The organism is Clostridium subterminale, assembly GCF_039521425.1.
Lineage (GTDB): Bacteria > Bacillota > Clostridia > Clostridiales > Clostridiaceae > Clostridium_J > Clostridium_J subterminale.
Window position 1 is genome coordinate 1 of record NZ_BAAACI010000007.1, and the last position, 57671, is coordinate 57671.

Here is a 57671-nt window from a genome sequence, read left to right on the forward strand (position 1 = left end):
CATTTTTGAAACAATTATTTAACCACCTAAAAAAATAAATCCCTGTAATTACAATACATATCCCCATTATTGGTATTATAATCCTCATAATACTTTTTTTAATAAATTTTCTACGTCTTTTACTTTTTCTCATATTAATACTCCATTTACCTTATTTATAAATTTATAGTACAATTTTTAAAAAATTATATATTAAGTAATATTTATAATTTCATTATACATGTTAAATAGACATTAAATATTACATTAACATTACAATTTTGGAATATATAATCTTTTATTATGGTAAAGGAGTGAAATAATCATTAATACTTCTATTAAAAACTATATATATATTCATCTTGATTCCATCTACAGCAACTTCATAAGTAGATTGCATTTATATGTTCTTATCAGAAGCACTAGTATTAAAAATGGTTAATTTTAATACTCCTCCAATACAAAGGGTTGCAATTACTAAACTTATAATCTTTTTTTTCTTCCCTGTAATTTTACTAATCTTTTTTCTTTCCATTATTTTTATACCTCCAAAATATAATTTTTATTTAGTATCCTCAAATGACATATTTGAATTATATATCATTCTTTTCTTCTTTTTAGTCCATGTAAATTTTACCTTTAGGTTACCATATGAACATTTCATTTTATAAAGTATTACTCCAAAGTTAATTATATCAATAGAATTAACTTAGTTTATTACTCTTTTCTTACATATTTCTTACATATTTCTTACAAATATTTTCATGTGTAAAATAGCCAAAAGTGGTATTATTAACTTAAGATAGATAAAGTAATTTCCTTCACTATATTGCATCCTAATGTTATTTATGGTTTTATTATATATTCTAAGTAAAATTCCAAGCTGGATTAAAGAAACATAACTTAGGACAATCTATGTCCAGACATAGAAAACATCTTTTAAGTACTGCTTAACCCATTTCTTTATTGTTTCCTTGACAAGGGGTGCATTTTAAAAGTCCCTTTTCTTTATTTTTTATTAGCTTAATTTCATTTAATGATTACTTAATTTTATATCTAAGCTAATCTGGACAGAAAAAGTATTTTCCGTTTTTTTAATAACAATTTTCCCCTTATGCCTTTCGATAATTTTTTCGCATGTTTTCATACCGATTCCTGTGCTACTTACTGATTTCAAATTATTATTTATTTGGTTCTCAACATAAATAAATAACAATTGGTTTTCAATATAGCATTTAACTTTAACTAGCTTGGATTTATCCGCATATTTCGTGATATTAGAGAAAAGATTATCAAAGACTCTGTGTATCGAAATTAAATTTACCTCTATAAGGAAAGGCATGTTGCAAGAATTAATTTGAAAACTAAACCCATTATCTTCCAATATAAAAATTTGTTCTTCCAGTAGTTGATCTAAAAGTTCATTCCCATCAAAGGTCTCTAATTCTAAATCATCATCATTAGTATTAAACACCATAAAGTATTCAAATAATTTATCAGAAAGATATTTAATTTGATATGCTTTTTCTCTACTATTATGAATATACTGTCTCAAATTTTCATCTGTCTTATATTTGTTGTATTCTATAATGTCTAAATATCCTACTAGTACTGTGAGAGGTGTTCTTAAATCATGTGACATTGCTGTAATCAGTTCACTATTTGCTAACCTTGCTTTATCTTCACTTTCCAATCTTCCTATAAATGATTTTCTCATCTCATTAATGCCTTGAGCCAAAGAAGAAAGCTCATCATCTCCATTAATAGTAATTTCGTGAGTTAAATTCCCACCTTCTAATATTTTTATTTCACTCTCAAGCATTCCAATATACGTTGTTTTTCTTTTTATGAAAAATAACATAATTGTTATGAAACAAAAAAAAGAAATTGCAATACCCAAAAAGCTTGCAATATAATAATACTTGTACTCAAAAAAGCATTCCATATACACTTTTGCATTCGTATCAGTAAATGCAATATCATAAAGTGTTTTGCTTGGCAAAATTATTGAATTCTCCTGATGTTCTCCATAATCACTAGTTGAATTGTTCCTATTAGAATCATAAACTAATTTATTGTCCTTATAAATATAAAGATTTACATATTTCTCTTTACGAACCCATCTTGTTATTTCATCATGATCACTTGTCGTCAAATTCTTATCTGATATATATATTCTAAAATCAGATATGGCTTGATTTTTTTGGTTATCAATAAAGGATATTTTATTAAAATGATTATCTAATATACTTTCTCCTATTGTTTGTAATAAAAAGAATATAGCAACAGATATAACAAATGAAAATATTAAGCATAGAATTAATTTAATTTCTAATTTAGTGCATAAGAAGTTCTTATTCAATTCTGTACCCCCTTCCCCATACTGTTTTTATATATTTAGGGTTCTCTGGGTCCTTTTCCAATTTCTTTCTCAGGTTTCTTATATGTACCATAATTGTATTGTTACAAGAATAAAAATAAGATTCTTTCCAAACACTTTCATATAAATTTTGTGCTGAAAATATTTTTTTTCGACGCTGTGCCATTAATAGCAAGATGTTATACTCAATTTCCGTCAATATAACCTCTTCTTCATCTATTGATATTTCATTTAAAGTTGTATTTATTGTTAATCCATTTATATTAATAAGACCAGTTGAATCAACTTTCTCTTTCCCCTTGTATACATAATACCTTCTAAGCAACGCTTTAACTCTTGAAACCAATTCGGTATATGAAAACGGCTTTGATAAATAATCATCACTCCCAACGGAAAATCCCATACATTTATCTGAATCTTGAGTTTTAGCAGTTAAAAACAAAATAGGCGCACTTGTTTTTTCACGAATTTCTACACATGCTTTAAATCCAGACTTTCTAGGCATCATTATATCAAGTATGATTAAATCTATACTTTCATCAACTTTAATTACAGCATCTTCACCATCTACAGCTTCTATTACATTATAATCCTCACTCTCCAGTAAAACGCGGACTATTTCTCTTATCTCCTCGTTATCATCTGCTATCAAAATATTCTTTATAGTATCCATTATTGAATCTACCTCCATTTTATTATTAAGTATATACTTCAATATAATTTAAATCCATATTATTTAAATGATTTAATAAACCTTAAGAACTCTTAAGAATTCTTAAGAACTCTTAAGATCTATTGTATACAAATCTTAAGATGTTTCTAATAAACTATTAATTAAAAGTAATATAGGAGGAAGGACTAAACAATTATGAATAAATCTAAAAAATTTTTAATTTGTAAAATTTTACTATAACTGTTAGGATTTTTAACAATTATATTAGTATTGAAATATTTACCACGTATCCTTGAATTGACTGTATCACTTGATAAATTTAGGAATTATATAATTTCTCTAGGCAGTTTTGGATCTGTTGTTTTCATTTTTTTTCAAGTGCTACAAACAATTATCGCTCCAATTCCCGGAGAGGTAATTCAAATTGCTGGTGGATATATTTACGGTGTGACCTTTGGTGTAATTTATTCAACATTAGGGCTGCTTTTGGGAGCTATTATAGCTTTCTATTTTACCAGACTTATAGGCACCCCTTTTATAAAAAAGCTAATAAACAAGAAGAATTCTCAATGGATGGCGGATATTATGGATAGTAAAAAATTTTCTGCTATTTTATTCATTATTTTTCTAGTTCCTGGACTACCTAAAGATTTTCTAATATATGTTGCAGGATTAACACCTATAAATCCCTTAAAGTTTTTTGGAATTTTACTCATTAGTAGATTTCCTTGGCTTTTAGCATCTGTAAGTATTGGATCAAATCTTCATTATGGCAATTATATATCAACAATAATAGTATCGGTAATATCCCTAGTGTCATTTATTTGGGGAATACGTTACAAAGATAAGCTTATAATTAAGTTTTCTAATTTTTCATATAATAAAAATGTTTAAAAATCTTGTAAAATTGATTAATTCGATTCAGCTAATGAGGAGTGAGTCTATGATAAAAACATCTATACCAAATTTACTTACATTTACTAATCTATCACTAGGAGTTCTTTCAATACTTGAAACTTTTAAGGAAAATTACTTTTTGTCTGCCATATTCATACTTATTGCAGCCTTAATAGATAGATACGATGGTAGAATTGCCAGATTTTTAAATGTATCTAGTGATTTAGGAAAGCAGTTAGATTCCTTATCTGATCTGATTTCCTTCGGGGTTGCACCAGCTTTTTTAATATTTTTTAAGTATAACTTTCTTGATTTAGATTATATGGAAGTCATTGGAGCTTGTTTTCTATTGTCATATATTATCAGTGGTTCTTATAGATTGGCGAAATATAACGCAATCCAATTTGATGGTATCTTTACTGGAGTGCCCATAACAGCTGCAGGTTCTATTATTGCATTATTTTCATTAGCCACACCTAGTAATAGTATTTTTTCTATACTTTCATCAATTACTTTATTGGCAATTCTTACTTATCTTATGGTCTCAGAATTAAAATTTAAAAAAATATAACCTAATTACATAAGTTTCGTGTAAACGAAACTTATGTAATTAGGTATTTGCAGAATATATATTTTTTTGCGTAACCCTCTATATCAAATTCAAATTTTTTAGTCATCTCACTTATTTTGATATTTTTATAATCACTTTGTTCTTCATATTATTCTATCGTAGTCATATCATACGTTATCTGAAATATTGCTGTATTTTCCATTGGATCTATGTCAATATCTTCGACACAATTTCTGAAGGTCATTAAGAAATTTTCTTAACTCTATCTTCACACTGCTGAGGGGTTATATACCCTATACTGCTGTGGATTCTTCTTCTGTACTTCTCCTTTCTTTAATAGAGCATGAAATGATTCTAATTTGCTCCCTTGTATTACCATCAACTTCTGGTGCTACAAGTCCATCAGGTGATACTTTAATTATCATTCTATAGAAACCTAGATTTTTAAGTAGCTTCATACTTTCCATCGGAAGTTCATCCTCATCATCAGCTTACGATGGAACACTACTATCAATTCCAACAAATGCACTGACCTCATTTTCGTAATGACTCACATATTCAAGACCGTAACCCCCTAAAATAGAATGCCCCATCAAAATGTACTCATCATTGTCAAAACTATATATATTAAAATAATATCTAGAATAGAAAGGTAACGTCTTGGGGAATATAACATAAATTAATGAAATATAAAAATAGGATGAGTGAAAAGTATGAAGCTATCAAATAATATTACGGAAAATAAAAAGTATATACAAAAAATTCTTCCCCTAGAAAAGAGTTTTGATATTATAGGTAGAGAATTTAGAGTAGCAGGAAAAGAAGCTTTTCTTGTATTTATCGATGGATTTGCGAAAGATGATATAATGGTAAGGGTAATGGCAGAGCTGCAATTTACTAGTGAAGAACAGCTTGGAACAAATCCAATTATTGACCTTCTCAAAAGTAGAATTCCTTATATTGAGGTAGAAACCTTCAATAATATTGACGCTCTTGAGACACCTGTACTTTCTGGAGCACTTGGTTTAATAATTGATGGTGAAGACACCGGCATAATAATTGATGCAAGGGAATACCCTGTAAGAGGTCCCCAAGAGCCAGATCTTGAGAAGGTAACTAGAGGTTCAAGAGATGGTCTTGTGGAGACTATTATTTTTAATACAGCTCTCATACGAAGAAGAGTAAGAGATCCAAAGCTTGTATTCGAAATTACTAATGTTGGGAAAAGGTCCAGAACTGATGTAGTAATAGGTTACATAGAAGATCTTGCAGATAAGGCACTGCTAGATGAAATAAAAGGCAGGCTTGAAAAAATTGATATTGCTTCCTTAGTTATGGCGGAAAAAACCTTAGAGGAGCTTCTTTTAAAGAAAAAATGGTATAATCCTTTTCCGCAGGCAAGATTTTCTGAAAGGCCTGACGTTGTAGCTGCACACTTGTTGGAAGGACATATAGCTATTATAGTAGATACTTCCCCGAGCGTAATGATCCTTCCGGTCACATTGTTTCATTTCACTCAGCATGCTGAGGATTATTATCAGACACCTATTATAGGGACCTATGTAAGATGGGTTCGATTTTTAGGAATGTTATCAGCCTTTATATTGCTTCCATTATGGCTGCTCCTTGTATACAACATTGATTTGATGCCGGAGTATCTTCAATTTTTAGGGCCAAAAGAAGAAGCTGCTATTCCATTATTCATTCAGTTTATTATAATTGAATTCGGTTTGGATTTGCTAAGAGTGTCTTCTATACATACACCTAATACATTATCTACTTCTCTTGGCATAGTAGGCGGTTTGCTTTTGGGTGACTTTGCTGTAAAAGTTGGGTGGGTTGTACCGGAAACAGTTTTATATGGAGCTTTGGTTGGAATAGGAACCTTCGCAACACCAAGTGTTGAGTTCTCAATGACAATAAGGCTCCTCAGACTTATATTACTAATATTAACTGGACTATTTGGAATCTATGGCTTCGTTGGAGCGATGGCAGTTATATTCTGGCTCCTTTATTCTACTAATAGTTTCGAAAATGAAAAGAAATACACCTGGCCCCTCATACCTTTTGATGGAAATGCCCTTATGAACATCTTATTTAGAAGGCCGATTCCTCAGTTAAAAAGAAATGAAAAAGAAAAAGATTAATTGTATTATGCATAATAACACCCTATATAATAGACTTTTTTTAAAGTGTCTACTATATAGGGTATATTTTAACATATACGTAGCTTTTTTCATTTTAAATATAGTACTCCCATAGGCTTATACCAATATTCTAACCCACTATTTCACACAGTCATGATATTACTGGATTTAAATCTATTAACCTTCCCATCCTTCTGGGAATTCAGCATTGTGGTACACATTTTGAACATCATCATCATCTTCAAGTACATCTAGCATCTTTTGGAATTTAGTTGCAACTTCTTCATTTATTTCAGTGTATGTGTCTGGAATCATTTTAACATCTGCTTCTAAGAATTCTATTCCATTAGATTCTAAAGCCTCTCTTACTGTACCAAAGTCTTCCGGAGTTGTAGTTACTACAAATACTTCATCTTCAGCTACAAAGTCCTCAGCACCTGCATCTAAAGCCATCATCATTAATTCATCTTCATCTACTGAATCAATTTTTTCTATTATGATTTCTCCTTTACTTTGGAACATGAAGCCTACACATCCAACTGTTCCCATATTTCCACCTTGTTTAGAGAATGCATATCTTACATTTCCTGCTGTTCTATTTTTATTCTCAGTAAGACACTCAACTATAACTGCTATTCCTTCTGGTCCGTATCCTTCATAGATTATAGTTTCATAGTTTACTGCACTTAACTCTCCTGCAGCTTTTTTAATTGCTCTAGTGATTGTATCGTTAGGCATATTAGCTGCTTTTGCTTTTGCTATAACGTCTCTAAGCTTCGCATTTGTCTCTGGATTAGATCCACCATTTTTAGCTGCAACAACTATTTCCTTACCTATTTTAGTAAATATTTTACCTCTTTTAGCATCTGCCTTACCCTTTTTAGCTTGGATATTATGCCACTTTGAATGTCCTGACATATTAAATTCCTCCTGTACTATCTATATAATTATTAACTTTAAAATCAATGTACCTATTATAACATAATATGTCTAATAATTTCAAATTTCAAGTTACTCTTCAATAGCTCTATAATATCTATGTTCTTCTTTAAATAAATATTCTTCATCCTCTTCGCAAATAGTTACTTTTCCGTTAGTAGCCTCTACAAAAGCTGCGATTATTGTTTCCTTGTTTTCGCTTTCTGAAAACAGACATAATTCTACTTTATCTGTGTATGTAGTATCTTCAATATACCAATTCTTTGTGCTACATAGATATTGTATTTTTCCTATTAAGTCATATTCTAAAGTGAATCTTAATTTTAATCCCTTTACTTTTTCTACAACGCCAGCTTCCTCAATTGCTGAAGAAGCTCCTTTAGAGTAAGCTCTTATTAGTCCGCCTCCCCCTAAAAGGATACCACCAAAGTAACGAGTAACTACCACTGCTACATCTGTTAAATCATTTTTCTTTATAACTTCTAAAACTGGAATACCTGCTGTTCCTTGGGGTTCGCCGTCATCACTGTATCTTTGTATGCCTTTATTTTCTCCAACTATATAGGCATAAACATTATGGGTTGCCTCTTTATGCATACTCTTTATTTCATTTACAAAGTTCTTTGCTTCTTCCTCAGTATTTACTCTCTTTATATATCCTATAAAGGTAGATTTCTTTTCTTGAAATTCTGAAGTAGCACTTCCTTTCACTGTAAAATAACTCATTATTAAGCCCCCTCTGTAATATTTATTTGCTTAATATAACTCTCACAAGCCTTTTTAATATACTCCTTATCAGTGCTATTAAATAAAGCTCTTATTTTATCATCTGCTTCTCCAGTTCTTACCTTCTGTAGGGATTTAACTGCATAACTTATGACTTGAGGATTTTTATCATCCAAAGCTCTAATAAGAGCTCTCTCAGCTCTTGGATCACCTATTTTCCCAAGAGCTGAAATTGCCATTCTTCTAATATTTACATGGTTATTAACCGTTGCCTTTATAAGTATATCTACAGTGACATTACTTCTAAGTTCACCCATAATCCATATGGCAGCTTCCTTCTCCTTAAGTCCTAGCTCCATATAATTTTTAACTAGAAAATGAATTAACTTTTCTTTATTAACTCTATCTAAACTATTTAAAACTAAAATTCTTTCTTCCTTAGCTGCTAAAATTAACGATTTAAACAAATCTGACGGTGATTCACTTTTAACTAAAAACCTATATTTAATTTTGCAGTTTATAAGATGTTTTTGAACTGTAGCTCTATCTAAGTTTCTAATTTTACATATAGTTTCTATAGATTTTCCTTCTAAACTTAGAAAATAGCTGATTTCTTCATCACTGTAGTTTTCAATGAAGTTCCAATCATATTTTATTAATCCTGTGTTCAAATTATCCCCCTACTCTCCCCTTCATCTATTGCTTTAATTTTTTAATTCATACCTTAACAACCTAATTATCTTTTAGTTGCTACTTTAAAATATACTTAAAACTTTTATTGTAGACTTCATCATCACCTTGAACTACAAGAATAGTACCTTCTTCACCATATTCTTCACTTTCTACCATAGCATTTCTATGTAAATATGCCACTGCTGAAGAATCACTATAAGGTATTAATACCTTGAAAGTCTTTAATTTATAAGGAAGGATTTCAGTACATTTATTTAATAACTCTTCAAAGTTAGTTTTCTCTTTAGCTGATACTTCTAAAATAGAATAGTTATCGAATCTTTCTTTTAAAGAATTTAATAGCTCATCATTAGAATTATCAATTTTGTTAAATACTAATAAGGTTGGCTTATCTCCTGCACCTAATTCCTTAAGTACTTCTTCCACCACTGTTATTTGCTTTTCTGCTGTGTCATTAGATGCATCTACTACGTGAAGTAATAAATCTGAATAAACTACCTCCTCTAAAGTTGATTTAAATGCTTCTACTAAATCGTGAGGTAGTTTTCTTATAAATCCTACAGTATCTGTCACAGTAGCAACTCTATTGTCTGGAAGAGCCATAGCCCTAGTTGTAATATCTAAGGTTGCAAATAACATATCCGCCTCAAAAACTTTTTCTTTTACTGTAGCTGACTTAACTGGTGAGTATTCACAAAGGGCATTTCTAAGGGTTGATTTTCCTGCATTTGTATATCCTACTAATGATATCTTAGAAATAGTATCCTTACTTCTTCTTTCTCTTTGAGTTGCTCTTATACTTTTAATCTTTTCTAATTCTTTATTTAAATCATATATAGTGTCTCTAATCTTTCTCTTATCGGTTTCTAGCTTTTTCTCTCCTGGCCCTTTTGTTCCTATACCTCCTCCTGTTCTTGAAAGCATGGTTCCTAAACCACTAAGCCTGCTTAATCTATATTTTAGTTGTGATAACTCTACCTGAATTTTAGATTCCTTACTTCTAGCTCTTCTTGCAAATATCTCTAAGATAAGGGTGGTTCTATCAATTACCTTTGTTCCTATGGCTTGCTCTAGGTTTCTTACTTGAGATCCTGATAATTCCTCATCAAATATTACTACATTTGCTCTTAAAGATTGCCTTAGATATGCTATTTCTTCAACCTTACCACTACCTATGAAATAGGCTGAATCAATTTTATTACGTTTTTGAAGTATTTCATAAACAGGTTCTACATCACAAGCTTTAGTAAGTTCCTTTAGTTCATCTAGGCTTTCTTCATCTTCTATAGATACTAATATTGCCCTTTCTGAGTTATCTTCCATTATGTTATCTTCTTTAAAAACATCCTCAATATACTTAATTTTATCTAAAAATTTATAGCTTAAAACTTTATCAATAGTTAAATTTTTAATTTCATCTTCTATAAGTATGTTATCCTTCACATCACAAAAACCTATATTGTAAATTAAAGGCTTATCCTCTGATACTCCAATGGCAACTATAGAATCTAGTTTTAATTTTAGAAGTGCTGATAAATCTAAAGCCGATAATTTTGGATTTCCATTGGGATGGGTATGTATTACTCTAACTTGAGATAATCTTCCCTCTCTAGTATCAATCATGGGAACTTCTACTGTGGAGCTATCTCCTATTGCAACACTAACCACACTTCCCTTTCTATCTATAGCAACGCTAACTTCTCTTTCAATTTCAAGGGTAACCCCTCTTAGAAGTTCTGCTAGCTCTTCAGTTAATATCTCTGATTTTTGAAATCTCATATCATAGATAGTTTCTAATTTTTTCAAGATAAAGTTTTTAACCCCATCAATATTTCCATTTATCATATACTCATCTCCAAATTCTATTTTCTCTGCATTAAATAATTTTTCTACATTAAACAAACAATGTTTTCTCATACATTTTATACTATTGACATTTTCACCTTAATTTTATACTATGAAAACATTAATGTAAATATAAATTGAGGTGTGATTACATGGAAGATAAACAAAGAAATATTCTCTTTTCTAGAGAAGAAATCAATGAAGCTGTAGTTAAAATTGGAGCAAAGATTTCTAAGGACTATGCGGGAAAATCTGTTTACGTATTGTCTCTACTTAGAGGAAGCTTTATATTTGCTGCTGACTTAGTTAGAGAAATTACTGTACCAACAACTATAGGTTTTATGACTACATCAAGCTATGGTCATGGTGAAGAAACTAGTGGTACTTGTAAAATAGTTCAAGATGTACCTGATAATATTGAAGGTATGGATGTACTTGTAGTAGATGACATTGTAGATAGTGGTATTACTATGAATTTTGTAGTTGAACACGTTAAAAAGCTAGGTGCTAAAAGTGTAAAATGCTGTACTTTATTAGATAAGCCAGAAAGAAGAACTGTAGAAATCTCCCCAGACTATTGTTGTTTTGAGATTCCTGATTTATTTGTAGTTGGATACGGCTTAAATTATGGTGACTTATACAGAAATATTCCTTACATATTTAACTGGGAGTCTAAATAATAATTTTATAAACTTTTAAAGACTTAATAGATAATAATACAAGAATAAATATGAAAACATACTAGAAGCTAATATAACCTATTAATTTCTAGTATGTTTTTTATTTACTAAATTAAATTTTTTGTTTATATTATTTTAGCTTTCTACTTAATAGCCTCTACTATTAAAGGAAGAGCATTTCCTGTATAGTTACTTCTTTTAAAGTCATCGTAACCTTGAATTTTTTCAAATCCCAATTCCCTTAGCATTTCAAATAACTCCTCGTTTTCTAGCATAAACAGATCTACTGTATTTTCTAAAATCTCATCACTTTCCTTATCAGTTATTCTTCCAGTAAACTTTACAATATCACTGCCTGATTTAATACTATAAAACCTTTCAAATTTAACTTTAGGACCGTCAATGAGAGGTAATTCTTTAATATGTTCCCTCTTTACCTTGTCAAAATTAATAGTTTGAATGCATAATGGCGAATCCTTTTTTAGAACTTCATAGCATCCTTTTAAAAATTCCTTTATTTGATTTTTTCCTCCTAGATGAGGAAGTACATTTCCTATACATACAATCCCATTAAATTCTTCTCCAAAGGACTGTGCTATGGCTTTCATATCCATGACTTTAAACCTCAAAGTATCACTTTCATTATACCTATTCTTAGCTATTCTTATCATTTCTTGGTCTAAGTCTATTCCTAAAGCTTTATATCCTTGTGAAGAAATATATTCTGTAGTTTCTCCAGTACTACATCCAATATCTAAAACAAATCCACCCTTATCTATGTTCTTTAAGGCAAACTTCTTTTTCCCTTCCGGTGCTGGGAAAACATCATCATAATATTTAGCTAAAACATTATAAAATTTTATACATTGATCCATCCTACTCATCCCCTGTTCTTTAATTATTTACCTTATAGGAAACTTCCTATTTTTCAAATTTAATTATATCTTTTCAGATATTTATATTTATTTACATACATACTACATCATAAAAGAAATTTATTCTGTGCTTAGCATCACACTTTCTAGTTACCGTTAAGATCCATTTGTATTGCAGTGTTAGGTACCCTTCCAACTATTATGGTTTCAACTATAGGTATTTGATTAACTATTTCTAATTCACTAGAAGATACTGCCATAACCATCTTTACCCTAGTGGTAGTTTCTATATAAATTTTGTGTCTAGTTTGATTTATTCCCGCATCTTCAAATTCGGATAAATATCTAGTAGTAATATGCCCTATTGGACGCATTCTTATTTTTACATCTGGACCAAATCTAGCTAAAATATTATTTTTAGTCACATATCCCATGGGTATCCTTATATCCACTTGAGATTTTTTCTCTAATTCTTCTTGTGCCTTTAGTACAGTTAATGTGGCAATTTCACTGAGTTTTAATGTATCTGCCGTCATCATTATGACGTTTCCATCATTATCCTTATCAAATTTTATTATATCATTATAATTAAAATTCTTAGAGTATTCCTGAAAAATTGTTTTGTTTATTGTATTTGTCACCTCTGCCCTCATCTGTGCATCAGCCACTAATTTAACCGTTGGCATTATAATTTTATCTAAAGTATATATAAAAGTTATTAAAAAGGTCATAATTAAAAAAATTGCTATGGTAAATTTTAGCTTTCTTGATGATTTCATAGTATTACTCCTTTACAAACGTGGTATAATGTTAATAAATGTATATTCAATTGCATAAACTCATTTTATATTCAATATATGTATATGTATAATAACTTCATTGAAGAATACTATGTTGTATTTATACTAGTATATAAGTTATAATATAGTATCGAAGATATGTTCATCATAAAAGGAGGAGAATATGGGAGAGAATAAAAAAATTAAACCTAAGCAAAAAAAGCCCAAGAAAAAAAGTCGTAAAACCTTTAAAGTAATATATATAGTTTTACTACTTTTAATTATAACTTGTGCAGCTGCTGGTTTTGGTATTATATCTGGCATGATTAAAACAGCTCCAAAGCTTGATCTTGATATATTTTTATCTAATGGAGAAACTACAATTCTATATGACAATAAAGAAAAAGAAATGGATGAGTACAAGACTCCTGAAAAGAGGATATCTGTAGATATATCTACAGTACCTAAATATCTACAAGACGCCTTTGTAAGTATTGAAGATCAAAGATTTTTAGAGCATAAAGGTGTTGACATAAGAAGACTTGGAGGTGCAGTAATCCAAGATGCTAAAATACTTCTTGGTTTATCTAATGATGAAATCCAAGGTGCTTCAACTATTACTCAACAATTAGTTAAATATAAGTTTTTCCTTGAAGATTCTATAAATAATAGAGCTAACATAGAAAGAAAAGTTCAAGAGATTTATTTAGCACGCAAGTTGGAAAAGCTTCTATCTAAGGAACAAATTCTTAATGAGTATATGAATACTATCTTTTTAGGTGGTAATGCTCATGGAATTGAAGCTGCTTCAACCATGTATTTTGGAAAATCTGTAACAGACGGTTTAACCCTTAAGCAATGTGCATTTTTAGCAAGTGCTGCTCAGAATCCAACTATATCTTATATGAATGCCTATGAAGCCTTTGAAAAGAAGGAAGCTTTCGATTCACCAAGAACTAAACTAGTACTTGCTAAAATGCTTGAACTGGGAAAAATAACTCAAGAAGAGTATGATACTGCTTTAGCAGAACCTCTTATGTTAAACTTCTCAACTTTAGAGAGTGACAAAATGGTTTATGAATGGTTTTCAAGACCCGTAATAAAACAGGTTGCAAAAGACTTAATGAAAACCTATGGATATACTGAAGCTGAAGCCTATGAAAAAATCACCTTTGGTGGTTTAAGAATATATACAACCATGGATAGAAACCTTCAGGATTCCGTACAAAAAATTATGGACAATTATCTTAAAGATACTCAAGGTTCTAAAGCTGATGGAGTTCAAGGTTCCGCTGTAATAACAGATTATCTTAATGGTGAAGTTAAGGTTATAATTGGTGGTATTGGTGATCAACCAGCTATGTCTTATAATAGAGCTATTTCTGTTGGAAAGGATGGTCAAACCTTTCTACGTTCACCAGGTTCTAGTATAAAACCACTTACAGTATATGCTCCAGCCATTGAAAGTAAAACTTTAACTGCAGGGTCAGTATTTGTAGATGGTCCATTACCAACTTCTATTGGATCTAAATATTCTGGTGATGACGGCCCATATGTTCCACAAAACTGGAATTACGTATTTGATGGATATATAACTATCCGTGATGCTCTTGCTCAATCTAAAAACACCGTTGCAGTATCTGTAGTTGATAAAATAGGTTTAGATACCTCTGCTTCATATGGAGAAAAATTTGGCTTAAGTATAACTGATAGAGACAGAACTAGTATTTCAGCTTTATCTTTAGGTGAAATAGATGGAACTACACCTTATGAAATGGCTCAAGCCTTTGGTGCCTTTGGAAATCAAGGAAATATGACTACTTCAAGAATATATACTAAGGTTACTGATAAGGATGGTAAAGTTCTACTTGAACCGAAACTTGAATCTAAGCAAGTAATTTCTCCACAAACAGCTTATATTGTTTATGATATGCTTAAAGGTTCTGTAAACACTACAGGTCCACAAGCGAAATTTGGAAGTATGGAAGTTAGAGGTAAAACCGGTACCTCTGAACATACCAAGAACCTTTATTTCAGTGGATTAACTCCTTATTATTCAGGAGCTGTATGGCTGGGTTATGATAATAGTACGGAATTACCTTTTACTAGTAGTAGCGTTCCTGCTGGTCTTTGGGGTAAGATTATGGAAGTAGCCCATGAGGGTCTTGAATCTAAATCTCTTGAAATGCCTAGTGGTATAACTAGTGCCTATATTTCTAAGGATTCTGGAACCCTTCCAACGGAGCTTACTAAGAGGGATCAAAGGGGAAATAGAATTTACTCCGAAATCTTTATAAGCGGTACTCAACCAACTACTCTGGATAATATCCATGTGGAACTTGACGTTGTAAAGGCTGCAGATGGTAAATACTACTTACCTTCTGATAAAACACCTAAAGATAAAATACAAAAGGTAGTATTTATAACTCGAGATGCCAGATTATATACTGGTAATATGACAGATAATAGATATTTAGCACCTGTGGCTAAAGATCCTACGGAATATAAAGCTGAAGTTAAGGATAAAGATAAAGATAAAGATAAAGATAAAGATAAGGATAAAGATAAAGATAAGGACAATGTACCACCTAATTCTAATAACCCAGGTGACAATCAAAAGCCTGGTGATACTGAAAAACCGGAAGATCCTAATAAACCTAAAGACCCACTTAATCCTGGTGGTGAGGGCAATTCTGGAAATGTTGACACTAAGCCCGAAGCTTTAAATCATCTGTTAAATATCTATTCTACAATTCCTAAAATATTTAACAATGGTATAAGAGGCTAAATAATTCTATTATAAAACTATAAAATTAAAGTCTTCTCAAATATACAAATTTGAGAAGACTTTTTATATGCTTTACTTCGTTTTAGAGTCAAATAGTACTGACATTAGATATCCAAATACTACAGCTGCAGTGATCCCCGCAGCTGTTGCACTTACACCTCCTGTCACAATTCCTAATAAACCATTTTTGTCTACTTCCTCCATAACTCCTTTAGCTAAGGAATATCCAAATCCAGGCAGAGGTATCCTAGCTCCTGATAAACCAAATTCAGCTATCTTTTCATATATGCCGAATCCTTGAAGAACCACCCCTGCTACCACAAAAATTACTAATATTCTAGATGGAGTTAGTTTAGTAGTATCCATTAAAATCTGTCCTATTACACAAATAATTCCACCAACTACAAAGACCCTTAGAAAATCTCCCCACATATTTATTCACCCCCAAACTCTAGAGCAATAGCGTGGGCTATACCTGGTATAGTTTCACCTTGATAGTTCGATATAGTGCTTAAAAGTGCTCCTGTAGCAATTAATAATACCTTTTTATATTTTTTCTGTATCATTCCTTTGTAAATCATACTACTCATAACTGTAGCGGAACATCCTGCTCCACTACCTCCACAGTTGGTACCCTGAGATTTGCAATCAAATACCTCATCACCGCAATCAATATAATTTGATCCTATGTTGTATCCATATTCCTTTAATAGCTCGGTTGTTATTTGCTTACCAACAGAACCTAAATCTCCGCTGACTATGATGTCGTAATCACTAGGCTTTCTACCTGTATCTTCAAAATGTTGTTTTATAGTATCGACTGCTGCTGGAGCCATTGCTGCTCCCATTTCATTAGGATCTGTTATTCCATAATCCTTTACCTTACCAATGGTAATATAAGTTACATGAGGTACATTATTTCCCTTTTTAGCTAATACCACTGCTGCTGCTCCTGTAACTGTCCATTGAGATGATGGTGCTCTCTGACTTCCCATCTCTAGCGGTACTCTAAACTGACGCTCTGATGATGAAAAGTGAGATGAAGATACTGCCATCATATGATTACCTAACTCAGCTTCTAGACATATGGATGCTAGTGAAAGTGCTTCTACAAATGTAGAACATGCCCCATATAGACCCAAAAATGGAATACTAACTTCCCTTGCCATAAAACAAGATGGCATTAATTGATTTATTAAATCGCCGGCAAAAATATAAGATATATCTTGCTCTTTAAGGTGTGCTTTTTTAAGTACCTCTTGAACTACATGTAATTGCATTTTACTTTCTGCAGATTCAAAAGTTTTGCAACCGCATAAGTCATCCTCTAGAATCTCATCAAAATTATCCTTTAATGGCCCTTCTCCTTCTTTGGGACCAACAACTGTATACGTAGCTATAAGCCTTGGTTTTGTCAATAATTCTACTGTTTGTAATCCTACTTTTCTTCCCATACTATTACCACCTAAAAATATAATATAATATTCCGAGTATGACAGAAGCACTAATGCTATAAACAAGCACTGGTCCTGCTATTGTAAACATCTTTGCTGCTACTCCAAATACATATCCTTCCTTTTTAAATTCTATGGCTGGTGATACAATTGAGTTTGCAAAGCCTGTTATTGGTACTACAGATCCAGCCCCTGCATAATCACCAATCCTATCATATATACCTATCCCTGTTAATAGAGCTCCTAGAAATATCATAATTACTGTTTCCCACGCAGTAGCTTGTAACTTATCTTGACCCAAATAAATCAATATTTTAAATATAACTTCACCTATTACACATATTAATCCACCAGTCCAAAAGGCTCTGAAAGAATTCTTAAATATAGTTGGTTTAGGTTTGGAATTTTCATATACATTTTGAAACTTAGCTTTTATCTTACTTTCTTTTACTTTCATAATTACCCTCCTAACATCAAAATTGTAAAAGTATTAATGATAGTATCTGCATTTTACTAAAATTTAAACAAAAAAAGATGCTTACGCATCTTTTTCAATTTATAAATTAAAAATTTATTATTTTCTTAATTTATAATGGTTAAAAATTATCCCGATAACCTATCTCTCATAATTTTTAAAACCTTTTTCTCAATTCTTGAAACTTGTACCTGACTTATCCCCATCATCTTAGCTACTTGAATTTGAGTTTTATCTTTGAAATATCTAAGTATTATAATTTGTCTTGATTTAACATCTAATTTACTTAGAGCTTCTTTTAGTGCTAACTTATCTATTACCTCATTATCTTCTTCATAATCCTCACTGAGCTTATCTATAAGTAATACTGGAGCTCCATCATCTTGATGAATAGTATCATATAAGTATTGCATACTACTAGCAGATTCTAGGGCAGTGATTATATCTTCTTTATCTACCTTTGAGTATTCCGATAACTCTTCAATAGTAGGCTCTCTTCCTAGAGCTTTAGTTAAGGCATCTTTGTCATAATGTAACTTTCTAGCCGTGTTTTTAATGCTTCTACTTACTTTTATCATTCCATCATCTCTTAAAAATCTTTTTATTTCTCCTATAATCATTGGAACAGCATATGTAGAAAATTTTACATTAAAGTTGTCATCAAAGTTATTTATGGCCTTTACTAAGCCTATACATCCTATTTGAAATATGTCATCGTACTCATAGCCTCTATTTAAAAACTTCTTACTTATAGAAGAAACCAAAGGTAAATTCATCTCTGTTAAGTACTCTAAAGCCTCATTATCTCCATCTTTAGCTCGTTTTATAAGTTCTTTATTATCGTCATAATTATAGTTATTATTTCTATGAATTTTCTCACTCATACTTTTCACCTATCTTACAATGTTGAAAGCTTTTTTCATTGTTACAGTTGTTCCCTGACCCTTTACAGATTCTACTATTAGGCTATCCATAAAAGTTTCCATAACTGTAAAGCCCATTCCTGATCTCTCTAAGTCAGGTCTAGATGTATAAAGGGGTTGCATTGCCATGTCTACATTATCTATTCCTGCTCCATTATCTATTACTTTAACTGTAAGTTCATTCTCAATAATTGTAGCCTCTAATTTTACAAAGTTACCTTCACTTTCATTGCCGTAGCCATGAATAATTGCATTAGTAACCGCCTCTGATACTGCAGTTTTTATGTCACTAAGCTCGTCTAATGTAGGATCTAACTGCGCAGCAAAAGCTGCTATTACAACTCTTGCAAAGCTTTCATTTTTAGATAAACTACTAAATTCAACTTTGATTTTATTTTCCATATCATTAATTCCTCCCACTAAATGTTCCTTAGTGCTTCTTCAACATTTTCATACATTGAAATTATTTTAAACATACCTGAAAGCTCAAATATCCTCTTAACTGTAGGTGTAACATTAGTTAAGCACACCTTGCCACCCCTTAAGGACATCTTCTTATATCTTCCAATTACTGCTCCAATTCCTGAACTATCCATAAAATTTACTCCAGAAAAATTGAAGATTAAAGCCTTATATCCATCTTTATCTAAAATATCATCAACCCTGGTTCTAACTTCTTCTGCACTATGATGATCAAGCTCTCCTTGAAGTGTAACTACGATTTTGTCATCTAAAGGTTCAAACCTAAGTAACATATGCTTCCCTCCAACCTATATTATATTCATAAACTTTTACACTTAGAACATACACTAATTATACACTAAATTTATAAACTATTACAGTTTTTTCCATAATTTCTTAAAGAAATTTAATACAAGAATATCAAATTATCTACAGAATTTTACGGCTAACTTCTTCATTATTTTACATTTAGTCATATTTCCAATATTTTCACAAACTTTTGCTTTAAAAATTAATGATTTACTATAATATAGATTTTAATATTATTACTTCTTAGTGTTATTATTTTTCATATATTTAGTGAGAACTTCATAATTAATAACTATATTTATAACAATTCTACTTAGAAAAAGAGAATGTACCTCAATGGATATAAATTATAATCCCTTGAGACATTCTCTTTATACAGTGCGTATAATTACCTTAAGTTACATATGTTGATTTACAATCGCTAATATCTCTTGTTGCTTTTTCATACCATCTTCACTTAATCTTTTTAATTCACTTCTAATTTCTTCTGTATAAGCTTCATCTTTTATAGAAGAAAGATTTATTTTTACATTTAAAATTGCTCCTTCTATAGCACTTTGAGCTAATAATGCTGCTACACCACCATCAGATATAGCGTTCTTATTACCGTATTTAACACATACTAGAATTCCTTCATAAATTTCATAGGATCTTCTTGCTACCTTTAATGGTACTTGTGTTGCTGCCTTATAACCTAATTGTATTTTACTACTTCTTGCAGCTTTTTCTTCATCAGTGTCCTTAGGCATTTTAAATGCAGCCATAAGTTCATTAAAAGCTTCTGTATCTTCATTCATAAGGTCTAGGAATTCATCCTTTTCTCTTCCTGATACTTCTAAATATTTATTTACTAATGCTTTCTCTTCATCATTTAATGCTTCATAAGCTTTTTTACCTACAGTTAAGTTAAAAACCATTGATGATAATGCACTAGATAATGATGCACAAAGAGCTGCTACACTTCCACCACCCGGAGCTGGTGAATTTGAGCCTAGTTCTCCGATAAATTCTCTCACAGTTTTTGTATCTAACATAAATATTCCTCCTGTAATTACTTATTTTTTTCTCTATCTACAACTATATTACCATTTTTTATTACCTTGTCCACAGAATTTATTCCAAAGTGATAAACTAGATAATTTAAGTTTTTGCTATTAAATATAGCTATATCTGCCTTTTTCCCTTTTTCTATGGATCCTACAGATTTTTCTCTATTTATAGCACAGGCTGCATTTATAGTCATAGCATTGATTATCTCATTAGGAAGCATTCTCATACCAAAACATGCAAAGGTCATAACATTTTGCATAGATTCAGTAGGAGATGTTCCTGGATTACAATCTGTAGCAAGAGCAACGGCCACATTATTATCAATCATATCTCTTGCTCTAGCAAAATTACCAAGCATTAAATAAAAAGCTGTAGATGGTAATAATACTGCTACCACATCATTTTCACTTAAAGCCTTTATTCCTTCATCAGAAGCTGCTATTAAATGTTCTGCTGAAATACATTTTAACTCCCCTGCAAGCTCTGCTCCTTTAACAGATTCAACTTCATCCCCATGAAGCTTAAGCTTCATTCCATACTCTCTACCCTTTTCAAGGATTCTTCTACATTCCTCAGTAGTGAATACACCTTCCTCACAGAAGCAATCTATAAATTCTGCTAAATTTTCTTCTGCTATGCTTGGTATCATTTCTTCCATTATAAGCTTTATAAAGCCTTCTCTATCTTCTTTATATTCCTTAGGAATAGCATGAGCTCCCATAAAAGTAGATACCACATCTATTGGATGAGTGTTGTTTAATTCTTTATTTACTTTTAATATTTTTTTCTCATTTTCTAGGTCTAAGCCATAGCCTGATTTACTTTCCACTGTAGTTGTACCGTGATTTAGCATTATATTAAGTCTGTTACTAGCTTCCTCTACTAATTCATCTACGGATGCTTTTCTAGTGTTTTCTACGGTGCTTAATATTCCTCCACCCATATTTAGGATTTCAATATACCCTACTTTATTTAATTTTAGAGGTAACTCATTTTCGCGACTTCCACTATAAACTAAATGAGTATGCGGATCTACAAGTCCTGGTGTAACTGTTTTGCCCTTACCACTGATAATTATAGTATCTTCATTTATATAGGATTTATATTCCTCATCTTTTCCTACAACAGATATTATATCATCCTCTATAAATATAAAACCATTTTCTATGATTTTAGCATCATCCATTTCCTTACCTTTTTTTCTATGGCTACCTTCACAGGTAACTAGGCAATCAATATTCTTAATTAATATAGACATGTACTTCAACTCCTAAGCTATTACTATTCGCTTATTCTTCTTTCTAATATTTGGTCCATAGAGAAATTCTCTATTTGAAGATAATATTCAGCACTATTGATTAAAGCAGCCATTGGTACAAGGCCTATAACTTCACTTCCTACTACTGGTACTCCATAACGTTTTGCTTCCATCTTAACCATTTCAAAAGCTCTATATACTGCTGTTTTTTCATAGTTTACTAAGTTCATAGATACTTGCGCTATGTTTCTATCTTCAAGCATTACTCCCATAGCCTTTGCAAATCTTAATCCACCACCTAAATGTCTAACTGTTTTGGCGATGGTATCTGCTATTTGCAAATTATCTGTACCTAGATTTACATTAAAAGCTACTAAAGGTTGTCTTGCAGCAATGGCAACGCATCCACCCTTAACATTAACTTCTTTTGGACCGTAGTCTGGCGCCCATTTATCTTCTTTTATTTTTTCAAAGAAACCTTCATATTGACCTTTTCTAACCGTTGCTAGATTTTCTCTATGTGAAGCTGTAGCTGCCTTTTCATATAGATATACTGGAATATTAAATCTTTCTGCAATTACTCTACCAACTCTATTAGCTATTTCTACACACTCCTCCATAGTAATTCCATCAATAGGTACAAATGGAACTACATCTAGAGCTCCCATTCTTGGGTGAGCCCCTATATGAGTGCTCATATCTATATTTTCATAAACCTTTTCTGCCATGTTTATTATAGCTTTCTCTAGCGCTTCTGGCTCTCCTACTACTGTAACAACAGATCTATTATGATCTGCATCACTAGAATAGTCTAGTAGTTTTACTCCATCTACTCCCCTAAATACATTTACTATAGCTTCAATTTTTTCCTTGTCTCTTCCTTCACTAAAGTTAGGTATACATTCTACTATTCTTGCCATAATTAACTCCTCCTATTTATTTATAGTTGGTACCAATATCTATATTTATATATTGGCATCACTTTTCTTTGTAAATTATATTCTATAAATTTTAAAAATCTTTGATGCTATATTAATAATTAACTTTAACTACTTCTTCAACTTTAATAGCTAGTTCTCCACTACGAAGAAGCTCTGTAACCTTATCTATCTCTTTGTACATAACTACATCATTTTCTATAAAGTTAACTACGTCTCTAACTGATTCATAGGCAACTTTAGTACCTTTACCTAAGGTATATTCCTGTCTAAAGTCAATAGCTTGGCATGCTGCTAAAATTTCAGTAGCTACTACTCTCTCTGCATTTCTTATTATATCTCTTGCTTTTCTAGCTGCTATTGTTCCCATACTAACATGATCTTCTTGATTTGCAGAAGAAGGTATTGAATCAACGCTAGCAGGGTGGGCAAGAATTTTATTTTCAGAAACTAAAGCTGCTGCTGCATATTGAGTTATCATAAATCCTGAATTTAAGCCACCATGTTTAACAAGAAAAGCTGGAAGATCATTTAATTGATAGTTAATTAATCTTTCAAGTCTTCTTTCAGAAACATTGGCTATTTCACTCATAGCTATGCCTAAGAAATCGAAGGTTAATGCCATAGGTTGTCCGTGGAAGTTTCCTCCTGAAATAACGTCACCCTCCTCTGTTACAATTGGGTTATCAGTTACTGAATTAATCTCTATTTCTACTTTATGTTTTGCATAATTTAATGCATCCTTAGAAGCTCCATGAATTTGAGGTATACATCTTAAAGTATATGCATCCTGTACTCTAATTTCCCCTTGAGATGTAACAAGAGAACTTCCATCTACTAAAGCTAATATGTTTTTTGCTGTTTCAATTTGCCCTTCATGAGGACGTATGTTATGAGTTCTTAAATCAAAGGCATCTCTTATTCCTCTTAGCGCTTCTACTGTTAATGCAGCAGCTATATCGCCACTTTTAATTAAGTTTATTCCATCCCATAAAGCTAAAGCTCCAACTGCAGTCATAACTTGAGTACCGTTAATTAATGCTAGACCTTCCTTAGCTATTAATTGAACTACCTCTATACCAGCTTTATTCATAGCTTCTCTACCACTTATTATTTTTCCCTGATACTCAGCTTCTCCTTCTCCTATCATTGGTAATACCATATGAGATAATGGTGCTAAATCACCAGATGCTCCTAAAGAACCTTTTTCCGGTATTATAGGATGAACTCCTTTATTTAGCATAGCAACTAAAGTTTGTAGTGTAGATAGTCTTATTCCTGAATATCCTTTGGATAAAGCATTAGCTCTAAGTAAAATTATTGTTCTTACTATATCTGTATCAAGGCTATCACCAAAGCCACACGCATGAGATATAATTAAGTTTCTTTGAAGAGTTTTACAATCTTCACCTGATATAGATACATCAGAAAATTTTCCAAAGCCTGTAGTTATTCCATAAACTACTCTATCTTCTTCTACAATTTTATCTACAATTCCTCTAGATTTTTCTACTCTTTTTATAGCTTCTTCGCTAATATCTACTTGATAATTATTTCTAGCTACATTTACTATATCCTCAAGTCTTAAGTCATTTCCATTGATTATTACTTTATTCATTAATATCTCCCCCTTACAATATTCTTCCCTATATAATTATTATTCTTTATAAAATCAAAATAACCTTTTAATTGTTACGTCGGAATATTATGAATATTTTTAATGTATTATCATTTTAACTTACTAAAGAATTAATTATGCAGATAACCAAAATATTAAAATAGATTTATTCTTCTATTCATATATACATAAAAGTATTTATATTATTTTTATATCTCACACTCAATTTTATAATTTTAAAAGACTGTATCAGAATAATTTTGCAAATTATCCTGATACAGTCTTCCTAATTTTTAATAGTATCCTTAGCCAATTGAATCATGGCTAAGATTATAATAGTACTTCCAATTATTATTTTAAAAGATATTGATTCTCCTAAAACAATAACTCCTAAAACCAAAGATACTATAGGCTCTAAAGCACTAAAAATAGCCGAATTAGTTGGTCCTATAAGTTTTACTCCCTTTAGAAATGCCATTAATGCAACAACGGTGGATATAAATGCAATCAATAATATAGATATAATACCATAAAAATTGATTGGATTATTAAAACTATTAGTTACAATTCCTGTAGCGCTTCCAACTATTGCCGAAATTACAGATATGTAGAATGTCATAACATAACTATTTATATTTTTAACCTTATCGTTAGATGCTCCTAGGACATATATAGCATAACATAATGCAGATAACAATACTAATACTACTCCGATAGTATTAATGCTTCCAACCTTAACATCTAACATTATAAATACACCTATTGTAGTTACCATTAAATATAAAAATTTTTTTAATTTGAATTTTTCTTTATATATTACAATAGATAAAACCATAACCATTAAAGGATATGTATGTAATATCATTCCTGCTATACCTACATCTATATAATTATAGGCTATAAACAGTAGTATAGATGTCATAGAATATCCTATCACACCCATAAATAATATAAGTTTTATTTGATCTTTATTTAACCTAAGTGATAGTTTCTTAGTTTTTATATAGAAAAATAATATTATTGATGCAAAAGTAAACCTTAGAGCTAATGTATTTATTGCATTCGCTCCACCTTTATAGGCTAATTTGGCTAATATAGGCATTATTCCAAAGGCTATAGATGCTATGGCAATATAAAAAATTCCCCTTATTTTATCGCTACTCTTGTCCATGATTTTCCCCCTTCCCTACTAACTCATAATATATTAAAATTTTAATATACCATGAAAGGAATATCATAAATTAGTTCTATATTTCTTTATAGCTACCACTATTATAGCTGTGTTCGTGCTATTGTTCTGTATAACTACATCTATTTTCTTTTAGCATATAGCCTTGTATAACCCTAAAATAACCTTACCTTTAAAAAGCTCCCTCTCTCTTAAATACTTTAAAAAACGTCGTAAACAATATTTTAATATCGTACCAAATAGAAAAGTTACTTATATAAGTTAAATCATAGTAAATAGTTTTTCCTAATTCTATTTCTCCTCTTCCGCTAACTTGCGCAAGACCTGTTATTCCAGGTAATACTAATAACCTTTGATAATAATTTTCTGGATAATATTTTACAACTTCAGGTATTTCAGGTCTTGGTCCAACTAAGCTCATATGACCAAATAAAACATTAAATAATTGTGGTATTTCATCAAGGCTTGTGTTTCTCAAAAAACTACCTACCTTTGTGATTCTATTATCACTTTTGCTCTGAAACACAAAGTTATCCATATTTGTTGGATCTATTTGTAATTCTCTCTTACTTTCAGCTGAAATCACCATTGTTCTAAATTTATATATAGTAAAATTTCTCCTATCTTTTCCTACTCTAACTTGTTTAAATAATACTGGTCCCTTACTATCTAGTTTTATTGCTATAGCAATAACTAAATATATTGGTAGTAATATCACTATACCTATAAAAGATAATATAATATCAAAAATTCTTTTTACTCCAAATTGAATTTTTTTATTCTCGATTTTTTCCTTTATATCTATTACTATATTGTTCTCCAAAATAATTCCTCCTTGTACGAACACAAAATTATTATATCATTTATTTCATAAAAAAAATATTTTTTAATTATTATGAATTTATTAATTTATATCTATATTATGTGAATTTATAATATAAATATCTATATTCAAGCTTATATTTCATACAAATTTAATTATTTTTCATCGCTTTTGCAAAATTATAAATTAAAAGATCTAATTCTATTTAAAAACTAGATCCTTCAATTTATATATTTATTTATGGTAATTACTTATAATATGTGTAACTGCATTAATAACATCTTGAACATCTTCATCCGTCATCTTCGGATACAATGGTAATGAAAGTATAGTATCAAAGTAACTTTCAGCTACTGGTAAGTCACCTTCATTATAACCATAATTCTCTCTGTAATAACTCATTAAATGTACAGGTATAAAGTGAACACTAGTACCTATGTTAGCTTCTCCCATGAGTTCTATAAACTTATCTCTATCAATTGTAAGCTTATCAAGCTCTAATCTTACTACATAAAGATGCCATGAATGAGTAGTATAAGCTGCTTCTGGTGGAAGTTTGATTCCATCAATTTTAGAAAAAGCTTCTTCATATTTCTTTACAATCTCTTTTCTTCTATCTTGCATAGCAGTTAATTTATTCATTTGTGTCTTTGCAAGCGCTGCCTGAATATCAAACATATTATACTTATGACCCGGATATTCTATATCATATCTCCAAGATCCACCTTTTCCATATCTATTCCATGCTGCTTTACTCATACCATGAGTTGACATTACTCTTGCTTTTTCAGCTATGTCTTCTCTGTTAGTTGTAAGCATTCCACCTTCACCTGTACATATATTTTTAGTTGCATAGAAACTAAAAGATGCACAATCACCTTTTTTTCCTATTAAATCGCCTTTATAATAAGTATCAATTGCATGAGCTGCATCCTCTGATACGAAAAGATTGTACTTTTCTGCTATAGTTCTAATTTTATCCATATCACAAGCATGGCCTGTGTAATGTACTGGAACTATAGCTGAAGTTTTCTCTGTTATCTTCTCTTCTATCTTATTTGCATCTATACAAAATGTTTCTGGATCTACATCTACAAATACAGGAGTTGCCCCTACATGAATTATAGTATTAGCTGTAGCTGCAAAAGTAATCGGAGTTGTTATGACCTCATCTCCTGGCTTAACTCCACCAGCTATCAAAGCAATATGTAATGCAGCCGTAGCTGAATTCATAGCAATGGCATATTTAGCCCCTGTATATTCTGCAAATCTCTTTTCAAATTCTATAGTTCTAGGTCCCTTAGCTACCCATCCTGATTTTAATGTTTCAACAACCTCATTTATATCATCATCATCAATTAACGGCACTGCATAAGGTAAAAAAGTTTCTCTTTTTCTATACATATAAATTCTCCTTATCTTGACATTTCTGCATTTTTACTTATTTTTTTATTTGATTTGAATAAATAAAAATGCATCAGTCCTTCTAAAAATCCAATTCCATAACTAATATGTAGTATAGGAAATATTATGGATGTATACTTGAACAATTTTCTTTTTTGCTTTGTAATTTTAAATGATTCAAATAAATCACTTATTACGTATATTCCTAATACACTCATCCATATATAAAGTATTGGTTTAAATAATATACTTAATATAATCCCTAAAACATTTCCTAATACAAACATCATAGGAATTAAATGTCTTATCGATGCAGTTTTACCATGTTTCTGCATAACTCTTACTTTCCAGAAACCATATTGATAATATTGTTTCCATAGTTTTTTTAAAGAGCCTCTACTATAGTAAACTGATTTAATACTAGGTGATAATAATATTTTATATCCGTTTTTTATCACTCTAAAATTCAATTCATCGTCCTGATTCCTAACTAATTCCTCATCAAAATATCCTATTTCATCTAATACTTCTTTCCTATAACCTCCAAAAGCTACAGTATCAACAAATACTTCATGTTGAGCATACCTAAAAAGTGCATTTCCAACTCCAAAAGGCGAACTCATAGCAAGGGATATAGCTTGCCCAATTTCATTCTCACTTACTGTTTCTATTGGACCACCTACACAACCTATTTTTATATCTTTATATAATAACTTTACATTATTCTCTATAAATTTTTCATCAGCATAAGCATGAGATCCAAAAATTATTATTATATTAGAATTACTGTGTTCTATTCCACAATTCATCCCTTTAGGTGCTGTCAATTCTTTATTATCTATTAATTTTACATTTCCATAATTACTTTCGTACTTTTTTATTATTTCTCTACTTCCATCTATAGACATACCATCACAAATCAATACTTCATATAAATTCTTTGGATAAGTTTGATTTAAAAATGAATCAATACACTTTCCAATGTACTTTTTTTCATTTCTACAGGGTATTACTACTGAAACTGTTTTAGTAAATTCCATACTTTCACGTCCTAAATAATTAATTTATTACATAATCCTCTTCAACTCTATATATAGCTAATACGCTAAAAATATCTCTTTTCTAAGAAAAATAATACCTCCTTTAATATATTACTATGACAATTTATCTTTCAATTAAAATACTTTTCTACACTATCTAAGTTCTAAAGCTCTAATATATATATTATTTACATTATTAAAGTTATCTACTACATTATAATTTTCAACAACAAATTTTCTTCCATACTCTCCCATTGTTCTTCTTAATTCTTTATCTATTATTAACTTTTCAATGGCATTTTTTAATTGACTCACATTTTTTGTTTCAACAACTATACTACTATTGTTAGGACTCGTAGCTTCTGGCAACCCTCCCGTATTAGTTACTATAGTAGGTGTTCCACATGCTTGGGCCTCTACAGCTGAAACTCCAAAACTCTCAAATAGGGAAGGTATTACTGCAATATCAAACTTGTTAAAGTTTTCTACAACTTTTTTTTGATCAATATACCCTAAAAATTTTACTCTGTCTTCTATACGCAATTCTTTACACAGTTTTTTCAAATTTTCTTCTAAAGGCCCTCTCCCAGCCAGATGAAGTTCTATATTACAATACTTATGGCATAATTCACCAAAAGCTCTAATCAAATACTCTATACCATATTTAGTATCAAAAGTTTTTATTGCACCTATTATAACTTTTTCGTTCTCCTTGTATCTACTATCAAATGGTTTAAATATATTAATATCAACTCCAAAAGGAGTAATTTGTATATCTTTATAAGTATATTTTTTAGTCTCCTCTGCCATAGCTTTACTAGTAGATAAAATTATATCTGCTCTTGATAAATTTTTCTCTAAGAACTTTTTACATATTATATTTTTCTTTGGAAATTCATAAACATCACTTCCCCATACTGATATAATATAAGGGTGAAATCCAGTTAATCCTCCTAGAAAACCATAACTAGTAGCATAATGAGCATGTAGAATATCTGGTTTAATCATTTCAACTAACTTTCTAACTTTAGCAATAAATTTAAAATACTCAACTTTATATAATAGACTTTCTTTTTCTACTTTTTCTGAGTCAATATTAAAGCTATGAACTGTTACTCCAGGTATATCTCCATTATTTAAAGATATTACATGAATGTCATATCCTAAATCCTTAAAAAAAGAACACCATTTTTTAGTATGCACACTATTTGCATCAGATAAATAACAAATTCTCATTTTTCTACCTCGTGTTAATTTATTTTAAAATTTCTTCATATACTTTCTTTAATTCATTACCTATAACATATAAAGAATAGTTTGATTCAACATAATCTTTAATATCTTTACTAGAAAAGTTAGAATAGTTTATTACCATTTTATTTAATCCATCGTATAGACTATCAACACTTCTATTTTCAACCAACATACCATTGGTTTCATTTATTATTTCATTTGGTCCTCCACATTTTGTTGCCAACACTGGCCTTCCATAACTCATACTTTCAATAATAACAGCACCAAAGGTTTCCTTTATACTGGATGAAACTAGAAAATTACTATTTTTTATATATGAACCAATTTCTGAATTAGGAATACGCCCAATAAAATTGCAATTTTCTTCTATTCCTAACCTTTTTGAAAGGCTCATATAGTCATTTCTATATATACCATCACCTATAAATGTTACATTAACATTAAGACAAGTATTTTTTATGAATTTTTCAAGAGCTGGAATTAAGTATTTCAGTCCTTTAACTTCATTTAATCCCATACTTCCTATAAATAGTATATTGACACCATCTTTTATCTGTTTATCATACACCTCTTCATTTGGAATATCTACAACATTTCCTATTACTACTCCATTGAAATCATAACCTAAACTTCTAAGTTCTTCCTGTAAAAATTCACTAACTGTTATAACTTTTTTAGCATTGAAATATACCTTTTTAAGTATATTATTGTAAAATCTATCTGCAAATTCTGTTACATTAGATCTATGTTCTGTTAATACATATGGAACTTTCTTATTCATTAAATATGACATATAAGAAACAATTCCAGCCGGATAAGCCACATGAGTATGAATTATATCTATATTATTTTCTTTGATAATTCTTCTTAAATTTCTAATTGCATTAATATAACTAATAATTTTAGATAATTTATGTTTGTTACCATGCTCTGTATTTGCCCTATATATTTTCACATTATCTTCGACTTCATCACTTAATTTATTCGGTAAAACTTCACTATCATATGGATAATATACTACTGGTTTAATTCCGACGCTTTGAAGTGCCTTAACTTGCTGTTTTACAAAGATACCTGCAACATAATCCTTTTTATTAGGATACCATGCCGGTAATATTAATACATTCATATAAAACTCCTTTTATACTCTAATTTATAGAATAATTAACCTAATTCATAATAATTAAAATATTATACATTAATATTATATTATTAAGTATTATTTTTATAAATATAAAAACTTATTTCAAACTACATATAACTGTATTAGCTCTCATTTTCCAAGTATTTAACTCATGTGTCTTTTTTAAAGCTTTTAGTTTATCATTGTATTCTATATGATAATTTTTTTCTATATAATTTAACATTTCACTTATATCTTTTAAATTATATTCTGATACATATCCAATATTAGCATCTTCAATAAATCTACCACATACAGTATTATTGACACCTAAAATTGGTTTACCATAAGATATATATGAAAAAAGCTTCATTGGCATTGCAAATTCCCAGTAAGATGATGGTTCTATGGATAAAGACAATATATCTGAACCTTCAGCAAATAAATCTAATTCCTTTCCACTCTTATGTATAACATGAATTCTATTACTAGTAAGATATTTTTCATAATAAGGCTTATTTTTTACCCATTCATTCGGTCTACAACATATATATAATTCAAAATTTTCATTTTTATATACTGCTTCAACTAAAGTTTCAATATTATATAGAGACTTACTTAATCCCCCTACATAAAGCAATTTAAGTGGTAATGAACTTACCTTTTGATTTCCCATAAATTCACTATCGCATCCAGAAGGAAGTTCTATAACTTTCTTATTTAAATTTATAGGTATATGCCTTTTCATTTCATGAGATGGTAAATACAGTATATCTATGCATTTCTTAAATTTAATTAAATCATAATAGTAAAAGCTATATGCTATTAACCTTTTTAGTATAGAAACACTGTTTTTATATTGGTCAAATCGCCAATGAATATCTCTATAGAATAACCCAATCTTAATATCTTTTTTCTTACAATAACTAAGAAATTTGAAATCAAATATGGGATGTATAGGTAAATGATGTTTTTCCGTTAACAGAGTTGGTTCCGTTGAATTTTCCATGTAAAGAAAATCATAATGTTTACCTTCATTTATATTTTTTTTAATTAACTTTATAGATTTTTTTCTTTCTTTTGCATATCCTTGTATAATTTCAACATTATACCCAGCCTCTTCGAACCCTTTAATAAATTTAACAGGTCGTATATTTGAAGCACTTGGGTGATTTGGGTCAATTTTAAAAGGATAATATACAATACAATTTTTCATTTACATCTTACCTCTTAAATTACATATAGCAAATTATTGATATTAAAAATCTTTTTCCAAATAATTAATATAGTTACATTTTTTATTGAATATCTTTCATATCTGATGATCCTAAACTAAAAGCGCCACCTATCCCAATCCAAAATACAGGAAAATTTCCTACTGTACTTGGAGCAAAACTTAATATAATTAAAGTAAATAGCCATACGCCACCTATAAACAAATTTTTCTTTTCAATATTTTCTTTTTTCATATTTAAACTTAAATATTTTTTTAAGATTCTTATTCCTTGTGAAATAAGAACTATAGCAAATACAGCTAACATTATAACACCATAGTCACCCAGTATTTCTAATAGAAGACTATGAAGACTATATATCCCATATGTATTATCTCTATACTTTATATATTCTGAAGTCATCCCAGGTCCAAATCCTAAATATTTTTTTTCTTTAATTACACCTTCTAAAACATCTGTAATTAAAGTTAATCTTACATTAACAGAACCTTCTTGACCTATATGTGCTCCTGTCTCGTTTCCTAATAAAGTATCTGAAGTTATTTCTTTTAGCTGGTTCATTTTACCATAAAATGGTCCCATAGCAGGGATAAGTGATAACCCATTATAAATTATCAAGCTCATTATAGTTAGTATAACTGCTCTTTTCATGTATATTTTTTCTTTCGATATAATAAAAAATATTATCATAAATATAAATGTAAATACAAGGCTTATCCACGCTGTTCTAGACATAGCAAATATTATATTAATCATTCCAAGTATATAAAAAAATAAATTTTTATAATTTATTTTTTTATATATAATATCACTTATAAATATTACCATCATCATTACTAAAAATACAGAATAATTATTAGGATTATAGAAGAATGTGACTGGAACATGTGCCACATGTGGATACCTTTCAGGTGTAATCCCACTCTCATAGAAATGATTTCTCATGCCATAATTTACACCTATAATTTCTAGTAAACCTAAAAGTGCTACTCCTAGAAATAAATATTTTAAAAATTTTATCATAGCTTTAAAATTATCATATTTTTTAAGTTCTATGAAAGCTATAATAAGAGTTGCAAAAGAAATTATATGATTTTTAACTTTCCCCATAGATATACCTAAATTATCTGAAGTTAAAGTTGAAAATATTATATATAATCCTACTAAGGCTATCACCATAAGTTGTGTTATTGACAAAATTGTAATTTTTTTATTTTTGATAAAATCCTGAAAAATATTCCAGAAAAGGGATAATAGAAATATAAATATAACTATATAATATACGTATATAGTTGAATTCCCTAAATTCATAGATGCATTAGAATTTATTATAGCAAATATTAGCAGTGAACTAATTTGTATTTTTTCAAAATCAAATCTATAACACTTATAAGCTAAAATAATATAAATAAAAGCAAATGCATATGCTACTGCATATCTAGGCTCTTGTATAAAACATATCAATGTAGAAATAACTAATAATAATAAGTATCCAAAAGTAAAAATTTTTTGTTCCTTTTTTACCGATTCCATAATACCTCCAAGTATTCTAAAATTAATTATAATTATTTTTTATTTTTTCATTTCCTTCATATCCATAGTAGAAAAATCTCCTAATGGAAACTTAACAGGCATTCCTGTTGCTGTAGATTTGTAAGCAGCTAATATTATTTCTAGTGGTTTTTTAGCTTCTTCTCCGCTCACTAGTGGCTGTCTTTCTTCTATGATAGAGTCTACTACATCTTTAAATAGTAAAGTATGTCCAAATCCATAAACATTATCTGGATCTGCTTCTTGAGCTGCCAAGACTTCCTCTTCACTTTCATCTGAACCTTCAACTCTCCAAGTTTCAATTTTATTTACTGCAAGACCGCCTATACAAACAGCTGCCTTTTCTCCAAAAATACTTAATGTTTCCTCTAAATTCGTTGGATACACGCAGGCACTTCCTTCTATTATTCCTATAGCACCATTCTTAAACCTTATTAATATAGCTCCAAAATCTTCAGCATCAATATCTCTTAAGAAAGTATCACACTGAGCATATACAGAATCAACATCTGAGCACATCATCCATTGTAGTAAATCTATATTATGGATACATTGATTCATTAACGTTCCACCATCAAGTTCATAAGTCCCTCTCCAAGGAGCTTGCTCATAATATCCCATATTTCTATTCCAAAGTATTCTGGCTGTACCGTTAACCATCTTCCCAAAATTATTTGCTTCCACTTCACTTCTTAGTTTTTGAATAGCAGCATTAAATCTATTTTGATGTGATACACATAACTTAACATTATTTTTCTTAGCACAAGCTATCATCTCATCAGCATCTTTAATTGATAATGCCATTGGTTTTTCAACGATAACATGTATACTTTTATTCATACAATTTATAGCAATCTCTGGGTGATACCCACTTTCAGTTGCTATATAAACTATATCTATATTTTCTTTTTCTATCATTTCTTTATAATCTTTATATGTATTTACTATTGCATCCTTACCCAATTTTTCAATATATTCATCTTTTTTGGCAGTTGCTTTTTCTTCAATAGGGTCACAAGTTGCTACTAGTTTTAATGTTTCTTTATTATTTACTATTGCCTCTATTCCCTTATAAGATATCCTTCCACATCCAATAACAGCTACATTAAAATTTTTCATTATTAATTCCTCCTAAAACTTTATATATATTTATAAGCTTTTCTTCTTCTTATCTCCAATTAAATTCATCTGAAACAGCTCTTATACCATTATTACCCATACATTTAATTAAATCTTCATCCATTAGTAATTTTGCTATATTTTCAGCGATATCAATCTCATCTAAAGGATTTACTACTATACTTGAATTATATGCTGTTATATGTCTCTTTATAGGAGGCATATAACTTCCTATTACAGGAATACCACAACTCATGTATTCAAATTGCTTTGTAGGAATATTTTTAAAATATTTAGGTTCAGGTAATAGTGGAACAAGTCCTATTTTAGATTTATACATATATTCTCTCACTATATCCCGATCCACTCTTCCAGTAAATAGCATTTTTTCCAAATCATTTTCACTGGTATATTTCATCAATATCTCCTTGCATTTAGCATAACCAAAAGGTCCTCCAAATATCATTTTTTATAGCATTAAATTGAGTGTAATTATGTATAACTTCAACTCTCTTACTTTTGCTCTCAAACTCATCTTTAACAACTTCATCAGCTGTAATTATGAAATCAAATTTTTTTGATATAAAAAGTTCACTTTTATCTACCATAAGTGTAGTTATCGATCTTATAGGTTTGGGTACCTTCTTTGACATTCTAACCATATCAGGATAATGTTCATGAACATCATAAATTATTTTTGAATTATTAAATCTAAAATAAGAAATCTTCCTTTTAAATCCTTTGGTTTAGATATACCTTTTATTTTAATTCCTGAAATCATCTCAAATTCTTTATCATAAGAACCTATTATAGTAATATCATCACATATCTTTTTAAGAGAATTTGCTTGCTTATAGAATATTTTTCAATCAAAAGGACTATGCCCCGTGGCTAGTATATATATTTTCATGCTATATATTCCACCTCATCTCTTTTGCCCTCATTATTTATTATATACTCCATCTGAGCAGCTAAATCTTCTACGTCTTTTTGATTCACTAATAGCCCATCTATATTATCTTCAATTACATCCTCTATACCTTACCCTTTGCAACCAATAACTACTTTCTCTTGGGCCATTGCTTCAATATATACTACACCAAATCCTTCCTTGTAACTTGGAAGAACAAAAAATAACATTGCTTCATATATTGCATTAATTCTTTATGAGGTACTTTACCTTTTAAAATCACCTTATCCTCAATACCCTTATCCCTAACAAGTTCTTTCAAATTTTCTCATTCTTGTCCTTGTCCAACAATGACTAAAACTAAATCTTCATATTTTTTATGAATTTTAACAAAAGCCTCTATTGCATAGTTTATGGATAAATACACCATTATTTTCATTAAAACTATTAGGATACATATGTGATATTATCAATACATTCATAAGTAATTCTACTCACAATTTTTAGATACAGTACTAAATTTTTTTGTACTGTATCTACCCCTTTATTATATTAAAGTTTATTTATTTTATTTCTATTATTTTTAACATTTTTTGTAGCATTTCTTGTATCATATAGGAGCTTAGCCTTTTCCACCATTAATTCATAGTCATAGCAACTGTGATCTGTAGTTATAATTACTATATCTGCATTTTCAATTTCTTTTTCCCAATCTACTGATATATATTCAACACCTTTATGTTTAAAAGATGGGATGTATGGATCATTAATCATTATGTCCGCACCATTTTTCCCTAATATCTCAAGTACTTTCAATGTTGGTGATTCTCTCATATCATCTATATCTTTTTTATATGCGGCACCCATAACGAGTACTTTTGCACCATTTAGTGCCTTTTTATCTCCATTTAAAAGCTTCATCACATTCTCAACTACAAATTCTGGCATAGAATCATTAATTATACCTGAAGTTTCTATAAGCTTTGTATGGTAATCATACTCTTTAGCCTTCCACTCTAAGTAGAATGGATCTAGTGGTATACAGTGACCTCCAAGACCTGGACCTGGATAGAATGGCATAAATCCATAAGGCTTTGTTTTTGCAGCCTCAATAACTTCCCAAACATCAATGCCCATTCTCTTGCATAATATTGCCATTTCATTAGCTAACGCTATGTTTATATTTCTAAAAGTATTTTCAAGAATTTTTTCCATCTCAGCTACTGCTGGTGATGACACCTCCATAATTTCTCCATCTAGCACACATCTGTATAAAGTTCCTGCAACTTCAGTACAATCTGATGTACATCCACCAACTACCTTAGGTGTATTTTTAGTATTATATTCCTTATTACCTGGGTCTACTCTTTCTGGTGAAAATGCTAAAAAGAAATCTTTCCCACATTTCAACCCATTTTCTTCAAGAATTGGTTTTATAACTTCCTCGGTTGTTCCTGGATAGGTTGTGCTTTCAAGAACTATAAGCATTCCTCGTTTTAAGTATTTTGCTACATCTTTTGTCGAATTTACTACATAGGATAAGTCTGGTTGTTTATAAAGATCAAGAGGTGTTGGTACAGCTATACATACTGTATCTACTTCTTCTATAAAGCTAAAATCCGTAGTTGCCTTTAACTTGCCTAATTTTACAAGAGCTGATAAATCATCATCTACTATATCACCGATATAATTCTCTCCATTATTAACCATAGCAACTTTTTTATCCTGAACATCAAATCCTATAACTTCATATCCAGCCTTAGCTTTTTCTACAGCAAGGGGAAGTCCTACATATCCAAGACCTACCACACCTAGTTTAGCTGTTTTATTCTTTAATTTTAATAATAATTCATCCTTTAATTGACTCATAATTGTTCCTCCCATTAGTAATTTGTTATATTACACACTTCGTTACATATCTTAATCTTTCTTTCTTTTATATGTCGGAACTTTTTCTTCAAGCAATTTTATTATTTCCTCTTTAGTCATACTATCTACATTTTTAAACTGTTTTATAGCTTCTTCTATAAATTCTATAGTAGCATCTTTAGGTTTTTCCACAAAAATTTTATTGTGTTCTGTAGATGTAAGTGCTACTTCATCCATTAAAAGCTCTTCATATAGCTTTTCTCCTGGTCTCAATCCCACATATTCTATTTTAATATCTATATCTGGTTTATATCCAGATAATGTTATTAAATCTCTAGCTAAGTCAACCATCTTAACTGGTTTACCCATATCTAATACAAATATCTCTCCACCATCTGCAAGACCTCCTGCTTGAATAACTAGTTGAGCAGCCTCAGGAATAGTCATAAAGAACCTTGTTATTTCTGGATGAGTTACAGTTACTGGTCCACCTTTTTCTATCTGTTTTTTAAATAGTGGTATTACTGAACCATTACTTCCAAGAACATTTCCAAATCTAACGGCTACATAATCCGTTTTACTAACTTCATTAAAAGCTTGAATTATAAGCTCACAAAATCTTTTAGTGGCTCCCATTACATTAGTTGGATTTACCGCCTTATCTGTACTAATTAAAACAAACTTCTTAACATTATATTTATCACAGCATTTTGCTACATTATAAGTACCTAAAATATTATTTTTAATAGCATCTCCTGCATTTCCCTCCATTAGAGGTACATGTTTATGAGCAGCTGCATGGAATACAACTTCAGGCCTGTGCTCATTAAATATTTGATCTATTCTAACTATATCTCTTACAGATGCAATAATTACTTGCTTATTTATTTCTGGATAGTTTCTGTTAAACTCCATTTCTAAATCATAAGCATTATTCTCATAGATATCTAAAATTATTATTTTCTTAGGTGAAAACTTTGCTATTTGTCGAATGATTTCAGACCCAATACTTCCACCACCACCAGTAACTAATATGGTTTTACTTTTTATATATCTGTCTATGTGCTCTGATTTCAACTTTATTGATTCTCTTCCTAATAAATCATCTATGTTTACATCTCTCATATGATTTACATTTATGTTATCATCAATAATTTTATAAATCCCTGGCATGGTTTTAATATTTTTTGTTACTTGCTTACATATGTCTAAAATTTGTTTCTTAGTATTCTTATCCACTGATGGCATTGCAAGCATTATTTCATCAACCTTGTTTTGCTTACAAAAGGATATAATCCTATTTCTATCTCCTATTACCTTTACTCCATGAATTCTCTTACCTATCTTATTAACATTGTCATCAATTAAACCGACAATTTTATAATGCAAGTTATTATTATTTTTTATTTCTTTAATGAGTATAGCTCCAGCATCTCCTGCACCTATAATTAATAAATTCTTTATTTTATTAATTTGCCCTTTATCTGACCCATTATTCTCCATGATTCTATATAAAAATCTTACTCCCCCTAAACTTATGACGCTCAATAACCAAAAGATAATATGAACTGTAATGGGGAATCTGAAAAATCTACTTTTTAGCATTGTATGGCTTATAAAGTATCCATAAATTATAAATGCTACATTAGAGGCTGTCATTGAATAGACTATAGATAATAACTCTTCTACAGATGCATACTTCCAAATATTGCTGTACAACTTAAATATCATGTTAAATATAATGGTAAATACTACAACTGGAATTATTGATAGTAAAAAAAACTCTATATAATCAGGTTGAATCCTAAAATCAAACTTTAGTAATAAAGCCAAGTATAAACTCATTACAACAAGAATTACATCTAGTACTATTATTTTCTTTTCTTTTTTCATAATTTCACTTCCTAAATCAATTATGGTAATCAAATAGGTCTATGTGTTTTTAACTGCAGATTTCAAAAGTTTATCACAGTTATTATACTGTTTTTTACACATAAACACAATTCCATTCAAAGTTATTCATAAAATGTTATTTAATTATTTATATTATTATATTGATAAATACTTATTTATTTGATTATCCTAATGCATTTTCAAGTTCCTTAACAATTTCATCTTCTGGATTTAATTTTTTAGCTATATCTAGATGTATTTTTGCTTGATTAAAATCTTTAATATTTATGTAACACATTACTAAATTAGTGCATACCTCTATAGATTTTGTAACTTCAAATACTTTTCTTAAATACTTAATTGCAGTTTCAAAATCATTCAAGCAAGCATAGTTTATTCCTAGTTCATTAAACACCTGAACATAGTTGCTATCTATAGATAAAGCTTCATTTAAATAGTATATAGCTTTTTCATAGTTTTGTAAAATTCTATAGGAAACTGCTATATAATAAAATATTTCGGCACTATCCCCTAGCACGTCTATCAGTGGCAATAATACTTCTAATGCTTTCTTTGGCTCTTCATATACAAGTTCTTTCCCCTTATCAAAAGAATTGATTATATCTAGATTCTCTTTTAGCTCCTCTACCTCTTCAGTGATATTTCCTCCAAATGAGATATATTGCTTAATATTAAAATGAGCTTTTTCAAAATCTTTATCTTCATAACATACTAAGGCTGCATAATAATATGGTTGTGGATAATCTTTAATTTCTTTTCCAATTTCAATAAGTTTAAGAATCTCTTCTTTAAATATAACATTATTTTTTCTCATTCCATCTATCAAAATAAAAGCTTTATTTAAATTATCTGTTGTAACTTTAATTTCCAATAATCCCTTTAATAGTATATATCCATCTTCATATTTTTCATTTTTAATATTCTCAAATATTTTTCCTTTTGCATAATTAACGCTATTAGGAATAGACTTTATTATTTCCTTATATACATGATTAAACTTAAAGTTTTTATCTGCTCCTAGTGCATAGAACATTCCCTCTATAAAAAAATTAACAGGAATATTAGATAAATCATCTCCTTCTTTAGCTTTGGAAACAATTTTATCTGAATTTACTGGTATATATATATTATCTTTAAATACATATTCGTTTATTTTGCTACCTTTTTTTATTTCAAGAAATAACATTTTCTCAAGTTTTTCTAAAAAATAATTTTCATTACTCATAATGCACCTTCTTACATTCTATATTTTTTAATTTCTTCCACTAAACTATATTACCACCTAATTAATTTTTAATCATCTTTTTTTTGCATAAAGTAATATTTTCGTAATTTTTATATATTTTATATAACACAATTTATAAACATATAAAAATTATATACTTTATTATACATTTATAATCTCATAACTTATATAATAAGTAAAACAATATAAATATTTAATTATAAACTAAAATCTTATTGCATTGATACTAATATTATTCTATAATAAATTTGTTTTATAACTTTATAAATGTTATATTTGAAGTAAAATTATTATAGGGAGTCATTAAATTATATTATTGATATCTCTATACTTTATAAATTAGAAAGAGGGTATGGAATTGTATAAGTTAAACCAAAATGAAACCCCATTATTTGATGCCTTAATGGAATATGTGAATAGAGACACTCTTCCATTCCATGTTCCTGGGCATAAAAAAGGTGTTGGAGTAGACATAGATTTTAAAAACTTCATGGGCGAAAACCCATTTAAAATTGATGTTACAGTTTTTAAACTAGTAGATAGTTATCATCATCCAACAGGTCCTATAAAAAAAGCTCAAGAATTAGCTGCTGATGCCTACGGTTCAGATGCATGCTTTTTCTCTGTTCATGGAACATCCGGAGCCATTCAAGCAATGATTCTTTCTGTAGTTGGTGCTGGGGATAAAATAATAATTCCTAGAAATGTACATAAATCTATTACTGGAGGAATTATCTTAGCTGGTGCTATCCCTGTATACATGCAACCTGAGTTAGATAAAAAAATTGGAATTGCAAATGGAGTTACACCTGAAACAGTAAGAACTACATTGGAAGCTAACAAGGATGCTAAAGCTGTTCTTATAATCAACCCAACCTACTATGGTGTGTCTACAGACATTCAGCAAATTGCTGATATTGTTCATGAGTATGACATTCCTTTAATAGTTGATGAAGCTCATGGACCTCATTTAAATTTTAATAAAAATTTACCTATGTCTGCCATGGAAGCTGGTGCTGATATTTGTGCTCAAAGTACTCATAAAATTATTGGTGCCTTAACTCAAGGATCTCTACTTCAAGTTAACTCTAAAAGAGTTAGTATTCCAAGGGTAAAGCAGGTTTTAAACTTAATGCATACAACTTCACCTTCTTATATTCTAATGGCTTCATTAGATACTGCTAGAAGACAAATTGCATTACATGGAGAAGAATTATTAGATAAAACAATAGAACTTTCCAATTATGTTAGAGCTGAAGTTAACAAAATCCCTGGTTTCTATTGCTTTGGTGAAGAAATTTTAGGAGTTCCTGGAGCATATGCCTTTGATCCGACTAAAATAACAATAACTTGTAGAGATTTAGGTATAACTGGCTATGATTTAGATATGATTTTATCAAATAAATATCATATTCAAATGGAACTTTCAGATTTATATAATGTCCTTATTGTAGGTTCCTTTGGAGATACTGAAGAAGGTATGGAAAGACTTTTGAGATCTTTGAGAGAAATCAGTGATGACTACTATGGTAAGGGTACTGCCAAAGCAGACTTCATAGATATACCTTCCATTCCTGAGCAAATACAAATTCCTAACGAAGCCTTCAATAGCGTTAAAACTTCTGTTAGAATTAAAAATAGCGTAGGCATGATTAGTGGAGAATTCCTAATGGCTTATCCTCCAGGAATACCAGTACTATGCCCAGGTGAAAAAATCACACAAGAAATTGTAGATTATGTACAACAGCTTAAAGATACTGGTCTTTATGTTCAAGGTACAGAAGATCCTGAAGTTGAGTATATAAATGTAGTTAAAGATGAAGATGCTGTATTTATTAACGTTGAATAATAAATATGAATTTTATAGTATATAAATTATAATAATTAAAGGTATGATGTCTCTTAGATTCATACCTTTAATTATTCCTATTAATCTTTAACAGTATTTCTAGTTGCTATTTTTTTTACTTCTTAGCTCCAATAATTTATATTCAGCATTAATTTTTCCTGAATTAACTATACTTTTTGCATATTGATTATAAGACATATTTATAATGCTTTCATAAGCTCTAATCAAACTTTCAAAGTATCCCATCATATAGTTTACCTTCATTAATGGATCTGTATATGTAACATTAAATCTTATAGAATATTTTTTTCTTACTTTCTCTGCAGCTTTTTTTAGGTAATTATAACTTGAAGCTCCTTTAGCAATAAGTTTTACCTTTTCATAATTACAGGTCATAACCTCTTTATATGCTGGCATACATGCTTCGATGATATTTTCATCAAAATATTTTTGTTTCGATGTTTCTTCCTGTACTACTTTAAGGAAATCTTCTAATTTCAAGTTAGTTTTAGCTCTAAGTTCTATTAATTTTGTTAATATATCTTTAACCTTCACAACTTCAATATGTTCAATATCATACTTTTTATTTCTTTCCTCTATAATATCAAAGCCCCTCATCATTAATTCCAAATCAGTTTTATTTTTTTCTACCTCTTCGTCATTTTGAAGAGCCTTAATTATACTGCCATTATCATCATTTAAGAATGCATCCATAAAGAAAAATATTCTTCCAAGTCTCATTACTGTTTTCTCATCTTCTACTACTTTATTACTTGCATCAATATATATATATCCCTTTTCTTTACCAATAACTTTCGCAATACCCTTCTTTTCAAATATTACCTCTCTATATGTATTTCCTGCAAATAATGCTGGCTCAGATACCTTAATATCCTCAAATAACTTACTATACTTTTTTATAATTTTTATTTCTTCTGAATTAGGTGCTCTGTATATTCCCATTAATTCTCCTCCTATAGTAATTTTACTTACATAATTATGAATAGTACCCACCAAACTTAATATATTCTTATTATCATTAGATGTACTTTTCAGGTTTTTATTATAATATATTATATCAGAAAATAATGAAAATCATATAAATTTATTGCTTATATAAAAAATATTAGCTTTACCTCTATATAATAGAGTAAAGCTAATATTTTATCAAAACTTATTCTAATCCTTGTAATAATTAATAAGTTTCAACCATCAAATCAACTTTTCAGATTTTCATCTATACTTCCATTCCTGCAACTAAAGCTTTCTTATTTAACTCTACAGCTTTTGCTGGCACTAATGAAGCTACAACCTCTTCCCAATTTACTTCTTTAATATCTAAGGCTTTAAGTAGTGCTCCTAGTAATACTACATTTTGTGCTTTCATATTACCTAATTCTTTTGCAATTTCTGCAGCTTTAATTATAACTGTATTTTCTGCTGTAGATTTTAGCACATCATTTACACCCTCTGGATATTTTTCTAGTCCTATTAGTACTGGTACTGGATGAATTTCATAATCATTTACTATTAGATGCCCACCTTCTTTTAAATAAGGTAACGCCCTTAGTGCTTCACTTTTTTCAAAGGCAACTATGGCATCAGCTTTTCCTTTTTCTATTAAAGGAGAATATACCTTTTCTCCAAATCTAACTTGAGTAGTAACACTTCCACCTCTTTGAGCCATTCCATGAACCTCAGACATTTTAACATCATAGCCATTTCTTAATAAGCCTTCAGATAATATTTTTGAAGCCAGAATAGTTCCTTGTCCTCCTACACCTATAAATAATATATTTTTTACTTCCTTCATATTATTCACCAACCTTTTCTATAGCATCAAATGGACAAACTTGCTTACATATTTCACAACCGTTACACATGCTCTCATCTATTTCCACTATACCATTTTGGAATTTCAATGCTGGACATCCTGTTTTCAAGCACATTTTACACTTTCTACATTTTTCTACATCAATTTTACATTTTAAGTTAGCTCTTTTCTTTAATACGTCTTTTATCAAAGCACAAGGTTGTTTTGTAATAATTACAAAAGGTTCTGTGCTATCATGAGCTTCTTTTACAGCCTTTGAAGTTTCTTCTATTTTATATGGATCTACTACTCTTATATTTTCCTTTTTAATACCACAAGCAAGTACTAAAGCTTCAATATCTACCATTGGAGCCTCTCTATTTTGTAGAGTTTTACCTGTTCCCGGGTTCTCTTGGTGTCCTGTCATTCCTGTGATTCTATTATCAAGAATTACAGTTACTATTGGTGTATTGTTATAAACACTTTCAATTAATCCAGTTACTCCTGAATGGAAGAAAGTTGAATCTCCAATAAAGGCAAATACTTTCTTACCTTCTCTATTAGCTACTATACTAGCTCTTTCCATTCCTACTCCTGCTGATATAGAAGCACCCATACAAATTACAGTATCAGTTACACTAAGTGGTGCATTCATACCAAGGGTATAACATCCAATATCTCCAGATGCTATTACATCCTTATATTTTGATACTGCATAGAATATTCCTCTATGAGGACATCCTGGACATAGTACTGGTGGTCTAGAAGGTGGATTAGTGTCTGTAGTATATGTTATTTTGTTTTCTTCTCCTAAAATACCCCTTCTAATAATAGCTGGATTTAACTCTTCACATATAGGTATTGCTTCCTTACCTATACAATTAATTCCTAAAGCTTTAACTGCATTTTCTAAGTATGGATCATTTTCTTCAACTACATATAATTTTTCTACCTTAGCTGCAAATTCTTTAATCATTTCATCTGGTAACGGATAAGAGAAACCGATTTTTAGGTATGATGCATTGTCTCCAAAAACTTCTTTACAATATTCATAAGAAATACCACTAGTAATTATACCTATCTTTGTATCTCCAATTTCCATTCTATTAAGTTTTGTACTATTAGAATATTGTCTTAATTTCTCTAATCTTTCTTCCACTTCATAGTGCTTAATTTTAGAGTGACCTGGGGTCATTATATATTTTTTAATATTTTTTTCATATGGCTTTACTTCTACAGCTTGTTTATCTCCAACCTCTACTACTGTTTTAGAGTGAGATATTCTAGTTGTAACCCTAAATAGAACTAATGTATCAAATTTTTCACTTATTTCATATGCTTCTTTCATATACTCAAGGCATTCTTGTGAGTTTGATGGCTCAATCATTGCAACCTTAGCATGCGGAGCGTAAAATCTGTTATCTTGCTCATTTTGAGAAGAGTGCATTCCTGGATCGTCAGCAGTTACTACTACAAATCCTCCATTTACTCCTTCATAGGCCATAGTAAATAATGGGTCTGCAGCTACATTAAGTCCTACGTGCTTCATTGTAGTTAGTGCTCTTGCTCCTCCAATAGATGCACCTGATGCTACTTCAAACCCAACCTTTTCATTTGGTGCCCATTCTGCATATACACCTTCATATAATGCAAAGTTCTCTAATATTTCAGTACTAGGTGTTCCTGGATAAGCTGATGCTACATGACATCCAGCTTCATAGGCACCTCTAGCTATGGCTTCATTACCAGTCATTATAACCTTTTTCATATTCTCATTCCCCCATTAAAATTTATCTTTTTAATAATTAATAACTACCCTATTTCAATTATTCTTCGATAATTGTTTACACTAAAATACTGCCTAATGCTATTGAATAGAGCTTTGACTTTGCGCTATCTGCTCTAGAAACCAACACTACAGGACATTTTGCACCTACAATTACCCCAGCACTTTCTGCGCCTGCAAAATAAGTCATAGACTTTCCTAAAAAGTTTCCAGCTTCAATGTTAGGCACAAGAAGTATATCTGCTTCGCCGGCTACATCACTTACAATTCCTTTATGGTGAGCAGCTTCCTTAGATATAGCATTATCTAGTCCCAGTGGTCCATCTATTAAACAACCTTTAATTTGTCCTCTCTTATTCATTGCAGAAAGAGCTGCAGCATCTAAAGTTGCCTGCATTGATGGATTAATCACTTCAACAGCACAAATCGGTGCTACCTTTGGCATCTCTATTTCTAGTGCTTTTGACACTGTTACTGCATTTTTTATTATTCCTATTTTGTCTTTTAGTTCTGGATATGGCACCATTCCTCCATCTGTAAGAAGTAATAGCTTATCATAGGACTTCACATCATATACCATTACATGAGATAGTAGATTATTTGTTCTTAGATTTGCTTCCTTATTAAGTACAGCTTTTAATAAATCTGAAGTTCCAAGTAACCCCTTCATTACATAGTTAGCTTCACCCTTTGTCACCAATTCCACAGCTTTTGCTGCAGCCTTAATTATGTCACACTCATTAATTATTCTTACTCTAGATAAGTCTACATTAGAATCTTTTGATATAGTTTTAATTTCATCTTCATTTCCAACTAATATAGCATTTATAATACCCATGTCCACTGCTTTTATAACTGCCTCTAGAACAACACTATCTTGTGCTACTGCTACTGCCATAGTTTTCTTTTCTTTTTTCTTTGCCAATTCTAGCAATTCTTCCAAACTTTTAACCATTTTTTCACTCCTTATGTATAGGTTTACTTAAAAAAATAAAACAAATAGTAGAAATCCAACACTTTTTTTATAATATTTTATATTTTCTTACTTTTAAGTATAATGTGTAATCCTTCCTTAGTCAATTTTAACTGCTAAAGCGTAATAGTATCTTTTTATTTAAAATTGATAAAAAAGTAGATATCTTTAATTATCTAATTTAAAATTCTATACGAATCTCTATTGTTAGCTAATTTAAGATATCCACTAAAAATTTTATTATATTAAAAGACTTTGTTCATAAGATTACTTTCTTTCAAATATAATTCTCTTATCTATACTATTTACATTTTTACATCCTGTAAGAACCATAGCAGATTTTAATTCTCCCTTTAATCCATCAACATAAGTGTTAACGCCTTCTCTTTTTCCTCCAAAGGATGCAGTTACAAAAGGTCTTCCTATTAACACAGCATCTGCACCAAGAGCTAAAAATTTAAGTACATCTACTCCTGTTCTTACTCCTCCATCAGCTAAAATCTTAACTTTACCTTTTACTGCTTTTGCAATATCTTCAAGAACATCTGCAACTCCTGGAGTTTCATCTAGAACTCTACCTCCATGATTAGATACTACTATAGCATCAACCCCTGCTTCTACTGCAAGTAAAGCTTCATCTACAGTCATAATTCCCTTTAATATAAATGGAAGCTTAGTACTATTAACTAGTTCTTTTATCTCTTCTACTCCTTTAGGCATAACTGGCTTTCCATGAAGAGCTAATGTTATAAGTCCACAGGCATCTATATCTACTCCTACAGCAAAAGATCCTGATTCTTCAGCTAGTTTTATTTTTTCAATTATATTTTTATTTTCCCATGGCTTTATAAATACAATACCCTCACCATTAAATTCCTTTAACACCTTTAAATTAGTTGTTAAAAATGTATCTACTGCTGTATCTCCTACCATAGGATATATTCCTGAATCTAAAGTACCACCAATAACCCAAGAAATATATTCTTCTTCAGAATACTTTCCACCCATATTAAGAGTAGTCCCTGAAACTGGAGCTGCAAAAACTGGTATATCTAATCTTTTACCAAAAATTTCAATAGATGTATCCGGATCTTTAGCATTGTGAATAACCCTCATATTAAGCTTATATCTTTCAATAGCTCTAATATTCTCTGTAAAAGCATTTCCAGTACTCTTTCCACCCATGCCTGGAACCTCTCCAGCACAAGCAATTCCATTACATACATTACATACTTTACAACTATTATTTAAATTAACTCTAGCTTCTTTTCTAACATCATTATAATTCATAAAATCCCCACCTAACTATAAAATTCACCTTAAATCCTAAATTAAATATTATTTTCTTTAAAAAATTTATCTAATTCCTCTTCAGTATAAATCTTTATATTATTTCTCATTAAAAGCTCTGCGGTTACTCCATTACCTGGTTTTTTACTGCCTGAAAAAGTACCATCATATATAGTTCCTTTACCACAAGATGGACTTCTTGCCTTTAAAATAGCTGTATCAATTTTTAACTCTCTAGCTATATTTAAAGTTTCTTCTGCACCTTTAATAAATTCAGCAGTAACATCATCATTAACGCCCGTTCCTAAAACACTACATTTTCCTTCTAAAACCATAGCACCATCACCATTTACAATCTCATGAGCTTCTCTAGGAGTCGCCTGTCCTCCAAGCTGCTCCGGACATACTGGTATAGCCTTTCCTTGTCTTAAAAGTTCAAGAACTTTTTCATTTAAATTATTATTACCGTCATATTTGCAGTTAATACCACAAAGACATCCACTTACTAAAATCATTTAATCATCCCCTATACTCTACATTAAATATACAATTCTATGGTGTTTAAATCGCATATTATATTACTTTAACTCAACAACAGTAACTCCCGTTCCACCTTCTCCATAATTACCAAGTCTAAAGTTTTTAACATGGGGATGATGTTTTAATAAATCAGTGATAGAACTCTTAAGTACTCCTGTTCCTTTACCATGGATTATTGTAACTTCACCCAGACCACCAAGATAAGCTTCATCTAAATACTTATCTGTGGTGTAGATAGCTTCTTGAGAATCCATACCCCTTAAGTCTACTGAAGATGATACTGCTTTTAGATTAAGCTTAGCTTCTCTTCTTTGAACCTTTGTCTTTTTCTTATCTTCACTAGACACTTTTCCCTTTCTTAAATCTTTAAGTTTCACAGAGATTTTCATTATTCCAGCTTGAACTTGAACTTCACCCTTATTATCTACCTCGGAAACTACTATAACATTTTGATTTAAAGATGGAAGATATACTTCCTGTCCTGGAACTACAGAGGTTAAGCCTTCTCCCTTAGGTTCATCTTTTTTATTTAACTTTTCTTGCATATTATCAAGAGAGTCCTTTATTTTCTTTCTTTCATTCTCTATTTTAGTTCTAGCTTCTGAAGAATAACCTAGCCTTTCAAGTTCTCTTATATTTTTTACAATTGAATCGGCTTCTTCCTTAGCAGCCTTAATCAATTCTTTAGCTTCTCGTTGTGCTTCATAGATAGCTTTTTCTCTAACATTTTCAAACTTATATAACTTCTCTTCATATTTATTTTTTAGTTTTTCTGCTTCTGATTTTAATCCTTCAGCTTTTCTAGCATCATTTTCCGCCTTAATACTTTTTTGCTGAAGATTTTGTATTAACTCTTCAAACTTTAAGCTCTCTGTAGAAATATTTTCTTTAGCATCATTAATAATATATTCCGGTAACCCTAGTCTTCTTGATATTTCAAAGGCATTAGACTTACCGGGCACTCCTATAAGTAAATTATAAGTTGGTCTTAAAGTTTCAACATCAAATTCTACAGAACCATTTTCTACTCCAACAGTTTTTAAAGCATAACCCTTAAGTTCACTATAGTGGGTAGTAGCTACTATTTTTGTATTTCTAGCCCTTAAATTATCCAAAATACTCATAGCAAGAGCTGCACCCTCCGTTGGATCTGTTCCTGAACCAAGCTCATCAAACAATGCTAAAGTATTTTCATCTGCTTCATTAATAATATTTACTATATTAGTCATATGAGATGAGAATGTAGATAAACTTTGTTCTATACTTTGTTCATCTCCAATATCTGCAAATATATTTGAGAATACACTAACAGCTGAACCTGCTCTTGCAGGAATCATCATTCCACTCATAGCCATAAGCTCTATTAAACCCACAGTTTTTAGTGTTACAGTTTTACCTCCTGTATTAGGACCTGTAATAACTAAAGAAGTAAATTCTCTACCAAGATAAATAGTGCTCGGTACTACAACCTTCTGATCTATTAAAGGATGTCTAGCCTCTATTAAATCTATAATTCCTTTATCATTTACCTCTGGACATATACAGTTTAATTCATTAGCATATTTAGCTTTAGCAAATATGAAATCTAACTCCCATATTATACTTCCATTATTTTCTATAGCATCAATGTTACCTGCAATTTTTAAGGTAAGTTCCTTAAGAATTCTATTGATTTCTGCCTTTTCTTTATTTCTAAGTTCTCTTATTTCATTATTAAGATCCACCAGTCCCATAGGTTCTATAAATAATGTGGCTCCTGTACCACTTTGGTCATGGATTAACCCCTTAACCTGCTCCTTATATTCAGCTCTTACCGGAAGAACATATCTATCACCTCTTACGGTATAAAGACTTTCTTGAAGATATTTAGAATAAGTTCTCACCATACTATTAACTCTATCCTTAATAGAAGAACTCTTATCTTTTAACTTCTTTCTAATTATAAATAAAGTTTCACTAGCTTTATCTGCAATTTCATCTTCTCCAATAATAGCTCTAAAAATTTCATCTTCAATATTCTTAAAAGGTACTATTCCAGCTATTATATCTTCTAAAACTCTATAGGTAGTATCCTCATCTTTACTTTGTACATACTCCTTAAAGTTTCTAGAACTTTTAAGCATGTTACCAATTCTAAGCAATTCTACTGGCATAAGAGTAGAGTTCTTCTTAGCTCTTAAAAGAGCTTCTCTAACATCATATATTCCTTCAAAGGGTGGTGCACTTTTTGTAGTTAATAAAATTAATGCTTCCTTGGTCTCCTCTAAGTGTTCTTTTATTTCATAGAGATTGTTATACGGTTTAAGATTATCAATTAAATCTTTTCCAGCCTTTGTTACTGTGTACTTTTTTAATATTTCCTTGATTTTATAATATTCAAGTACTTTAAAGGTCTTTTCATTCATTTCTTATCCCCTACTTTCTATTCAATTCCCCTCTTATAATGTCCTTTTGTAGTTTTCCCTAAATCTACATCTTCATCTTTAAATATATATTTCATTACCTTTAAAACCTGATCATAATCTTCATCTATAAAGTCAACTCTATAATTGTTGATATTATTTTTCTTAAGTTCCCTAATAAACGGAACTAAGTTAACAGGTACTGTATTATATATATGGCTTCTACAATATTTATCTGTAGTAACTAAAAACTCTTCATTCATCCTATCTCTTAATACAAATCTATCTTCATCGCATCTAAAATTACAGTTTGAGGTAGAGCTTTTATCTCCAAAGGTACTTCCAATGACACAGTATTCACTTACCATAAGCTCATACTTACCATAAACTACTACTTGCACTGGCATTTTAATATTTTTAGCTAAGGAGAACATCTCCTTACTATTAAGCTCAACACTTAAAGCTGATATATCTGTAAATCCACTGTAAAAATCATAGCTTTCACTATTTAAAATGTTCAACTTATAATCACCTATTATATTAAGCCTATCTTTAAACACATTTATTATACCTAAATTAGCTGTAATTAGTCCCTTAATTTTAGAAATATTCTTTTCTATAGCTTGAATAACTAAATTAAATTCACTTTTAATTATATTAGGAACAACTATATATAAATTTTCATAATCTACTTCTTCTAAATTTAAAGCCTCACCCTTTTTAAATAAATCTATAGCTATAGCTGGAGTTCTATCTAAATTTTCCTCAACAAACTTTAATACACCTTTTAGCTGCTCCATAGTTTTTACACATATTAAATATTCATCATTAAATCTATTTTTATCTTCTCTAATATCCTTATATAAATTCTCATCCTTAAACTCTCTATAGGTTTCTTCCTCTATATTACGTTTATCTCGAGTCTTCACATAATTTATTATCTCTTCAATAAGGTCACGTCTTACACTATTAATAGATGAAACTCTTAAAAATCCTTCTTCAAAGTTTTCAAATTCAACACTTTCTAACTTGAAGGGAGTATCACCTAATTTGTTAAGATTTTTAATTACAGACTCTTTATCCATAGGCTTATTAGATGCAATCTCTACATTTTCTCCATAAGCTTCAAATTCTTTTCCATGATAAATAGTAGATAAATAGAATCTTTCTCCTTGGACAAATCTAACTTTTATAGTTAAAGGAAGCTTCACACCATAAATATCTTCATAGTTTTTCTGAAGCCTTGTTAAAAGTTCCGTATCTGAAGTAACATATACCTTATCTCCAGCCTTATATTTAGTAGGTATAAGCTTCACTTTCTCTCCCTTGTATGCCTCTTTAACCTTTTCTTTTCCTTTTATAATGTTAGTAATAGTAAATCCACTATTATCAGTTCTAACTCCATCTTGAGCTCTTATATCCTTTTGAAGCTTTATAGTTAAATCTTTTTCAATTGTTCCTAAAAACACACCTGTATTTTTAGGACAATTATAGGCCATCATATCTCTTCCTATGTTTCCTCTAAGATATGCCTTTGAAAATCCCTCTCTATTAAATAGTTGATTTAACATACCCTTTTTAGGAGCTATCTCAAACTTCTTATTATCATATACACTATCTATAGCCTCTCTATAGGTAGTTACAACACCACTCACATATTCAGGTTTTTTCATTCTCCCCTCAATTTTTAAAGATGATGTTCCACTTTCTACTAAGCTTTTAATTTCCTCTATAGTACATGTATCCTTTGGACTTAATAAGTAACCTTCTCTACTTTCTCCACGGGATTTGCTTATTATAGTGTAAGGTAATCTACATGGCTGAGCACACCTTCCCCTATTTCCACTTCTTCCTCCTATGACACTACTCATAAGACATTGTCCTGAATAACTTATACATAATGCTCCATGCACAAATATTTCTGTTTCTATATCTAAGTCCTTTGAAATATATCTTATTTCATCTAGACTTAACTCCCTTGATAAAACTATTCTTTGAAAGCCCTCATTCTTTAAAAATAGAGCCCCTTCTCCATTATGTATAGTCATTTGTGTGGATGCATGAATTTCAAAATCTGGTATAGCCTCTTTTATAATTTTAAATAATCCCATATCTTGAGTTATAATAGCATCTACACCAATTTCATATAAAAACTTCCCATATTCTAAAGCTTCATCTAACTCTTCTTCTTTTATCACAGTATTAAAGGCTATATATACTTTAACATTATATAAATGACAATAATTCACTACTTCTATTAATTCTTCTTCATTAAAATTATTTGCATAGGCTCTAGCAGAAAACTTACTTCCACCCATATATATAGCATCTGCACCACCTTGAACAGCAGCATATATACTTTCTTTACTTCCACCTGGCGCTAGTAATTCTATTTTATCCATATGTTCTCAACTCCTATCAATAAGAAATGTCTTTATTCTATATTAAAAAAGTCATACTTATTTTATTAGTACTTATTTTTTGCTTCTCATGGATTATTATATCACAATTCTCTTTGTTACAAACTGTAAAAAATAATAGGAGCTAATACCTTTTTATTGGTTAGCCCCTATACATCTTAATTCATTAATTTTAAATATCCTTCATATATGCCTTCTAACATATTTTTCAAGTTGTAATTATATCTTATATATTCTTTTAATTTATTATTTTTTCTTTTCACCTTACTTTTTTCTACTGCTGATTTTATACTATTATGATTGTACGGATCACAATATATTGCCATATCCTTAAAATATTCCTTTGAAGCCCCTTCCTCTGTCACTACTATATTACATCCATAAGCTGCTGCCTTAAGGGATGATAAACTTGTAACCTCTGAAAAACTAGCTAATACATGAGCATTAGAGAACGTATACGCATTATACAAATCATAGTCATTCATAAATCCTAAGTAATGGGTAGTTGAGTAAGCTAAACATTCTTTTAAATAGCTTTCCTCTGAAGTTGTTCCTATTAAAACTAAATCTATTCCTAATTCATTACATACCTTGCTTAATTCTAGCTGATTTTTAATATCACAAATTCTACCAACACATAAAATATAATTATCTAAATTATACCTTTCCTTGAAATTATATAAAGGAACTTCATCATAATTTATATCAACTCCATTATAAACAACCTTAATTTCTCCCTTTGTAGTGAAATCCTTTGTTATTAAAGACTTTTCGTATATACTATTGCAAAATATAATTTTACTTTTCTTCAAAATCAATTCCCTATAAACTTTGCAATTGTTCCATAAATTATTACGTTCCACATTATCACTATATTGAAAAAACTTTTCCATATTAAAATACATAGGTGATACTACTATATTACATTTACTATTACTAGCTAATTTAAAATGTTTATAAGCATCAAATATATTTTTAATATCAAATAAATGTACTATGTCATAATCATCATAATTAGCCTCCTCATTGGCTCCACATATATCTACATTAACCCCCTTCTCTTTTAAAAAAGTGTATATTTTAAATATTATAGTAGTATCTCCTGAACTTAAATTTATATAATTACTTCTAGCGCATAGTAAAACTTTCATGTATAATCCCCCTAAGAATTATGGTTTTACCTAATACCTATGCCTATAAAATTTTAATTATCACAATATTAAAGAATAAAATTATATTTAATTCTTTAATATTTCTAATTATCCTAAAATAGAAAATAGGCGATAATATAAAATATAATATTATCGCCTAAACTTTTATTTTTTTCTTACATTCACTTGTCCACTTTTCATAAGCTTAAGGTTTTTATCCTCAATCTCCTGACTAAGTTGCTCTAGCTGTCTTACTCTAGCTATTTGTTGATATCTTAAATTATTATTTTCAGATAAAAGCTTTTTATTAAAGGTCATTTGCTTTTTATTATCTTTTTTTAACTCTTGAACAACTTGGTCCATAAGTTCTAATTGCTCTTTAAGATATGTAACTTCATCTTTTAGCTTTTCTATCTCCTCATCTTTATCCTCAGTACTAATTTTTCTTAAGTCTTCATTTTCTTTTTTTGCAGCTTGTAAATCTCTTTTTAGTCCTTCAACCTCAGAAATAAGATTTTTTTGTTCCTTCACAATCATTTTATAATTTTCATTTGCCCTTTCACAAGCTTCTTTATTTTTAAAAACCTCATCTCCTAAATTAATTGCTGCAAGAATAGTAGCATCAGGACGACTTATTTTAGAATTCTTAAACATTAGACTATTTATTTTATTATCTACATATTGAGCAACCATTTGTAGATACTCATCATTTTCTTCTCCTCTAAGGTTATATTCCATTCCATTTATCTTAACTGTTATAATGCTCACATAAACACCCTCTTAATTATAAATTTACATCTGCATAAACTTATAATCATTTTAACATATATTAGCTATTTATTAAATAAGGTATTTAATAAATATTCCAAATACTTGTCAACAATATGTTTCATAAAACTTAATTAAATATAAATATAATATATTATCGTACATATTTTATATTTATATTGTAATATTTTATTATATTCATCATACCAAAATTTATTATGGGAAATATACTTTACTAACTATTTATGGTAATGTAGTCAAAAAATGTTACACAGCTATCTTTTTAAGTTAGCTGTGTAACATCTTCTTTATTTCCCAATATTACCGTTAATTATAATTTTTATTTACCCTCTACAATCATTCCATCAGAAATAGTAATAATTCGATCTGCCATTTGTGCTATACTACCATCGTGGGTAATCATGATTAGTGTTTGATTATACTTTTCTATGGTTGATTTTAGTAGCTGCAATACTTCTTTACTATTTTTACTATCTAAGTTTCCTGTAGGTTCATCTGCAAATATTATGGATGGTTTATTAACTAGCGCTCTAGCAATGGATACTCTTTGTTGTTGTCCTCCTGATAACTCTCCAGGAAGATGCCTTTTTCTTTCCTTTATATCAAGTACCTCCATAAGTTCCTCAATATAGCCCTCATCTACCTTTTTTCCATCCATTAGTATTGGAAGTTTTATATTTTCTTCTGCTGAAAGTATAGGAATTAAATTAAAGGCTTGAAAGATAAATCCTATATTTTGTCTTCTATATCTAGATAACTCATTTTCACTTAGCTCATAAATATCTTGATCATTAATAAATACCTTTCCTGCTGAAGGCTTATCAAGTCCTGCAATAAGGTGAAGTAATGTACTTTTTCCAGAACCACTAGGCCCTACTATAGCTACAAATTCTCCCTCTTTAATTTCCAAATCCGTAGGTTTTAATGCCTTTACTGCTGTTTCATTCATTCCATAGGTTTTAGCTAGTCCACTAGTTCTTAATATACTCATATTAATTCCTCCATTACTCTTCTACTCTACATCTCTAATGCTCTCAACAATACTTGACTTAAACAATATTCTTGATGGCAATATTGATGATAATAGTGTAATTATTACTGTAACTATTAGAGTTATAGCCATCTCTCCTATAGGTATATGCCAACTTATAGTTTGTCCTAACCATACCTCTGAGTTCTTTGTTATAATTGTGGAAGTACCTAAAGTCAATACAGTAGCTACTATAGATGATATAACTCCATAGATAGCTCCTTCCCACATAATAATTTTCTTAACCTGTTTTTCACTAAGTCCCATAGCTCTTAAGAATCCAAACTCTTTTTTTCTCATAATAGCACTCATATTCATGATATTTATAAGATTTATTATACTTACCATAGCTACTACAATAACTATGCTGTACATAGCAAATATAATTTGAGCATTATTTACCTTTACTTTTTCTAGCTCTTCTCTATAAGATAATAATGTAGCACCTTTATCACTATTCACAACACTACTTAACTGATCTTCAACATTTTC

General features: G+C 29.9%; 53 protein-coding genes (1 of these 53 running past the window's edge). 6 read left to right on the forward strand and 47 right to left on the reverse strand.

Going from position 1 to position 57671, the window contains the following annotated elements; all coding sequences use genetic code 11:
- Positions 1-379: 379 nt before the first annotated feature.
- The 3 genes from ABDZ93_RS13725 to ABDZ93_RS13735 all read right to left on the reverse strand — a co-directional run bounded on the left by ABDZ93_RS13725 (position 380) and on the right by ABDZ93_RS13735 (position 3032).
- A complete protein-coding gene (locus tag ABDZ93_RS13725; protein WP_343827006.1) occupies positions 380-514 on the reverse strand; it encodes a hypothetical protein in 135 nt (44 codons plus the stop codon).
- A gap of 498 nt (positions 515-1012) precedes the next feature.
- Positions 1013-2341 carry a histidine kinase dimerization/phospho-acceptor domain-containing protein gene (locus ABDZ93_RS13730; protein WP_343827007.1) on the reverse strand — a complete coding sequence of 443 codons (1329 nt, stop codon included), beginning with the start codon at positions 2339-2341 and terminating at the stop codon, positions 1013-1015.
- On the reverse strand, positions 2334-3032 hold the full coding sequence (locus ABDZ93_RS13735) for a response regulator transcription factor (protein WP_486187759.1): 699 nt from the start codon (positions 3030-3032) through the stop codon (positions 2334-2336). Before ABDZ93_RS13735 ends, ABDZ93_RS13730 begins: the two co-directional genes overlap by 8 nt.
- A gap of 270 nt (positions 3033-3302) precedes the next feature.
- On the opposite strand from ABDZ93_RS13735, the gene ABDZ93_RS13740 reads away from it, so the two are divergent.
- The gene (locus ABDZ93_RS13740; protein ID WP_343827008.1) at positions 3303-3926 is read left to right on the forward strand and encodes a TVP38/TMEM64 family protein; all 624 of its coding nucleotides are present in this window, start codon (positions 3303-3305) and stop codon (positions 3924-3926) included.
- A 49-nt stretch (positions 3927-3975) separates the two neighbouring features.
- Positions 3976-4500: a CDP-alcohol phosphatidyltransferase family protein gene (locus ABDZ93_RS13745; RefSeq protein ID WP_343827009.1), complete on the forward strand. Its 525-nt coding sequence runs from the start codon at positions 3976-3978 to the stop codon at positions 4498-4500.
- A gap of 293 nt (positions 4501-4793) precedes the next feature.
- Here the strand turns inward: ABDZ93_RS13745 and ABDZ93_RS20100 are convergent, their stop codons facing one another.
- Positions 4794-4967, reverse strand: a complete 174-nt coding sequence (locus ABDZ93_RS20100; protein WP_425544789.1) for a hypothetical protein — start codon at positions 4965-4967, stop codon at positions 4794-4796.
- A gap of 246 nt (positions 4968-5213) precedes the next feature.
- Here ABDZ93_RS20100 and ABDZ93_RS13755 point away from each other — a divergent pair, with 246 nt between their 5' ends.
- Complete coding sequence (locus ABDZ93_RS13755; RefSeq protein ID WP_343827010.1) at positions 5214-6647, forward strand: spore germination protein; 1434 nt, start codon at positions 5214-5216, stop codon at positions 6645-6647.
- Between the two features lie 177 nt (positions 6648-6824).
- Here the strand turns inward: ABDZ93_RS13755 and ABDZ93_RS13760 are convergent, their stop codons facing one another.
- From ABDZ93_RS13760 to hflX, 4 genes are all read right to left on the reverse strand, one after another.
- On the reverse strand, positions 6825-7565 hold the full coding sequence (locus tag ABDZ93_RS13760) for a YebC/PmpR family DNA-binding transcriptional regulator (RefSeq protein WP_343827011.1): 741 nt from the start codon (positions 7563-7565) through the stop codon (positions 6825-6827).
- A 93-nt stretch (positions 7566-7658) separates the two neighbouring features.
- Positions 7659-8312 carry a YigZ family protein gene (locus tag ABDZ93_RS13765; protein WP_343827012.1) on the reverse strand — a complete coding sequence of 218 codons (654 nt, stop codon included), beginning with the start codon at positions 8310-8312 and terminating at the stop codon, positions 7659-7661.
- A 2-nt stretch (positions 8313-8314) separates the two neighbouring features.
- Positions 8315-8983, reverse strand: coding sequence for a HEAT repeat domain-containing protein (locus ABDZ93_RS13770; RefSeq protein WP_343827013.1), 669 nt, complete (start codon positions 8981-8983; stop codon positions 8315-8317).
- Positions 8984-9062: 79 nt separating this feature from the next.
- Entirely contained in the window at positions 9063-10850 is a 1788-nt protein-coding gene (hflX, locus tag ABDZ93_RS13775) for a GTPase HflX (protein ID WP_343827575.1), read from the reverse strand.
- A 152-nt stretch (positions 10851-11002) separates the two neighbouring features.
- Here hflX and hpt point away from each other — a divergent pair, with 152 nt between their 5' ends.
- Complete coding sequence (gene hpt / locus ABDZ93_RS13780) at positions 11003-11530, forward strand: hypoxanthine phosphoribosyltransferase (protein WP_343827014.1); 528 nt, start codon at positions 11003-11005, stop codon at positions 11528-11530.
- Positions 11531-11673: 143 nt separating this feature from the next.
- Here hpt and ABDZ93_RS13785 read toward each other — a convergent pair whose 3' ends face one another.
- Entirely contained in the window at positions 11674-12405 is a 732-nt protein-coding gene (locus ABDZ93_RS13785) for a class I SAM-dependent methyltransferase (RefSeq protein ID WP_343827015.1), read from the reverse strand.
- 146 nt (positions 12406-12551) lie between these two features.
- Positions 12552-13184: a sporulation protein YunB gene (gene yunB / locus ABDZ93_RS13790; protein WP_343827016.1), complete on the reverse strand. Its 633-nt coding sequence runs from the start codon at positions 13182-13184 to the stop codon at positions 12552-12554.
- Between the two features lie 184 nt (positions 13185-13368).
- Here yunB and ABDZ93_RS13795 point away from each other — a divergent pair, with 184 nt between their 5' ends.
- A complete protein-coding gene (locus tag ABDZ93_RS13795) occupies positions 13369-15972 on the forward strand; it encodes a transglycosylase domain-containing protein (protein ID WP_343827017.1) in 2604 nt (867 codons plus the stop codon).
- Between the two features lie 72 nt (positions 15973-16044).
- Here ABDZ93_RS13795 and spoVAE read toward each other — a convergent pair whose 3' ends face one another.
- From spoVAE to ABDZ93_RS13915, 25 genes are all read right to left on the reverse strand, one after another.
- Positions 16045-16404 (reverse strand): stage V sporulation protein AE, encoded by a 360-nt coding sequence (gene spoVAE, locus ABDZ93_RS13800; RefSeq protein ID WP_343827018.1) that lies wholly within the window; start codon positions 16402-16404, stop codon positions 16045-16047.
- 2 nt (positions 16405-16406) lie between these two features.
- Entirely contained in the window at positions 16407-17426 is a 1020-nt protein-coding gene (spoVAD, locus tag ABDZ93_RS13805; protein ID WP_343827020.1) for a stage V sporulation protein AD, read from the reverse strand.
- A 4-nt stretch (positions 17427-17430) separates the two neighbouring features.
- The gene (gene spoVAC / locus ABDZ93_RS13810; RefSeq protein ID WP_343827021.1) at positions 17431-17883 is read right to left on the reverse strand and encodes a stage V sporulation protein AC; all 453 of its coding nucleotides are present in this window, start codon (positions 17881-17883) and stop codon (positions 17431-17433) included.
- A 146-nt stretch (positions 17884-18029) separates the two neighbouring features.
- Complete coding sequence (gene sigF / locus ABDZ93_RS13815; RefSeq protein WP_343827023.1) at positions 18030-18785, reverse strand: RNA polymerase sporulation sigma factor SigF; 756 nt, start codon at positions 18783-18785, stop codon at positions 18030-18032.
- Between the two features lie 9 nt (positions 18786-18794).
- Complete coding sequence (gene spoIIAB / locus ABDZ93_RS13820; protein ID WP_343827025.1) at positions 18795-19226, reverse strand: anti-sigma F factor; 432 nt, start codon at positions 19224-19226, stop codon at positions 18795-18797.
- A 17-nt stretch (positions 19227-19243) separates the two neighbouring features.
- Positions 19244-19579: an anti-sigma F factor antagonist gene (gene spoIIAA, locus ABDZ93_RS13825; protein ID WP_343827026.1), complete on the reverse strand. Its 336-nt coding sequence runs from the start codon at positions 19577-19579 to the stop codon at positions 19244-19246.
- 414 nt (positions 19580-19993) lie between these two features.
- Positions 19994-20629, reverse strand: coding sequence for a cyclodeaminase/cyclohydrolase family protein (locus tag ABDZ93_RS13830; RefSeq protein WP_343827027.1), 636 nt, complete (start codon positions 20627-20629; stop codon positions 19994-19996).
- 17 nt (positions 20630-20646) lie between these two features.
- On the reverse strand, positions 20647-21903 hold the full coding sequence (gene hutI, locus ABDZ93_RS13835) for an imidazolonepropionase (protein WP_343827028.1): 1257 nt from the start codon (positions 21901-21903) through the stop codon (positions 20647-20649).
- Between the two features lie 23 nt (positions 21904-21926).
- Complete coding sequence (ftcD, locus tag ABDZ93_RS13840; RefSeq protein ID WP_343827029.1) at positions 21927-22823, reverse strand: glutamate formimidoyltransferase; 897 nt, start codon at positions 22821-22823, stop codon at positions 21927-21929.
- Positions 22824-22935: 112 nt separating this feature from the next.
- Entirely contained in the window at positions 22936-24459 is a 1524-nt protein-coding gene (gene hutH, locus ABDZ93_RS13845; protein ID WP_343827030.1) for a histidine ammonia-lyase, read from the reverse strand.
- A 286-nt stretch (positions 24460-24745) separates the two neighbouring features.
- A complete protein-coding gene (locus ABDZ93_RS13850) occupies positions 24746-25630 on the reverse strand; it encodes a DMT family transporter (protein ID WP_343827031.1) in 885 nt (294 codons plus the stop codon).
- A 190-nt stretch (positions 25631-25820) separates the two neighbouring features.
- Positions 25821-26474: a sugar transferase gene (locus ABDZ93_RS13855; RefSeq protein WP_343827577.1), complete on the reverse strand. Its 654-nt coding sequence runs from the start codon at positions 26472-26474 to the stop codon at positions 25821-25823.
- A gap of 231 nt (positions 26475-26705) precedes the next feature.
- Positions 26706-27875, reverse strand: coding sequence for a DegT/DnrJ/EryC1/StrS family aminotransferase (locus ABDZ93_RS13860; protein ID WP_343827032.1), 1170 nt, complete (start codon positions 27873-27875; stop codon positions 26706-26708).
- Positions 27876-27886: 11 nt separating this feature from the next.
- Entirely contained in the window at positions 27887-28915 is a 1029-nt protein-coding gene (locus ABDZ93_RS13865; protein WP_343827033.1) for a glycosyltransferase family 2 protein, read from the reverse strand.
- A gap of 153 nt (positions 28916-29068) precedes the next feature.
- Positions 29069-30151: a glycosyltransferase gene (locus tag ABDZ93_RS13870; protein ID WP_343827034.1), complete on the reverse strand. Its 1083-nt coding sequence runs from the start codon at positions 30149-30151 to the stop codon at positions 29069-29071.
- 19 nt (positions 30152-30170) lie between these two features.
- Entirely contained in the window at positions 30171-31298 is a 1128-nt protein-coding gene (locus ABDZ93_RS13875) for a glycosyltransferase (RefSeq protein WP_343827035.1), read from the reverse strand.
- 112 nt (positions 31299-31410) lie between these two features.
- Complete coding sequence (locus ABDZ93_RS13880; protein ID WP_343827036.1) at positions 31411-32508, reverse strand: glycosyltransferase; 1098 nt, start codon at positions 32506-32508, stop codon at positions 31411-31413.
- Positions 32509-32590: 82 nt separating this feature from the next.
- The gene (locus ABDZ93_RS13885; protein ID WP_343827037.1) at positions 32591-34060 is read right to left on the reverse strand and encodes an O-antigen ligase family protein; all 1470 of its coding nucleotides are present in this window, start codon (positions 34058-34060) and stop codon (positions 32591-32593) included.
- 39 nt (positions 34061-34099) lie between these two features.
- Positions 34100-35197, reverse strand: a complete 1098-nt coding sequence (locus ABDZ93_RS13890) for a Gfo/Idh/MocA family protein (protein WP_343827038.1) — start codon at positions 35195-35197, stop codon at positions 34100-34102.
- Between the two features lie 49 nt (positions 35198-35246).
- Positions 35247-35615 (reverse strand): glycosyltransferase, encoded by a 369-nt coding sequence (locus ABDZ93_RS13895; protein WP_343827039.1) that lies wholly within the window; start codon positions 35613-35615, stop codon positions 35247-35249.
- 16 nt (positions 35616-35631) lie between these two features.
- Positions 35632-35850, reverse strand: a complete 219-nt coding sequence (locus tag ABDZ93_RS13900) for a hypothetical protein (protein WP_343827040.1) — start codon at positions 35848-35850, stop codon at positions 35632-35634.
- A gap of 388 nt (positions 35851-36238) precedes the next feature.
- Positions 36239-36358, reverse strand: coding sequence for a glycosyltransferase (locus ABDZ93_RS20105; RefSeq protein ID WP_425544792.1), 120 nt, complete (start codon positions 36356-36358; stop codon positions 36239-36241).
- A 301-nt stretch (positions 36359-36659) separates the two neighbouring features.
- Positions 36660-37976 (reverse strand): nucleotide sugar dehydrogenase, encoded by a 1317-nt coding sequence (locus tag ABDZ93_RS13905; protein WP_343827041.1) that lies wholly within the window; start codon positions 37974-37976, stop codon positions 36660-36662.
- A 51-nt stretch (positions 37977-38027) separates the two neighbouring features.
- Complete coding sequence (locus ABDZ93_RS13910; protein WP_343827042.1) at positions 38028-39869, reverse strand: polysaccharide biosynthesis protein; 1842 nt, start codon at positions 39867-39869, stop codon at positions 38028-38030.
- A 184-nt stretch (positions 39870-40053) separates the two neighbouring features.
- Positions 40054-41115, reverse strand: a complete 1062-nt coding sequence (locus tag ABDZ93_RS13915; RefSeq protein WP_343827043.1) for a tetratricopeptide repeat protein — start codon at positions 41113-41115, stop codon at positions 40054-40056.
- 379 nt (positions 41116-41494) lie between these two features.
- Here ABDZ93_RS13915 and ABDZ93_RS13920 point away from each other — a divergent pair, with 379 nt between their 5' ends.
- Positions 41495-42985: an aminotransferase class I/II-fold pyridoxal phosphate-dependent enzyme gene (locus tag ABDZ93_RS13920; protein WP_343827044.1), complete on the forward strand. Its 1491-nt coding sequence runs from the start codon at positions 41495-41497 to the stop codon at positions 42983-42985.
- Positions 42986-43084: 99 nt separating this feature from the next.
- Here the strand turns inward: ABDZ93_RS13920 and ABDZ93_RS13925 are convergent, their stop codons facing one another.
- From ABDZ93_RS13925 to ABDZ93_RS13980, 12 genes are all read right to left on the reverse strand, one after another.
- On the reverse strand, positions 43085-43948 hold the full coding sequence (locus ABDZ93_RS13925; RefSeq protein ID WP_343827045.1) for a hypothetical protein: 864 nt from the start codon (positions 43946-43948) through the stop codon (positions 43085-43087).
- Positions 43949-44222: 274 nt separating this feature from the next.
- Complete coding sequence (locus ABDZ93_RS13930) at positions 44223-44798, reverse strand: indolepyruvate oxidoreductase subunit beta (RefSeq protein ID WP_343827046.1); 576 nt, start codon at positions 44796-44798, stop codon at positions 44223-44225.
- 1 nt (position 44799) lies between these two features.
- Positions 44800-46566, reverse strand: a complete 1767-nt coding sequence (iorA, locus tag ABDZ93_RS13935) for an indolepyruvate ferredoxin oxidoreductase subunit alpha (RefSeq protein WP_343827047.1) — start codon at positions 46564-46566, stop codon at positions 44800-44802.
- A 76-nt stretch (positions 46567-46642) separates the two neighbouring features.
- Positions 46643-47539, reverse strand: a complete 897-nt coding sequence (locus tag ABDZ93_RS13940; protein WP_343827048.1) for a phosphate butyryltransferase — start codon at positions 47537-47539, stop codon at positions 46643-46645.
- Between the two features lie 285 nt (positions 47540-47824).
- Positions 47825-48847: an alpha-hydroxy-acid oxidizing protein gene (locus ABDZ93_RS13945; protein ID WP_343827049.1), complete on the reverse strand. Its 1023-nt coding sequence runs from the start codon at positions 48845-48847 to the stop codon at positions 47825-47827.
- A 41-nt stretch (positions 48848-48888) separates the two neighbouring features.
- Positions 48889-49362: a 2-thiouracil desulfurase family protein gene (locus ABDZ93_RS13950; RefSeq protein WP_343827050.1), complete on the reverse strand. Its 474-nt coding sequence runs from the start codon at positions 49360-49362 to the stop codon at positions 48889-48891.
- A 63-nt stretch (positions 49363-49425) separates the two neighbouring features.
- The gene (locus ABDZ93_RS13955) at positions 49426-51792 is read right to left on the reverse strand and encodes an endonuclease MutS2 (protein WP_343827051.1); all 2367 of its coding nucleotides are present in this window, start codon (positions 51790-51792) and stop codon (positions 49426-49428) included.
- A 17-nt stretch (positions 51793-51809) separates the two neighbouring features.
- Positions 51810-54191, reverse strand: a complete 2382-nt coding sequence (locus ABDZ93_RS13960; protein ID WP_343827052.1) for a U32 family peptidase — start codon at positions 54189-54191, stop codon at positions 51810-51812.
- A gap of 176 nt (positions 54192-54367) precedes the next feature.
- Positions 54368-55360, reverse strand: a complete 993-nt coding sequence (locus ABDZ93_RS13965; RefSeq protein WP_343827053.1) for a glycosyltransferase family 4 protein — start codon at positions 55358-55360, stop codon at positions 54368-54370.
- Between the two features lie 165 nt (positions 55361-55525).
- Positions 55526-56128 (reverse strand): cell division protein ZapA, encoded by a 603-nt coding sequence (locus ABDZ93_RS13970; RefSeq protein ID WP_343827054.1) that lies wholly within the window; start codon positions 56126-56128, stop codon positions 55526-55528.
- Between the two features lie 340 nt (positions 56129-56468).
- Positions 56469-57140 carry an ABC transporter ATP-binding protein gene (locus ABDZ93_RS13975; RefSeq protein WP_343827055.1) on the reverse strand — a complete coding sequence of 224 codons (672 nt, stop codon included), beginning with the start codon at positions 57138-57140 and terminating at the stop codon, positions 56469-56471.
- A gap of 21 nt (positions 57141-57161) precedes the next feature.
- On the reverse strand, positions 57162-57671 hold the 3' portion of the coding sequence (locus ABDZ93_RS13980) for an ABC transporter permease (protein WP_343827057.1). It continues 2022 nt past the right edge of the window; the window shows 510 of its 2532 coding nt (coding positions 2023-2532); the start codon falls outside the window, past its right edge; its stop codon occupies positions 57162-57164.

Bases quoted from the DNA above. Each gene is read 5' to 3' on its own strand.
- ABDZ93_RS13975 (WP_343827055.1), bottom strand. From the start codon at position 57,140: ATGAGTATATTAAGAACTAGTGGACTAGCTAAAACCTATGGAATGAAT.
- ABDZ93_RS13900 (WP_343827040.1), bottom strand. From the start codon at position 35,850: ATGTCAAAGAAGGTACCCAAACCTATAAGATCGATAACTACACTTATG.
- ABDZ93_RS13765 (WP_343827012.1), bottom strand. From the start codon at position 8,312: ATGAGTTATTTTACAGTGAAAGGAAGTGCTACTTCAGAATTTCAAGAA.
- iorA (WP_343827047.1), bottom strand. From the start codon at position 46,566: ATGAAAAAGGTTATAATGACTGGTAATGAAGCCATAGCTAGAGGTGCC.
- ABDZ93_RS13880 (WP_343827036.1), bottom strand. From the start codon at position 32,508: ATGAAAAATTGTATTGTATATTATCCTTTTAAAATTGACCCAAATCAC.
- ABDZ93_RS13745 (WP_343827009.1), top strand. From the start codon at position 3,976: ATGATAAAAACATCTATACCAAATTTACTTACATTTACTAATCTATCA.
- ABDZ93_RS13875 (WP_343827035.1), bottom strand. From the start codon at position 31,298: ATGAATGTATTAATATTACCGGCATGGTATCCTAATAAAAAGGATTAT.
- ABDZ93_RS20100 (WP_425544789.1), bottom strand. From the start codon at position 4,967: ATGGAAAGTATGAAGCTACTTAAAAATCTAGGTTTCTATAGAATGATA.
- spoVAD (WP_343827020.1), bottom strand. From the start codon at position 17,426: ATGGGAAGAAAAGTAGGATTACAAACAGTAGAATTATTGACAAAACCA.
- ABDZ93_RS13940 (WP_343827048.1), bottom strand. From the start codon at position 47,539: ATGGTTAAAAGTTTGGAAGAATTGCTAGAATTGGCAAAGAAAAAAGAA.
- sigF (WP_343827023.1), bottom strand. From the start codon at position 18,785: ATGAGTGAGAAAATTCATAGAAATAATAACTATAATTATGACGATAAT.
- ABDZ93_RS13890 (WP_343827038.1), bottom strand. From the start codon at position 35,197: ATGAAAAATTTTAATGTAGCTGTTATTGGATGTGGAAGGATATCTTAT.
- ftcD (WP_343827029.1), bottom strand. From the start codon at position 22,823: ATGGCAAGAATAGTAGAATGTATACCTAACTTTAGTGAAGGAAGAGAC.
- ABDZ93_RS13755 (WP_343827010.1), top strand. From the start codon at position 5,214: ATGAAGCTATCAAATAATATTACGGAAAATAAAAAGTATATACAAAAA.
- ABDZ93_RS13930 (WP_343827046.1), bottom strand. From the start codon at position 44,798: ATGAAGGAAGTAAAAAATATATTATTTATAGGTGTAGGAGGACAAGGA.
- ABDZ93_RS13915 (WP_343827043.1), bottom strand. From the start codon at position 41,115: ATGAGTAATGAAAATTATTTTTTAGAAAAACTTGAGAAAATGTTATTT.
- spoVAC (WP_343827021.1), bottom strand. From the start codon at position 17,883: ATGAAAGTAAAAGAAAGTAAGATAAAAGCTAAGTTTCAAAATGTATAT.
- ABDZ93_RS13885 (WP_343827037.1), bottom strand. From the start codon at position 34,060: ATGGAATCGGTAAAAAAGGAACAAAAAATTTTTACTTTTGGATACTTA.
- hutH (WP_343827030.1), bottom strand. From the start codon at position 24,459: ATGAATAAAGTAATAATCAATGGAAATGACTTAAGACTTGAGGATATA.
- ABDZ93_RS13910 (WP_343827042.1), bottom strand. From the start codon at position 39,869: ATGAAAAAAGAAAAGAAAATAATAGTACTAGATGTAATTCTTGTTGTA.
- ABDZ93_RS13945 (WP_343827049.1), bottom strand. From the start codon at position 48,847: ATGAATTATAATGATGTTAGAAAAGAAGCTAGAGTTAATTTAAATAAT.
- ABDZ93_RS13850 (WP_343827031.1), bottom strand. From the start codon at position 25,630: ATGGACAAGAGTAGCGATAAAATAAGGGGAATTTTTTATATTGCCATA.
- hflX (WP_343827575.1), bottom strand. From the start codon at position 10,850: ATGATAAATGGAAATATTGATGGGGTTAAAAACTTTATCTTGAAAAAA.
- ABDZ93_RS13870 (WP_343827034.1), bottom strand. From the start codon at position 30,151: ATGAGAATTTGTTATTTATCTGATGCAAATAGTGTGCATACTAAAAAA.
- spoIIAA (WP_343827026.1), bottom strand. From the start codon at position 19,579: ATGTTACTTAGGTTTGAACCTTTAGATGACAAAATCGTAGTTACACTT.
- spoIIAB (WP_343827025.1), bottom strand. From the start codon at position 19,226: ATGGAAAATAAAATCAAAGTTGAATTTAGTAGTTTATCTAAAAATGAA.
- ABDZ93_RS13965 (WP_343827053.1), bottom strand. From the start codon at position 55,360: ATGAAAGTTTTACTATGCGCTAGAAGTAATTATATAAATTTAAGTTCA.
- ABDZ93_RS13895 (WP_343827039.1), bottom strand. From the start codon at position 35,615: ATGAAATATACCAGTGAAAATGATTTGGAAAAAATGCTATTTACTGGA.
- hpt (WP_343827014.1), top strand. From the start codon at position 11,003: ATGGAAGATAAACAAAGAAATATTCTCTTTTCTAGAGAAGAAATCAAT.
- ABDZ93_RS13960 (WP_343827052.1), bottom strand. From the start codon at position 54,191: ATGGATAAAATAGAATTACTAGCGCCAGGTGGAAGTAAAGAAAGTATA.
- yunB (WP_343827016.1), bottom strand. From the start codon at position 13,184: ATGAAATCATCAAGAAAGCTAAAATTTACCATAGCAATTTTTTTAATT.
- ABDZ93_RS13830 (WP_343827027.1), bottom strand. From the start codon at position 20,629: ATGTTAGATACAAAAACTGTGAGAGAATTTATCGGAGAACTAGGCTCA.
- ABDZ93_RS13905 (WP_343827041.1), bottom strand. From the start codon at position 37,976: ATGAGTCAATTAAAGGATGAATTATTATTAAAATTAAAGAATAAAACA.
- ABDZ93_RS13865 (WP_343827033.1), bottom strand. From the start codon at position 28,915: ATGGAATTTACTAAAACAGTTTCAGTAGTAATACCCTGTAGAAATGAA.
- ABDZ93_RS13955 (WP_343827051.1), bottom strand. From the start codon at position 51,792: ATGAATGAAAAGACCTTTAAAGTACTTGAATATTATAAAATCAAGGAA.
- ABDZ93_RS13925 (WP_343827045.1), bottom strand. From the start codon at position 43,948: ATGGGAATATACAGAGCACCTAATTCAGAAGAAATAAAAATTATAAAA.
- ABDZ93_RS13860 (WP_343827032.1), bottom strand. From the start codon at position 27,875: ATGTATAGAAAAAGAGAAACTTTTTTACCTTATGCAGTGCCGTTAATT.
- ABDZ93_RS13950 (WP_343827050.1), bottom strand. From the start codon at position 49,362: ATGATTTTAGTAAGTGGATGTCTTTGTGGTATTAACTGCAAATATGAC.
- ABDZ93_RS13785 (WP_343827015.1), bottom strand. From the start codon at position 12,405: ATGGATCAATGTATAAAATTTTATAATGTTTTAGCTAAATATTATGAT.
- hutI (WP_343827028.1), bottom strand. From the start codon at position 21,903: ATGTCTATATTAATTAAGAATATTGATTGCCTAGTTACCTGTGAAGGT.
- ABDZ93_RS13725 (WP_343827006.1), bottom strand. From the start codon at position 514: ATGGAAAGAAAAAAGATTAGTAAAATTACAGGGAAGAAAAAAAAGATT.
- ABDZ93_RS13760 (WP_343827011.1), bottom strand. From the start codon at position 7,565: ATGTCAGGACATTCAAAGTGGCATAATATCCAAGCTAAAAAGGGTAAG.
- ABDZ93_RS13735 (WP_486187759.1), bottom strand. From the start codon at position 3,032: ATGGATACTATAAAGAATATTTTGATAGCAGATGATAACGAGGAGATA.
- ABDZ93_RS13795 (WP_343827017.1), top strand. From the start codon at position 13,369: ATGGGAGAGAATAAAAAAATTAAACCTAAGCAAAAAAAGCCCAAGAAA.
- spoVAE (WP_343827018.1), bottom strand. From the start codon at position 16,404: ATGTGGGGAGATTTTCTAAGGGTCTTTGTAGTTGGTGGAATTATTTGT.